We start from the raw sequence: 55,043 nt of genomic DNA, 5'->3' as shown, positions 1-55,043 counted from the left end.
AGGCATTGCATTCATCAGGATGTCACGGTCATGCCACTGCGCGGTGGCAGCGGTGATCATGACGAATTCGTCCTCGCCCAGACGGATGCAGGACATCTCGGTCAGAATGCGGCCACGCTCGTCAGAGACATAGATGAGGTTCATCCGACCGACCTTTGGCAACCCTCCGGTTGCGAGACCGCGCAGCGCCTCAGCGGCGCCCTCTCCCTTGACCATGAAGCGCGAGAAGCCTGGCAGATCCAGCACTCCACAATCATCTCGCACGGCCTCGCATTCTTCTTGGATCCGCTGCTCCCACGGGCCGGACCGACCCCAGGTATGGGTGGCATCAAGCGACGTGTCGTCGCCCGGCTTTGCGAACCAGTTGGCCCGCTCCCATCCGTTATAGGCACCCATCACGCCGCCCAGCGCTTTGACCTTGTCATGCACCGGCGACAGTTTCTTGTCGCGTGCGGCAGGCCATTCGTGATGAGGGAAGTGCATGGCGTATTCGTTGCCATAAACCTCCAAACCTTTCTGGTTGCAGTAGTCCTGATCTGTGTAGTCGGTGTAGCGGCGCGGATCGACGGCCCACATGTCCCACTCGGTCGCGCCATCGACGATCCATTCGGCCAGCACTTTGCCCGCGCCACCGCCCTGCGCGATGCCGAAGGTAAAGGTGTGCGCCTCGAACGCGTTTCTAACTCCCGGCATCGGGCCGATCAGCGGCAGGCCATCCGGTGCATATGGGATGGGGCCATTGATGACACGGCCAACGCCCGAGGTTGCCATCAGCGGAACCCGCTCCATCGCGTCGGTGACGATATCCTCGATGCGGTCCAGATCATCGTTCCACAGCTGGAACGAGAAATCCTCGGGCATAGCATCGTCTTCAGTCATCCAGTGGCCCTTGCAGTTGGGCTCATACGGACCAAGGTTGAAGCCATTCTTTTCCTGCCGCAGGTAGTACGAGATATCCACGTCGCGCAGCAGTGGCAGTTTCTTACCACCGTTCGCTTTGGACCATTCTTCAATTTCTGGCACTTCGTCGGTCAGCAAATACTGGTGGCTCATCACCATCGCGGGAACTGTGCGGCCGCCAAAGGGCTTGAACCACTCTCCCACGCGCTGCGCGTAATACCCAGCGGCGTTCACAACATAGTCGCAGGCGATATCGCCCTTGTCGGTGTGTACGGTCCAGGTGCCATCGTCATGCTGCGTCACTCCGGTCGCCGGGCAGAAGCGGATGATCTTCTGGCCCATGTCACGGGCGCCCTTGGCCAGCGCCTGTGTCAGCTGCGCCGGATCAATGTCACCATCGGTGGGATCGTACAGAACGCCTTCAAGATCGTGCGTCTCCAGGAAAGGATAGCGTTCTTTCGCTTCTTCCGGGGTCCACATCTCCATCGGGATGCCTTGATAGCGTCCCATCGCCATGGCGTGTTCGAACTCTTGCATCCGCTCTTTGCTGTGCGCCAGACGGATCGAGCCTGAAACGTGGTAGTTCATCGGATAGTCGACCTCTTCGCCCAGACGCGAATACAGCTCGGTCGAGTACCGCTGCATATTCATAATCGCCCATGAATTCGAGAACGTAGGAACGTTGCCCGCCGCGTGCCAGGTCGAGCCTGCGGTCAATTCGTTCTTTTCCAGCAGGACACAGTCGGTCCAGCCCTTCTTGGCCAGATGATACAGCGAGGAGGCCCCCACCACACCGCCACCGATAACAACCACGCGGGCTTTTGTCGGAAAATCGCTCATTGGTCTTGATCCTTGTTACTGTGCCCGTTGGGGCAGATCGTCTGTGATGTCGTAGTAATCGCCCTTGTCGGCCACAAAGATGTGCCGGGCGAGCTGTAATCCGGTGGGCGTATCGAAGGCCCCCATGGAAATCGAAATCGTGTCCTCGTCATTGTGCTGCCAGAAGAGGAACGAGCCGCAGGAACGGCAGAAACCGCGGCGGGCGGTGTCCGAAGCGCGGAACCACGTAAGCGTATCGCTGGCGGTGAAACTCAAGTTGTCCTGATGTGCCCAGGTCGAAGACCAAACATGGCCGGACTGCTTGCGGCATTGACCGCAATGGCAGGCCGAAGGCGGTGAAAGCTCTCCGTCAATCGTGAATGCGACAGCGCCGCAGAGGCAAGAACCGGTTTGCATGTGACTACCCCTTTGCTGTGGGCGTGGAGCTGGCCCCCAGCAACACGCCATAGACGATGAAACAGGCGGCCATGACACGGCGCACCCATGTGTTGAACACAGCGCCCAGCGCCGCTTTGCCCATCAATGTGCCCATCAGGGTGAACCCGGTATAGCTGAGCGTGGTAATGACCAGCGCCGTGGGCATGATGACTACCATCTGCTGCCAGATCGGCACATCCGGTTGCACAAATTGCGAAAAGGCGGCGAGATACCCTGCCACGCTTTTAGGATTGATCGTCGCAACCGCCAGTGCGTGTAGATACACGTGACGCGCTGGGCGTTCGGTAACTGGTGCCGGACGCGTGGCATTCATCCAACCGCGAACCCCAACCCAGATCAGGAACCCTGCACCAACCAGTTTGGCGATGAAAAACCCGGTTGGGGAGGCTGCGATCAATGCGGTTACACCTAGTGCTGACAAAACCAGAAACGCGCTGGCCTGCGTTAGAATCGCCAAAACACCCAGCATCGCCTTGGGAAACGGCAGGCTCATTCCGTTCGAGATGCAGTTTACCGCATTCGGACCCGGAGTGGTGACGAACACCACCCAGAACAATGCGAATATGGTCCAGGCCTCAAAACTCATCAGTACACCGGCGGGGCGATCACCCAGATGGCCACCGCGGGCTCATCATACGGGTTCGACCATTGATAGGGTTGGTGTTTGATGCGGAAGCTGTCACCGGGTCCCACTAGGAATCGGCGATCTCCGATCGTCAAATCCAACCGTCCGGACACCATGTAGCCAACCTCCTGCGTGGGTCGGTTGGCGGGCGTTTGCATTTTTGAACGTGGTTTGAACGTCGAGTGCACCATCTCGAAATCATCGGTCAGGTCGGGCGAAAGCAGCTCTTCGATCAACCCTTCCTCGCCCGAGCCCATCGGGCGGCGCGATCCGGCACGCACGACGTAACCCTGTTCGTCCGCAGGTGCCGAAGAGTGCGCGAACAGCATAGACATCGGAACGCCCAGACATTCGGCGATCTCGCGAAGGTCCGAAATTGATGGATCCGACATGTCACGCTCGACCTGACTCAACCAACCGACCGAACGGCCAAGGCGCGCTGCAATCTCGCTCAGCGTCAGCCCGCGCGCTTTGCGCAATGCGCGAAGGTCGGCTCCGAGTGTGGCACTGTGCGGGGCTTGGCTGTTCACTGAACGCTCCGAAGTTTGGTGAAATTTTCTCCTCGTTTTTCACGATGCATTGATTCCGTGAAAAAACCAAGAATTTTTTCACTTGGATCCACGACATTGTTTGGATATCCGTCAACCATGTGGATTGCGGTGATTTATCTGTGGGTCGTCAACACCCTGACTTTGCTTGCCTTTGGCTGGGATAAGCTGCGGGCCAGACAGCGGAAAAGGCGTATCCCGGAACGAAATCTATTGTGGTTGGCGACGCTGGGCGGAAATCCAGGCGCATTGCTGGGGCGATGGATTTTCAGACACAAAACCCGCAAGCGGCTGTTTTCATACTATATCTTTGGGATTTTCGGCGCTCAGGCTGTGCTGGCCTATCTTCTAGTGGCCTTGGAATTGCCCAGCCTGGTCTAGCGCGAAAATTTCATCAGGGATTAGGCGCTAACCATTTGGGAAACTGTCTGCTACACTCTCATTCTATCTGAATATGATTATTCTTACGCATTCGCAAAGGGTTGAATGACAAATGGACAACGGTATCGGCTTTTTCGACATAGTCTGGTCAATCTTCTGGCTGTTCCTGATGGTGGCCTGGTTCTGGGTGATGATTTCGGTTGTGGCCGATGTCTTCCGCTCTAAGGACCTAAGCGGCGGTGGAAAGGCAGTCTGGATCGCCTTTGTCATCCTGATTCCATGGATGGGCGTTCTGGCTTACCTGATCGTCCGCGGCGACAAGATGCACCAGCACAATGCCGAGGCCATGAGCCAGATCGAACAGGCGCAAAAGGACTATATCCGCTCGGTAGCCACAGTATCTGCTGCGGATGAACTGGAACGGCTTGCTGCGCTCAAGGAAAAAGGCGTTCTGACGGATGAGGAATTTGCGGCGCAGAAGGCCAAGCTTCTGAGCACCTGATAGGAAGCACACACTAATCAATATGGCCGGGGGTACGCCCCCCGGCCATTTTTACTTGGCGAATACGCCGGCCAGAATTTCGCTCAGTTTCCTTGCGTCTTGTTCATTGAACGCGTTGGGTTGATCACTGTCGATATCGAACACCGCAATGACGTCACCGGCAGCGTTGTGCACAGGTAGCACCACCTCGGATCTGGTCGAAGACGCGCAGGCGATGTGGCCCGGAAACGCATCCACATCTGGCACCAACTGTACCTCGCCGGTACGGGCGGCAGCGCCGCAAACACCGCGGTCGAACGGGATGACCAGACAGCCGTGCCCACCCTGATAGGGTCCGATTTTCAAAAGCCCCGGCTCGGTGACACGATAAAACCCTGTCCAGTCAAAACGATCATCGGAATGATGCACCTCGCACGCGACTGTGGCCATCAGGGCCACATTGTCGGTTTCTCCCTCGGTCAGGGCCGCGATGGTTTTGGCAAGTGTATCGTAATCAGCTGTCATGTCGGAACTCGTGGCAGGGGTTTGCGCCGGAGTATTTGGAAAAAGGTGAAGCGTCAAACGCGTTCGATGGCTATCGCCGTGCCTTCGCCACCGCCGATGCAGATCGCCGCCACCCCGCGTTTCAGGTTTCGCTTTTCCAACGCGTTCAGCAGCGTGACCATGATCCGCGCACCCGACGCACCGATCGGATGCCCAAGTGCGCAAGCCCCGCCGTTCACGTTGACGATATCGCGGGGCAGACCCATTTCGTGCATGAACGCCATCGGCACGACCGCAAAGGCTTCGTTTACCTCCCACAGATCGACGTCTTCTTTCGACCAGCCGATGTTGGTCAGCAGTTTCTGCGCGGCCGGAACAGGTGCGGTCGTGAACAGCCCCGGTGCCTGCGCGTGACTGGCATGGCCGACAATACGGGCACGAACAGTCAGACCCTGCGCTTGGGCTGCGTCCTCGGATGCCAGAACCAATGCAGCCGCGCCATCCGATATCGAAGAGGAGTTTGCTGCGGTGACAGTACCGTCCTTACGAAACGCCGGCTTGAGGGTCGGGATCTTCTCGGGCCGCGCCGAGAGTGGCTGTTCATCCGTGGCCTGCGTGACCTCACCCTTGCGGGTACGGACCGTAACCGGTGTGATTTCATCCGCGAATGCGCCGTTTTCCTGTGCGGCCAGCGCATTTGACAATGAACGCAGCGCATATTCGTCCTGCGCTTCACGTGTAAACTGAAAGGCCTCGGCACAGTCTTCGGCGAATGTGCCCATCAGGCGACCTTTGTCATAAGCGTCCTCGAGCCCGTCCAGGAACATATGATCCATTGCCTGCGCATGACCCAATCGCGCGCCTTCGCGCATTTTGGGCAAAAGGTAGGGGGCATTCGTCATGCTCTCCATCCCGCCTGCGATCATTGTATCGGCATGCCCTAGAGCGATCTGGTCATAGGCCATCATGGCCGCTTTCATGCCCGATCCGCACATTTTGTTCAGCGTTGTGGCGGGAACATCTTCGCCCAGCCCTGCCGCAAAACCGGCCTGGCGTGCGGGCGCCTGCCCCTGCCCGGCCGGTAAAACACACCCCATAAGGACTTCGTCAACGGTTTCAGTACCGGCCCCTTGCAACGCCGCCCTGATGGCGTCGCCGCCCAGATCGGCCGCTGTCACGGAATCGAACATCCCCTGAAACCCACCCATCGGGGTCCGCGCCGCGCCGGCGATAACGACTTGCTTCATCTGGATGCTCCTTCGCTTTTCTACTGAGATGGATACCGAATGGTAAGAATTGCCGTCTAGCGTATTTCTACGAGTGATTATCAGTTTAGAGAACCCGCGCGCATGGCCCTGACCAGTAAGATAACAGACACGACACAGATCATTACCGTGCATTCGGACCGGATTGATGCCGCAATGGCCATTCAGTTCAAGGAAGACATGCGCAATGAGGCCGACGGCGGCGCGCCGCGAGTGGTCTTGGATCTGACGGGGGTCGAATTCATCGACTCAAGTGGCCTTGGGGCTATCGTCGCGTCGATGAAACAACTGGGCAGTGACCGCAGGTTGGATTTGGCCGGGTTGCACCCGTTTGTCGAAAAGGTGTTTCGGTTGACCCGCATGGATACGGTTTTCAACCTCTATCCTACCCTGGACGACGCTCTAACACCGTCGGCGGAATGACTTCACGGATTGAATAGGCGCGATGTCGATGGGGAACGGGAACTGCCTGGATCTGAGCTTTGCTGCAACCGAAGCCGAAGCCAGTGTTGGCATCGCCCGGCTAAGCAAAGGGTTGGAGGCGCAGGGCCTACCGCCACACAAGGCGAGTGACGTGAAAATCGCTCTGGCCGAGGCGATCAACAACGTGATCGAGCATGCCTATGCGGGCGTCACTCCGGCCAAGGTCCGGGTGCATTGTCGCCTGCATCAAAACTGGCTGGACATTTTGATCTCTGACACCGGGACTCCTTTGCCTGGATTTCGCGTGCCCGATGGTGTGCCCGCGCCTTTGGGATCGACACTCGACGAGTTGCCCGAAGGCGGGTTTGGCTGGTTCCTGATCCACGAACTGACCAGCGACATTCGCTATGAACATCGCAATGGCTGCAACCGGTTGTCCCTGCGGTTTGACTTTCCAAACCCGACCACCTGACCCAAAATCGTCACATAATGGCCCAGATCGCACCATTGCCGCGCCGCAAACAAAGGGCAAAAAGGTATCCGTAGCTCAGATAGCTTCCCTCGGCGCCTCGTGTCACAGCCCCCACCCAGTGAACGGCGCCGAGGATCTTCTCCTTGATGTGACTAGACAATCTCTGACCACGCTTTACCTTCGGCGCGTTCAAAGGGAGAAGGCAAAGCTATGCGGGATTTTCACACTCCGGGTCGGTCCGAAGTTTTGGCAACCGAAGGAATGTGCGCCACATCACATCCTCTGGCCGCGCAGGCTGCGGTGAGTATTCTCCAACAAGGCGGCAATGCCATGGACGCCGCCATAGCAGGTGCCGTGCTGCTGGGCATTTGTGAACCGCAGATGACCGGGATAGGCGGTGATTGCTTTGTTCTGTTCAATCGCGCGGGCGAAGATCAAATTCGGGCTCTGAACGGGTCTGGCCGCGCGCCAGCAGCGGCGGATGCCGATCGGTTGCGGGCCGAAGGGCTGGATTCAGTGCCATTGAACACGCCCGATGCTGTGACCATTCCCGGTGCAATTGATGCGTTTTGCCATTTGGCAGAATCCGAAGGAAAGCTTGGGCTGGACGCAATTCTACAGCCAGCCATACATTATGCCGAGGTGGGTGTCCCGGTTGCACCCCGCGTCGCCATTGATTGGAATACGGGGGCTGCCACGTTACAGGGCGCCGCGCGCAGGCACTACCTGACTGACGGCGAAGCGCCAAAAACAGGTCAGGTCTTTCGCGCGCCAGGGCAAGCCGAGGTTCTGCGCCGGATTGCACGCAATGGTCGTGACGCCTTTTATTCCGGTGAAATTGCACAGGATATGATTGACGCCCTGACAGCATTGGGTGGTGTTCACACGGCCGAGGATTTTCTGGCCACGCAATGCACAAAAACCCAGCCTGTCAGCGGAAACTACAACGGCATTGACCTTGTCGAACACCCGCCCAACGGCCAGGGTGCGACTGCAATCCTGCTTTTGAACATCCTAAAGAACTTCGATCTGGCTGGTCTTGATCCATTTGGCCCAGAAATCATCCATCTTGAGGCCGAGGCGTCAAAACTCGCCTATGACGCGCGCAATCGGTTCATTGCGGACCCCGATCACACAACCCACGCTGAACGATTCCTCGACCAGAGCGTGGCGGACAAGCTGGCCGCGTTGATTGACCCCAAGCGCGCCATACCAGCGACGGCTCCACTAACCGAGTCCATTCATAAGGACACGGTCTATATCACGGTTGTTGACCGGGATCGGATGGCTGTTTCGCTGATCTATTCCATATTTCACAGCTTCGGGTCTGGCATCGCATCGGAAAAATACGGGATTTTGCTGCAAAACCGCGGCTCAGGCTTCAACCTGAGCGCCGGTCACCCAAACGAGCTTGGCCCGGGCAAACGCCCGATGCACACGATCATTCCCGGTATGCTCAAACAGGATGGCCGTGTGCTCATGCCATTTGGCGTGATGGGCGGCACTTTTCAACCAACAGGCCACGCACGCCTATTGTCCAACCTCACGGATCATGAGTTGGGTTTGCAGGCCTCTGTGGACGCCCCGCGTGCCTTTGCTGACGGCGGCGTTCTGAAACTTGAACGCGGAATTCCGCCCAGCACATCTCAACAATTGAGCGATTTTGGGCACAACGTTCAGGTTCCAGAAACGCCACTTGGCGGAGCGCAAGCAATCCGAATCCGCACAGATGGTGTTCTGGAAGGCGCAAGCGACCCCAGAAAAGACGGTTGTGCGTTAGGTTATTGACCACCAGGGCGCGCAATCTGGCGCACAAAATTACTTAGTTCAAATTAAAGTGCAGCGGGTACGCGCCATTCTCGAAAGGACCGAACATGTCAGGAATATCAGGATGCTCAACCGGTTCCCCCGATTGGTCCGCAACCAGATTTTGTTCTGAAACATAAGCCACATAGAAGGATTGGTCGTTTTCCGCGAGCAGATGGTAAAACGGCTGATCCTTGATGGGGCGGCTGTCCTCGGGAATGGCCTGATACCACTCTTCTGTGTTGGAAAATTCCGGGTCCACGTCAAAAATCACCCCTCGGAAGGGATGCTTTTTATGGCGGACCACCTGTCCCAGGCGGTACTTGGCATTTGTCTTCAGCATTATCTCAGCCCCCAAAGATCTTACTACCTCTTTCCGGGCCGGAATGCCAATCATTGATCGGAAATTAAAGGAAACAGTCTGTGAACATCTTACTGACAGTGTTCGAAATTGTGGCGCCGGTTTTCCTGCTGGCGGGCATTGGATTCACCTGGGTCAAACTTGGTTTTGAGTACCGTTTGGAGTTTGTGACGCGCCTTGCCGTGACGCTTGCCGTGCCCAGCCTGATCTTTGTGGCGCTGATGCAAACCGAGATCCCGGCAGGAGAGTTGACCCGCTTCACACTGGCCGCAATTGCGGGTCATATTGGCCTTGCCGTGGCCTTTGGCGTTTTCGTTCGACTTTCAAACCTGGACCGTCGCACTTACCTGTCGCCGTTGATTTTCGGGAACACGGGCAATCTGGGCCTGCCGCTTTGTATTTTTGCGTTTGGACAGGCCGGTCTGGGTTTTGCAGTCATTTTCCTGGCCATTACCGCCCTGTTTTCCTTCACCTATGGAATTTACCTCGTCGCTGGAAAAGGTGCATTCGGCAAAGTTGCGCGCGAACCGATGGTTTGGGCAACCCTGCTTGGGGCCTTATTCCTATGGCAAGACTGGGAAACGCCACTGTTCCTGACCAATACGCTAGAGCTGCTGGGCCAAATGGCCATCCCTATGATGTTGATTACAGTCGGCGTGGCAATTGCAAGGCTGACGACGCGCAAATTGAGTCAGGCGATCTGGCTGTCTATCCTGAAGCTTGTGGTCTGCTTCGCCCTTGGCTGGGCAATAGCCCGATTCTTTGATCTGGACTCAACCGCCTTTGGAGTATTGGTCCTGCAGATGTGCACTCCAGTCGCGGTTACATCGTACCTACTGGCCGAGCGGTTTGACGCGGATTCGGACGCGGTTGCTGGGATGGTCATGGTTTCAACTGTGCTGTCCGTGGGCGCATTGCCTATAATACTAGCCATTGTTCTATAACGATTGTGATTTCCTAAACGCTCAATTTGCGCTAGAATAAAGAAAAAAGGCACGAGGCACATGAGCAGAATTCTTTTCGTACTCTTCGGGGTGCTGCTTTTGGCATCCTGCGGTGGCGGGTCCAAACAGCCACCGAGCAGATTGAATGACGCGTGCAGCATTGCGCGCGAACGGCCTGATTTTATCAAGGCGTTCAAAAGCACCGAACGGAAATGGGGCGTCCCAATTCACGTTCAGATGGCGACGATCTATCAGGAAAGCCGCTATAAGCACGACGCACGTACGCCGCACCAATACGTTCTGGGTGTGATCCCGATGGGCCGTCAAAGCAGCGCCTACGGTTTCAGTCAGGCGCTGGACGGCACCTGGGACGAATACCGCAAAGAGACCGGCAAGCGCCGCGCCAAGCGGGACCGCATCCGCGATGCGTCAGATTTCATCGGCTGGTACATGAATAAAAGCCAACAGCGGAACGGTATTCACCCCACAGATACGCGCAACCAGTATCTGGCGTATCACGAGGGGCACACCGGCTTTGCCCGTGGCAGCCATAACAGCAAATCCTGGCTGTTGAACGTCGCCAATGACGTGGATGCACGCGCCAAGCTCTATCAGGCGCAGCTAGCCAATTGCCGCTACTGACAGGAGTGCGGGTCAGCGATTGCCTGACCCGCTTCTTTTTGATCTGGAAAACAGATCGTTGCTGAGATTTCCGCCGGTACTCAACTGCCCCAGCAGAACGGTCGTCTGACTGCCGGCATTGTCGTGAATGACCCATTTGCGCAGCTCGATCGGGTCCCCCGTAAACATCAGTTCAATACGGCCGGATTCGGGGTTCTTTGGGTCCCGAGCGGTAACAACCGTGGCCGTCCCGTCAAAATCATGGGCAACCACCATATTCGCCTGCCCCAGATTGACGTTGCGCGCCAGCACCAGCGACAACGGCGTACGTTTTAGCGGGTACTGCTCCGGCGGTTGGTTCGATTTCGGATCAAAGATCTGCACCGTACCTGCGCGCGCCAGAACCACAGCGCTGTTAGGTGGGTCATATTCGAACCGCATCTTACCGGGGCGTTCCATCCACAGCTTTCCGGTACTCAGGGAACCGTCATCGTTAACTTGCGTAAACGTAGTCTCAACGGTTTTGAGGCCATTGAGGTAGTTTGAGATTTGGGACAACGGCAGCTTTTCAGCCGCCCAGGCCGCAGGCGCGGCGAGTGTCAAAGCAAGGGCAAAGGCAATCTGTTTCATAAGTCCCCAGATAAGCGCTCTGCCCTTGTTATTAAATATCCTATTGCTCAGGGACGAGGATTTCGCGTTTCCCGACGTGATTTGCCGACGAAACAATGCTTTCATCCTCCATTTGCTCAACAAGTCGCGCAGCTTTATTGTAGCCAATGGCAAGTTTCCGCTGAATGTACGAGGTCGAGCATTTGCGATCCTTGATCACAATCGCCACGGCCTGATCGTACAGCGCGTCTTCGCCGTTGGTGTTGCCGCCCGTGTTCAGGCCCAGAACCGCATCAATGTTGTCCGCTTTATCCTCAGATGGGCCGTCCAGCACGGTGTTCACATAGTCTGGTGGGCCGAACTGTTTTAGGTGGTTTACGATCTCTTCGACCTCTTCGTCCGACACGAACGGACCATGACAACGGGTAATCTTGGCGCCGCCGGCCATGAAAAGCATATCACCCTGCCCCAAAAGTTGCTCGGCACCCATTTCACCTAAGATCGTGCGGCTGTCGATCTTTGAGGTCACCTGGAACGAAATCCGGGTTGGGAAGTTCGCCTTGATCGTACCGGTAATCACATCGACCGACGGACGTTGCGTGGCCATGATCAGGTGAATACCCGAGGCCCGTGCCATTTGCGCCAGACGCTGGATACAGGCTTCGATCTCTTTACCTGCGACCATCATCAGGTCAGCCATCTCGTCGACGATCACGACGATGTAGGGCATCGCCTCGGGCGCGAATTCTTCGGTCTCGAACGTTGGCTCGCCGGTTTCGTCGTCGAACCCGGTCTGGACGGTGCGGCTGAACAATTCACCTTTGGCCAGCGCGTCTTTTACGCGGCCATTGTAGCCCGCAATGTTGCGCACGCCCATCTTGGACATCTTGCGATAGCGGTCTTCCATCTCGCCCACGACCCATTTCAAGGCGACAACCGCCTTCTTCGGGTCGGTCACAACGGGCGACAGCAGATGCGGAATGCCGTCATAGACGGACAGTTCCAGCATCTTGGGGTCGATCATGATCAGGCGGCATTCGTCCGGTGTCAGCTTATACAGCAGCGACAGGATCATGGTGTTGATCGCGACCGACTTACCGGAACCGGTTGTCCCCGCAATCAGCAAGTGAGGCATCTTGGCCAGGTTTGCGACCATGGATTCGCCGCCGATATCCTTGCCCAGCGCCAGTGGCAGCGCGTGGTTACCATCACCAAAATCACGGCTGGCAAGGATTTCGCGCAGCACCACCATCTCGCGGTTTTCATTGGGCAGTTCGATCCCGATCACCGAGCGCCCCGGCAGGGTCGATACACGTGCCGACAGTGCCGACATCGAGCGCGCGATATCATCGGCCAAACCGATAACCCGGCTGGCTTTCAGGCCCGGAGCAGGCTCTAGTTCGTACATGGTGACAACCGGACCGGGGCGGACGCTGGTGATCTCACCCTTGACGCCATAGTCGTCCAGCACGTTTTCCAACATGCGCGCGTTTTCTTCCAATGCCTCATCGCTGAGGTGATGGCGCTGAATGCTGGAAGGGTTGGACAGCAGGCTCAGCGGCGGCAGCTCAAAGTCCGAATGCCGGTCTTCAAAGGACAGCCCAGGTTGCGCTTCGGCCTGTGCACGACGCGACGGCGCAGGGGTGCGGCGCACGGGCTGCGCCACCACGGGTTTGCGCGGTTCGGCCACTGGAATTTTCATCGCAGGAAGCGGGGTCGGTTCGGGTTCGGGTGCGTCTTCAAATACGGCCTCATCCTCATAGACGGGCTCGGGCGCAAAATCATGATGCAGGGGTTCCTGCTGCCATTCGGGTTCAGGCTCGGCCGTCAACATCGGCTCAGGCGGCAGACCGTCCAATGTCATCGGCGGCTCGGGCGGAAGCTCCTCTCCGCCTCTGGCGTTCAGGATCAGCGGGTCCGGCCCCCGGCCACGCCCTTTGGTCAAAGGCAGGGTTGGATCGACCTCTGGCGCTACTTCACCCGCGGCCACCTTGCGATTGCGCACGGCTGCCGAAATCTTGGACTTGATACGATCTTCACCCGGCATTTCATCGAATCCGGCAACCGGTTCGCGGGCGACCAGTTCAGGTTCCGGCATGGGGTCGGCCCGGCGGATCAGGCTGGGCATACGCGCCAGCAGACCTGGTTTTGCAGGTTCGGGCTCTTCGAAATCCGGCTCTTCGAACATCGGATCGGCATACGCCATATCATCGTCAAACACCGCGTCGTTGGCCTCTGCGCGGATGGCCTTACGCTCTTCCCACTGTGCCCGGCGATCTCGTGCCGCCTGTGCGGTCACCGACGCACTGCGACCCAAGAGGTTCATCAACATGTCATAGGACATCACAAGGCCCAACAAGAAGGCACGCGCGCCTTTGCGCACGTCGGCTTTTGTGAACCCAAGGACAAATGTACCCAGCACCAGCATGCCAGCAGCCATCGCCAGCGACATCAGTTTGACCATGAAATGGGATGAGATGGGCAGCAGCGTCAGCAACGCGCCCATGACGGTATCACCAAACAAACCACCCAGCCCAAAGCTGTGGGTCGTGCGCCAGGCCTCGCCCGGCACCAAAGTCGCGGCGTAGACGGAAACGATGGCAATCCAGATCGGCGCAAAGATCAAGCGGGCCACCGCGCGGTCCTCGCCAAAATGCCCGGCAAAGCGTATGCCCCAACCGATCAGCACCATTGCGATGCTCCAGCTGCCCCAACCCACGATCATGAACAGTGGCGCGGCGATCGACGCCCCAATCCGCCCCATCCAATTCTGCACTGGCGCGTCTGTCGACACCATCCAGTTCGGATCATCCGGCGTGTAGGACCAGATCATTGCGGCTGAAGCCAGCCCCAGCAGGATCAAGGCGATCCCGATCAGTTCCTTGCTACGCCTTTCGATGGCGGCCTGGGTCGTACTGTCCAGCAATGGATCGCGGTTGCGCGCGTTATATGATGCCATTTTGCCCTCGTACCTCACGAATAGATGCAGTCACGGAGCGTAATCAGCCCCTGCCGCAACTCTGTTTTTGGGGCCACCATTGCGACCCGGATAAATTGCTCGCCCGGGTTTTGCCCCGGATCACCTTGAGAAAGATATGCGCCCGGCAAGACCCGAACACCGGTTTCCTGCCAAAGCCTTAATGTGGTTTCCTCGCCATTTTCGACTGGCAGCCATAGGAAAAACCCGGCTTCAGGCGGCATATAGCCCTGCACGCCCGCGAAAACCTCATCCGCGATCGTGTATTTTTCCTGATACAGCGCGCGGTTCTCTACAACATGCGCCTCATCTGCCCAAACTTTTGCGGCGGCAGCCTGCAAAGGCAGCGGTAAAGGCGCACCTGCGTAGTTGCGTAACTGCTTGACCCTCTTGATGGTCTCGGGACCACCGGCGATCAGGCCCGAGCGCAGACCAGCCAGATTGGACCGCTTCGACAGTGAATTGAACAAGGTGATCCGTTCCGGATCGGCCCCTAGTTCCTGCGCAACGGTCAGCACACCGGTTGGTGCCGTGTCGCGGTAAATCTCGGAATAACATTCATCCGCGAAGATACGGAAATCATAGGTTTCGGCCAGTTGGATCAGTTCGACCCAATAGTCGCGCGAGGCGACTGCGCCCTGCGGATTGGCGGGAGAACAGATATAGGCCGCCACGGTGCGGTTCAGAACGTCCTTTGGTAGCCCCGAATAGTTCGGCAAGTGACCTGTAGCGGCAGTTGCGGATACGAATACCGGCTCGGCACGAACCGACAGCGAGGCCACCATATAGACCTGGTAGAATGGATTCGGGCACAGAATGACGGGCTTTTCGCCATTTTTCTGCTCGGGGCACAGCGCCATCGCGGCGTTGTACAAACCTTCGCGCGTGCCGTTCAGCGCCATCACGTTGGTGTCGGAGTCCATCGAAACGCCATAGCGGCGATCAATCCAGTCGGTAATCGCCAACCGCAACTCGGGCGAGCCTTCGTTGGGCGGATATCCCTTAAACCCGGCCGCGTTTTCTGTGATCACATCGGTGACCCACGCCGGAAAATCATGCATCGGCGCGCCAATGGTCATGTGAATCACGTCACCACCCGGCTGGTGATGATCCAACAGGGTGCGCAAACGCGGGAATGCATATTCCGGTAGGTCCGAAAACCGTTCGGGGAAATTCATAACTACTGCCTCAATACCGGGATCATTTCGCCCCGTTTTACAGGCAGACTACAGATCACACCCGGTTTCGTCCAGACAAAGAGGTGGCGAATCAGGGGATTGTGGCATTCAGGCCAACGCCGCCTCGGCGGCTGATCCCAGCCTTAGCAGGACCTCTTCTGACCCCGGATATCCCATCATCATCACGCCACACCCGGGTATTCCGGTCGGCAGTGTCAGTGCAGCAAGTCCCATCAGATTGCCGATACGGGTGTTGCGCAGCGCCAACAGATTTTCCGTGACATAGTAGTCATGGTCATTCATCAACCGATCCAGATTCGGCGGCAAAATGGGGGCAGTCGGCGCAAGCACCGCATCAAACCCGGATGTGGCTGCATCCCATGCAGCCCGACAGGCTTTCAGCCTGGACCAGGCCGCGATGTAATCGGCACCGGTCGCGTTTTGACCCGACCGAAACCGCTCCAGTATCTCGGGATACATGGCGTCAGGGTTGGCTTCGATCACATCGCGCCACAACCCATAAGCTTCGGTCGTGTACAGAATGCCGGACAGCGCCATGGCGTCGTGCAGCTCGGGGACGTCCAGCGGAACGATCTCGGCCCCTGCCTCGGTGAGTTTTTGCAACCCATCCTCAAAGGCCTTACGCGGTTCATCCCTCAGGTCGTCCTGCGCCACAGTCTGAAGATTGGCAAAGCGGCGGCCTTTCAAGCTGGCACCGCGAAGATCAGGCGGAGAGCGCCCCTCGAGCAAGGCCAGCATCTGAGCCGCGTCCTCGACTGAGCGGGTCAGTGGGCCAACAGTGTCGAACCGCAGACACAAGGGCACTGTACCCTCAAGGCTGACGCGCCCGGCGGTGGTTTTCAGCCCGACCAGATTATTCCAGGCCGAGGGAATGCGCACCGACCCGCCCGTATCCGAACCGATCCCACAGGCGGCAAGGCCCCAGGCCACCGATGCCGCCGCGCCGGAAGAAGAGCCTCCGGATACGGCGTCTTCATCGTCGATGCACGGGGGCGTGCCAGTGATCGGGTTCAGGCCAAGGCCTGAGAAGGCCAGCTCGCTCATATGCGTCTTGCCCAGACAGACCGTGCCCATGGCGGTGGCGTTACGCACAACGACCGCGTCCATTTCGGGAACCCGGCCTTTCAGCAAGGCCGAGCCTGCCTCAGTCACTGTGCCGGCGGTGTCGAACAGATCTTTCCAGCTGATCGGCACACCATCCAGCAGGCACCGCCGTAGGCCCAGATTGGCGCGCTCCTGCGCAGCCTGTGCCTCGGCCTTGGCACGATCATGCGTAACGCGGGCATAGATCCTATCGCGGTGCGGATGCGCGTCGATGGCGGCCAGATAGGTCTCGGTCAATTCAACCGGATCGATCTGTCCCATGCCGATACCCCGACCCAGATCACACGCCGTCATGGTCAGCCAGTCCTGCATCCCTGCCCCCTTGCGAAAAAAGCACTTTGAGGGACGGTAGCGACAGGACCGCACATGGACAATCCCGAAAGGGCGCGCATATTGCAGGCATGGAACACAACTCGGATATCCTGATTGTAGGCGGCGGCCTGAACGGCCCGGCACTGGCTCTGGCACTGGCCCAGACAGGGCATTCCGTCACCGTTATCGACGCATTGGCCGAAAAAGCGCGGAAAAACGCGGCTTTTGACGGGCGCGCTTATGCGCTGGCGCTGGCCTCGCAGCGGTTGCTGGATGCAGTTGGCGTCTGGGACAAGGTGACAGAACATGCCCAACCCATGCTTGAGATCAAGGTCACTGATGGACATTCTGGTGCAGGCCCATCCCCGTTTTTCCTGCATTTTGACCATGCGGAGATTGAAGAAGGCCCGATGGGCTACATGGTCGAAGACCGCCACCTGCGCCGCGCCTTTCTGGATACAATGGCCGAACAGGACAGCATCACGCAGATCAGCGGCAAAACCGTTGTCGCGCAGGCATCTGATGATACCGGCGTAACGCTGACGCTGGATGATGGGACGACCCTGACCGGCGGATTGTTGGTTGGCTGTGATGGACGCCGCAGTGGCACCGCCGCGCGCGCCGGGATCAAGCGCACCGGCTGGGATTACGGCCAAACCGCGCTGGTGTGTGCCATCGAGCATGACCTGCCCCACAATGGCGTGGCGCATCAGTTCTTCATGCCCCCCGGCCCTTTGGCGATTCTGCCGCTGACTGGCAATCGCAGCTCGATCGTCTGGAGCGAACGCTCTGAGATGGCCAAACGCATCAACGCCATGCCCGAGGCGGATTACCTGCAGGTATTGCGTCCGCGATTTGGTGATTTTCTGGGGGACATCCGCCTTCAGGGCGACCGTTTCACTTATCCGCTAAACCTGACCATCGCCAATTCCTTCATCGGTGACCGTATGGCGCTAGTAGGCGACGCTGCCCACGGCATGCACCCTATCGCAGGTCAGGGTTTGAATGCAGGTCTTCGCGATGTCGGTGCACTGGCCGAAGTTCTGACACTGGCTGGACGGCGCGGCGAGGATATCGCATCAGTCCTGGTACTGGAACGCTATCAGGAATGGCGGCGGTTCGACACGGCGGCGCTGGCCATGGCGACCGATGTGTTCAACAAGCTGTTTTCGAACGACAACCCGATACTGCGCTTCGGGCGCGACATCGGGATGGAGATCGTCGGTTCTATGCCAGGACTACGTCGCGGATTTGTACGCGAGGCCGCCGGATTGACCGGAGATCTGCCGAAACTGCTGCAAGGGCGCGCGATTTAGTCTAGCTGCCGGGCTTCGTCCACCAGCATCACCGGGATACCGTTGCGGATTGGAAAGGCTAGATTGGCAGATTTGGACACCAGTTCCTGCTTTTCGGCGTCGTAGTGCAAGGTGGTGTGCGTCTGCGGACAGATCAGCGCCTCAAGCATGTGGCGATCAAAGGGGTGTTCAGCTTCGGTCATTGAAGTTTTTCCTCGCTCGATCCGCCGCGCATGGCGAATTCAATCAATGTCACCAATGTCTCGCGGCGCGTGCGAAGGCAAGGTGCCTCAAGCAGCGCCTGTTTCTCTTCGGGATCAAAATCCAGCAGCATCGACAGGGAATTCACCAGTAGCTCGTCATCGGCGTCCTTCAACGTGTCCCAGTCGGTCGAAAGCTGGCGGGAAGAAAAAAACCGTTCAAGCAGATCCAAAAATCGCGAGCGATCGAACGCATTGTCTGCCTCGGCCTTGCCGAGATCGCGGTCAAACCCGCCCCATGAAACTGCACAGCGGCGATAAGGCGTAAACGCATCCAACTCGGACTTGATCCGAAAACGCGAGACACCGGACAGTGTAATCAGGTACCGACCGTCTTCGGTTTCAGAGAACTGCGTCACACGCCCGGCACAGCCGATTTGATGCAGTTTGCTTTCGTTGGACTGACATGGGTTCGGCTGGATCATACCGATCAGCCGTTCAGGCGTTTTCAGCGCGTCGTCCAGCATTTGCAGGTAGCGCGGCTCAAAAATATGTAGCGGCAAGCGAGACCGGGGCAGCAAAAGCGCCCCGGGCAATGGGAAAACGGATACCGTCTCCGGCAGGTCAGCGGGATGCATCATGTACCCGAGTGTAGCCCTGATCAGGATTTAGGCAAATATCATCGAGCTGAGCTTGCGCCGCCCGTTCAGAACAATCGGATCATTGGCCTTCAGCGCGTCGAAAATGGTGAACAACTGTGCCTTTGCCGCGCTATCATTCCATTCGCGGTCGCGGCGGAACAGTTCCAGCAATTGCGTTACAGCCTCTTCAACTTCACCATTGGCGTGCAGCGCCTGCGCAAGATCGAACCGCGCCTGATGATTGTCGGCATCCGCCTCGACCGCTGCTTTCAGCTCACCCACTGGGCCTGCATCGGCCGCTTGCTTCGCCAGCTCAAGCTGGGCATGGGCTGCCTCAACCTCGGCCGAGGTTGAAATCTCTGCGGGTGCGCCGTTCAAAATGGCCTCGGCCTGCTCCAGATCGCCTGCTGCAATATGGGCACGTACCAGGCCGCCATAAGCTGCAGCGTGGTTTGGGTCTTCTCCCAGAATGGCGGAAAAGGTCTGCGCGGCATCCACAGCTGCGCCATCGGCCAGCATTTCTTCGGCGGCCTGAACAGCGTCATCCAGTTGTCCGCCGGGGCTTTCACCACCTGCGGCCTCAATTACTCGGTCCACGAACGCCTTGATCTCGGACCCTGGAACAGCACCCTGAAACCCATCAACCGGCTGTCCTTTATGGAACGCGTACACCGTCGGAATCGACTGAACGCGCATTTGTGAGGCGATCATCTGCGCCTCATCCACGTTGATCTTGACCATCTTCACCGCCCCTTTGGCGGCGGTCACGGCCTCTTCCAACAGCGGTCCCAGCGTTTTGCACGGACCACACCATGGGGCCCAGAAATCCACGATCACAGGGGTTTCCTGCGAGGCCTCGACGACATCGGCCATAAAGGTGGCCTCGGATCCGTCCTTGATCAGATCGGCGGTATCAGGTCCGGCTGCGGCGTTCAGAAGGTCCATGGCATTTACTCTTTCGTTCGAATTTGGCCCCTATATGCAACTGCAAAGGGCAGAAACCAAGGGGAGAGTTGCAGGGTCAAAGGTCGAATGTCGCAAAGACCGGTGCGTGGTCGCTGGGTTTTTCCCACCCGCGCGCATCGCGCAGAACGCGGCTGGAGTGCCCTGCGTTCGAGATATCCTGCGTGGCCCAGACATGATCCAGACGCCGCCCCTTGTCGGCTGCGTCCCAATCGCGGGCGCGGTAGGACCACCAACTGTACAGCTGCCCCTCGGGGATGTTCTGACGGGTTATGTCCACCCATCCGCCCGCGTCCTGCGTTTCGGCCAGGTGTTCAACCTCGATCGGTGTGTGCGAAACGACCTTGAGCAGTTTTTTGTGCGACCAGACGTCATCCTCGCGCGGGGCGATATTCAGATCGCCAACCAGAATGGATTTTTCAGGTTTTTCAGCGTTGAACCAGTCGCGCATATCCGTGAGATAGTCGAGCTTCTGCCCGAACTTCTCGTTCTTTTCACGGTCCGGGATGTCGCCACCGGCGGGGACGTAGAAATTGTGGATCGTCACGCCGTTTTCCAACCGCCCAGCGATGTGGCGCGCGTGACCGAGACCGGCGAAATCCTTGTCACCGACCTCTTCCATCGGCAGGCGCGACAGGATGGCGACGCCGTTATACCCCTTCTGGCCCCTTGCAACCATGTGGGTGTACCCCAATTCGGCAAATCCTTCGGTTGGGATCTTCTCAACCGGCGACTTGCACTCCTGCAAACACAATACATCGGGAGCTTCTTCCTGCAGCAATTTCAGCACGATAGGCTCGCGCAGGCGGACCGAGTTGATGTTCCAGGTGGCAAGTGTAAAGGGCATGGGGGATTCCTCTGTCGCGGTTGGGCGGAGGTTAGCGTGGTGTGGATTGGGGTGCCATGGAAAAAGATCACCGAAGGGGCGTGGATTATTCGGTGGCGGTTAAGCGGACAGAGTTTCCATTCGCTGCGACTACGTAGACGTCTGTATTTAGACAGTCATTTAGTCAATCGTTGATTTGGTTGTCCAATCTGAATTCGTTGGAGCTATCTGTGCCTATGTGCAAAGTCTGCCTCTAAGCATGACATAACCTTCGACGGCACATCGGGGAACTTATTTCCAAATGCCTTTACTATCTGCCCGCGCCAATCAAACGCTGGCCGCGAGTCACCATTGTTTCGAGTTTGCAGCAAAAAAGCTTTCTCTAGGTTGCGGAAGTCGTCAGAGATGCCTTCGAGTGCCGCCAATAACACCTTAGACTTGCTGTCACCGAAGTGCTCTTCGACATCAACCCAGCGTTGGGAATGCCAGAACAAATATCCCGGATTTTGACCGCTTGTGGTCAATGAACTCCTACTTGAATGCTTGCAGACTTCCAAAGCCTTTGACAGTTCTTCAGTGGAAAAGGCAGGTCCTTTTTCCTCTTTGGTCATTTTAGTGAGTCCATAAAAGTCGATGCTGTTTTTGAATTCTCAGACCGTCGCTCAAAGCTCGATTGCCGTCAAAGGTTTTGTGTTCGGCTGTACCGACTGCCGTTCGTGGATCATGTTGAATCTAGTAAGTTTGGGCTCAAAGCAGACTTCAAATCCCCTCTGACTACAAAAAAAAGGCCGGGCCATAAGGCCCGGCAGTCCAACAGGGAGGTGCATGTCATAACCCGGACATGCGCGGGTTGGGAGTACTCTAATTACACATCCAGAGTATCACTTTGATCCACGTCAATCCACCCGGAGTTACGAGACCAAGCGATATCCGCCCGATTCTGTGACCAAAAGGCGCGCGTTCGATGGGTCGGGTTCGATCTTTTGGCGCAGACGATAGATGTGGGTTTCCAGCGTATGTGTGGTGACACCGGCGTTATAGCCCCAGACCTCGTGCAGCAGAACGTCGCGGGCGACCACGCCATCTGCCGAGCGGTACAGGAACTTGAGAATGTTGGTTTCTTTTTCGGTCAGGCGGATCTTGCGATCCTCTTCGGTGATCAACATCTTCATCGCCGGCTTGAAGGTATACGGCCCCAGTACAAAGACCGCGTCCTCGGATTGTTCATGCTGGCGCAGCTGCGCGCGGATGCGGGCTAGCAGGACCGGAAATTTGAACGGCTTAGAGACGTAATCATTGGCACCGGCATCCAAACCCAGAATGGTATCTGCGTCGCTGTCATGGCCGGTCAGCATCAGGATCGGGCTTTTGACGCCTTGTTTGCGCATCAGACGGCACAGCTCACGACCGTCCGTATCCGGCAGACCGACGTCCAGAATGACCAGATCGTAAATCGCCTCGCGTGCGCGCTCCATGGCGGATTGACCGTCTGCCGCTTCGAACACGTCGAAATCCTCGGTCATCACGAGTTGCTCGCTGAGCGCCTCGCGCAGATCTTCATCGTCATCCACCAGCAGGATTTTCTTGAGCTGAGCCATGTCCGGTCCTCCTAAGCCTTTTCCACCATTTGCGTGCGAAATGTGCAATCAACAAGATTTACTGCAATGGTCTCACGCCCTCGTGTCTGACGCAGAGGAATTGTTTCACTTTTTCTTCCGTTCGGGGTAGATGAAGACCAACACGTTATAGGGTAACATAGATGAGTCTTATCCCCGATATCTCGGAATTGCTGGCACGGGCCCGCGCAGACCTGCGCATGGGCGTTCCAGTCGTATTGACTGATGACAGCGGGTTCAGCGTCATAGCGATAGCGTCTGAGACATTAAGCGCGCAACGGCTGGCCGACCTACGGAACTTCGAAGGTCAGCCCGTGGTCGCGATCACCGTAAGGCGGGCAGAAACGCTGAAGGCACGTGCCTATGATGGCGACCTCGCGCGGGTAGTCATCCCATCGGATACCGACATCGCATGGGTTCAGGCGGTCGCCGATCCCTCGGATGATTTGAATACCCCGATGAAAGGCCCCCTGATGTCCGAGCGTCAGGGTAGCGCCAATCTGCACCGTATTGCCATCGCTTTGACGAAGTCCGCACGCCTCTTGCCGGCCGCCGTGGTGGTTCCCATTGATGACGGTCGCGATTTTGCGGTGGCACACGGCCTGACCTGCATCGACCACACCCGCGCTGCACCGCATCTGGCAGATCGAAGCGCCCTGCACGCGATTGCCGCCGCGCGCCTGCCGATGGAAGTGTCCGAGGCCGGTCGGCTGCACGTTTTCCGCCCAGAAGATGGCGGAGAAGAGCACTATGCCGTAGAAATAGGGCGTCCGGACCGAAGCAAGCCTGTGCTGGCCCGTTTGCATTCGGCTTGTTTTACGGGTGATTTGATGGGCAGCTTGAAATGCGATTGCGGGCCCCAACTGCGCGGAGCGCTGGCCCAGATGGGGTCTGAAGGCGCTGGTGTGTTGCTGTATCTCAATCAGGAGGGACGCGGTATCGGCCTTGCCAACAAAATGCGGGCCTATTTCCTGCAGGATCAGGGTTTTGATACGGTCGAGGCCAATCACCGATTGGGGTTCGAAGACGATGAACGTGATTTCCGACTGGGATCGGACATTCTGAAAGAACTTGGGTTTTCGTCGGTTCGATTGCTGACAAATAACCCGGCGAAAATCGCGATGATGGAAAAAACCGGCATCGCAGTGACCGAAAGGGTGCCGCTGAAAGTGGGTGAAACAGCCCACAACCGGGGGTATCTGGCCACCAAGGCCGCAAAGTCGGGCCATTTGCTGTGACCCCTGACGATCTGGTGCTTACACCACGCGGCGTCCGGTTTGCCGGTCGCCTCTTTCCCTGTTCGGTCGGAAAAGGAGGCCTGACAGATGACAAGCACGAAGGCGATGGGGCAACCCCAATTGGGGTACACCACATTGTCGGTATGCTGTTTCGACCAGATAGAATCGCAGCCCCGGCCTCATGGGCTATCCCAATAGGCCCCGGCGACCTTTGGTCTGATGACAGCGCGGACCGCCAGTACAATCAGATGGTCAGCGCGCCCTACGCGCCCGGCCACGAAAAGCTGCGGCGCGCGGACCCCCTGTACGATCTTGTCCTGATCACCGACTGGAACTGGCCTAACTCTGTGTCAGACCGGGGATCAGCCATTTTCATTCACCAATGGAGACGCCCCGGCTACCCGACCGAGGGCTGCGTCGCGTTTCGCCGAGACCATCTGCATTGGATCGCACGTAGAATTTCCCCCGGAACGCGTCTGATTATCCCGCAGGTTTGACCCGCTCGCCAAAGATGGCGGACCCCACGCGCACGTGGGTGGCACCCAACGCAATCGCCTGCTCGAAATCACCGCTCATCCCCATCGACAAGCCCGGCAACCCGTTGCGTTCAGCAATTTTGGCCAGCAACGCAAAATGCAGCGAGGGTTCTTCTTCAACTGGTGGAATTGCCATCAATCCCTGAACCGGCAAATCCAGTTCGCGGCACTCGGCGATGAAGGCGTCCGCATCTGCCGGCATGATCCCTGCTTTCTGTTCTTCTTCTCCAGTATTGACCTGGATGAACAGATCCGGACATTGGCCAAGCTCTTGCGCCAGCCGCGCCAGTGTTCTGGCCAACTTGGGCCGATCCACCGAGTGAACCGCGTTGAACAGTTCCATTGCCTGCCGGGCCTTGTTGGTTTGCAGCGGCCCGATCAGATGCAAATCTATCCCTGAGAATTGCTCCTTAAAGCCCGGCCATTTTTCAGCCGCTTCCTGCACGCGGTTTTCCCCGAAACAGCGGTGGCCCTGGCCTAGCACAGCCTCAACACGTTCATTCGGCTGGACCTTTGAAACCGCGATCAGCTTTGTCGAACCCGCAAGTCGTCCGGCGGCGGATTCGGCCTTGGCGATGCGGGCAGTGATGTCGTGCAGCGACATGGATTTCCTCTCTCTGCTTTGAGGGCAGAAAAACACCAAGTCCACGCAAAAGAAAAGGGCAGGTCCGAAGACCTGCCCTTAAACTTTGTGGTTTAGATCAACTTAGAAGTTGAACTGAGCACCGAAGTCAGCACGGACGCGGCTGTCGCCGTCGCCACGCTTCTCGCTGCCAACACCACCGCGCAGCGATGCACCGCCACCCAGGTCGTACTTGACGCCGATACCATATTCTTGCTGGTCGTCATCCGCCGAACCGTCACCGTAAGCGAAGGTCAGAGTGGTTGCTGCGCCAACATTGTAGGCAGCCGACAGACCGTATGCGGTGCCGTTGCGAGCGTCGTTTACAACGTCATCGTCAGCTACGAACACAGTACCCGAGAAGTCACCGAATTCTGCGCCCAGGGTCAGAACGGTCAGCGACTGCTTTTCGCTGCTGCTGTTCACGTTCGCCTTGGTCTGACCATAGGCCAGTGCAGCGGTGATGTTGTTGAAGTTGTAGGTTACGCTAACGTCCCAACGGTCCGCATCCTGCGGAACATTGTCAAAAGCAATGGTTGCTTGGTCGTACGATGCGCCGAACGCGAAATCACCAACTGCGTACTGGAAGAACACAGCGTTCGCACCGGAACCGGTCGAGGTGTAGGACAGGAAGCTATAGTCAACGCCCGAGTACTGGCCGATGAAGCTTTCCAGGCCTGGCTCGTTACCGTAGTAGTTTGCCAGGTTGTCGAACGAACCAGCAACGTTGCCAGCGTCAACACGCAGACCACCGTAGATGACCGAGAAGCGTGCGCCGTTCAGGCCAGCCGAACCGGCTTCGCCGTTGCCAGCGTTTTCGTCAGCTTGCAGACGAACACGAGCCGAGAACTCAACGCCGCCATCGGTTTCTGTGCTACCGTCGATGTTCAGGCGGAAGCGCGAGACCAGGATGGTGTTATCGGTGTCGACGGTTGCGGTGCCATCGGCAACGATGTCGCCGTTTGCATCGGTGGTGAAGTTGTCAACAGTACCGGTACGGTCCTCTTGGTAACCAATACCAAAACGACCATAGCCGCTGAATTTAACGTCGGCCGCTGCAACACTTGCGGTTGCGATCAGAGCGGTCGATGCGAAGAGAACTTTTTTCATCTTGTTTCCCTCGGTTTCAAAAGTTTTTCTACTCGACACATGCCTCAGCACATGTCTCAGCACGGGAACCGTTTCGCTCGGATTACCCCCAAAGCGCAAGCTTGCCTTAAATGTGAAGGGTGCATTGGCCCCAAATTGGTGCAAGGATGCCACAGTCGATATTTGGGGATTAAACTGCCGTCCACACTGACATGTGTAACAAGAATAGGGTTGTTGCTGAACTGGACCTTGTCTAGGAGTAACACGTAACAAAGTAGACCAAGTGAAACAGGACCAGTCGACAATGCGCCTGCAGACGATTTTCGGTTTGATCATAATGACTGCTGCCGTGTCGGCCTGCGGACAGAATCAGAGTGCGGCTCCGAATCCCGCATTGTTGTATACAGATAGCACACGTACAGAAGAACGAGAGCTGAACAATCCAGAACGCACAACAATCTGGGACGTGTTCAACCGCGGGAATGCTGAACAGATCGTCAATGTGAATCGGTATTTGTGGGCCGCCTCACTGGATGTGTTGAATTTCCTCCCAATTCAGGAAGTTGATCCATTTACCGGCGTGATCGTAACCGGTTACGGCACGCCGCCTGGTGGCGGACGTTCTTATCGCGCGACCGTGCATATAAGCGACCCGGCCCTGGCGGCGCGGTCGCTTTCGGTGGCACTGCAAAGCAGCGGAGACGCTCCGGTCAGCGCTGCAACGGCCCGGGCGGTCGAGGATGCGATCCTGAACCGCGCACGACAGTTGCGCATTGCGGACAACAAACTCTAGCCACCCGCCGAAAATCACAATATTACCACGCCGGGTTCACGCCCGGCGTTTTCATTCACGAAGGACCGCACAATGTCGCGCTACTCGGCCACCGAAATCGAAGCAAAATGGCAAGAGGCCTGGGACAAGGCCGGGATCTTCACCGCCGACCATAAGGCGGACAAGCCGAAATATTATGTGCTTGAGATGTTCCCCTACCCGTCAGGGCGAATCCATATGGGGCATGTGCGCAACTATACGATGGGCGACGTCATTGCGCGTCACAAGCTCGCGACGGGGCATAACGTGCTGCACCCGATGGGCTGGGATGCCTTCGGGATGCCCGCAGAGAACGCCGCCATGGCCATTGGCGGCCACCCGAAAGACTGGACCTATAGCAACATCGCCGACATGCGCGGACAGATGAAGCCACTGGGCCTGTCGATCGATTGGTCCCGCGAATTCGCCACCTGTGACCCCGAATATTATGGCCAGCAGCAGGCTCTGTTCCTCGATATGCTCGATACTGGGTTGGTTTACCGCAAGAACGCCGTGGTGAACTGGGACCCGGTGGACATGACCGTTCTGGCCAATGAACAGGTGGAAAATGGACGTGGCTGGCGCTCGGGCGCGCTGGTGGAACGGCGCGAGCTGACGCAGTGGTTCTTCAAAATCTCGGACTATTCCGAAGAATTGCTGGATGCGCTTGATACGCTGGAGAACTGGCCTGCCAAAGTGCGGCTGATGCAGGAAAACTGGATCGGCAAGTCGCGCGGCCTGCAATTTGGCTTCGAACGTAGTGATGGTGGTGAGCCCATCACCGTCTATACGACTCGGCCCGATACGCTGTTGGGCGCGTCCTTTGTTGGTATTTCGCCGGATCACCCGATTGCCAAGCAGCTTGAGGCCGAAAACCCCGAAGTTGCTGAGTTTGTTGCCGAATGCCGCAAGGGTGGCACCACGGAAGAGGCCATCGAGACGGCCGAAAAGCTGGGTTACGACACCGGCATTCGCGTGCGTCACCCGCTGGACCCGAATTGGGAACTGCCGGTCTGGATCGCGAACTTTATCCTGATGGATTACGGCACCGGTGCAATCTTTGCCTGCCCCGCGCATGACCAGCGTGATCTTGATTTCTGCCGCAAGTATGGCCTGCCGGTCATCGACACCTTCTTTGCACTGGATGACGATACGCCGGTCGACAAGATCGCCTTTGTGCCGCCGAAAACTGAAAAAGTCCGCTGGCTGGACCATTTCGCAGGCCTGACCGAGGCCACGGGGGATGAGGCGATCAACGCCACCGTCGATTTCGCGGAAAAAGCAGGGTGGGGTGAAGGCGTCACCAAATATCGCCTGCGCGATTGGGGGCTCAGCCGTCAACGCTATTGGGGTTGCCCGATTCCGGTCGTGCATTGCGACAAATGTGGCACCGTGCCTGAGAAGAAAGAGAATCTGCCGATCGAATTGCCTTACGACGATGGCAACGGCAAACCCATCGACTTCTCGATCCCCGGCAACCCGCTGGACCGCCATGCCAATTGGCGTGACACCCCTTGCCCGTCTTGCGGCGCGCCTGCCAAGCGTGAAACCGATACGATGGACACCTTTGTCGATTCGTCGTGGTATTTTGCCCGTTTCACCGCGCCGCGTGCTGACACGCCCACCGATCTGGCCGAGGCCGAATACTGGATGAATGTCGACCAGTATATCGGCGGGATCGAGCACGCGATTCTGCACCTGCTCTATTCGCGCTTCTTCGCGCGGGCGATGAACATCACGGGTCATATGCCGAAGAAAGCCATCGAGCCGTTCAATGCTCTGTTCACGCAGGGCATGGTCACGCATGAGATCTATCAGACTCGCGACGCCAATGGCCGCCCGGTTTATCACCTGCCCGAAGATGTAACCGACGGAAAACTGGCCGACGGCACCGAGGTTGAGATTATCCCCTCAGCCAAAATGTCGAAATCAAAGAAAAACGTGGTCGACCCCGTCAGCATCATCTCGGCTTTCGGCGCGGATACCGCGCGCTGGTTCGTGCTGTCCGATTCGCCGCCCGAAAGGGATGTGGAATGGACCGCATCCGGGGCCGAGGCTGCGTTCAAGCACCTCAGTCGTGTGCATCGAATCGCCTCGGAAATCGCCGAATCGGATGTTCCGGCCAATGCCGAGAATGAAACCCTGCTGCGCGAGATGCACAAAGCCATCCATGACGTCACAGGCGGTGTCGAATCTTTCGGCTTCAATGCCTCTATCGCCAAGCTTTATGCTTTCACCAACACACTGGCCAAATCCAAGGCAGGCACCGCAGCCAAGCGCGAGGCCGCCAAAACACTGGCACAGCTGATGTCGCCGATGACCCCGCACCTGTCCGAGGAACTCTGGCAGCTGCTGGGTGGCGAAGGGCTGGTTGCCACGGCGCCATGGCCAATTGCGGATGCAACTATGCTGGTGGACGACACCGTCACCCTGCCGATCCAGATCAACGGCAAGCGCCGCGCGGAAATCAGCGTGGCCAAGGATATGCCCAAGGACGAGGTTGAAAAAATCGCGCTGAGCACCGAAGCTGTGCAAAAGGCGCTGGATGGCGCTACACCCAAGAAAGTAATCGTTGTACCTGGCCGGATCGTGAATGTCGTCGTTTAACCGCAGAACCTTGTTGCTGATGCCGCTGGCGCTTGCCGCCTGCGGGTTCGAACCTGTGTACGCTCCGGGCGGATCGGGCTCGGCCCTTTTTGGTCGCGTAGAAGTGTCGGCACCAAACACGGTCACCAGCTTTCTTCTGGTTGAAGATCTGGAACAAAAGCTTGGCCGTAGCGCAACATCCGGCAGTGAATACAGTCTGGACGTTTCCGTCGTGACCCAGACGGTGGCGGCATCGATCACCTCAACGAACGAAACCAACCGTCTTATCATCAACGGGACTGCCAACTATTCGCTTAGATCGAGCGCGACCGGGCAAATTCTTGCCTCGGGCTCGGTGACGGACTTCGTGGGGTATTCGGCTGCCGGTTCCACCGTATCCACCCTGGCTGATGAGCGGGATGCAACGCAGCGCCTGATGGTGATTCTGTCCGATCAGATCATCAGTCGGCTGTACGCCACGCCGGGCCTGTCCGCATGAAGCTGAGCCCGCGCGAGGCCGAGGGATATTTCTCGAGACCCGACGCGGACAAGACCGGGCTGTTGATCTACGGCGCGGATGCGATGCGTGTAGCGCTAAAGCGGCAACAGGTTTTGGCCGCTCTGCTGGGCGCCAATGCCGAAGAAGAGATGCGGTTGACCCGCCTGCCCGGAAGCGATCTGCGTGGCGATCCGGCCTTGTTGCTGGACGCGGTCAAGGCGGTCGGGTTCTTTCCCGGGCCACGCGCTGTATTCGTCGAAGACACAACCGACACGGCCGCCCCCGCAATCCTTGCCGCGCTGGAAGATTGGGTGGCTGGCGATGCCCAGATCATCGTCACCGCCGGGCAGCTCAAAGCCAGTTCCAAGATTCGCAAAGCGTTCGAATCGCACCGCTCGGCCTATGCGGTGGGCATCTATGACGACCCACCATCCAGGGCCGAAGTCGAACGAGTACTTTCTGAGGCCGGTTTGCAGAACATTCCACGCGATTCGATGGCCGCGATTGCTGAGCTGGCAACCGGTATAAGCCCCGGTGACTTTACCCAAACGATCGAGAAACTGTCGCTTTACAAGCGCGGTGACAGCTCCGACCTGACCATTGAAGACATCGAAGCCTGCGCGCCTCGTTCGACCGAAGCCGCACTGGACGATGTGCTGAACGTGGTTGCCGATGGTCGCGCGGGTGAAATCGGCCCGCTGATCCGACGTTTGCAATCGCAGGGAACCAATCCTGTCAGCCTGTGCATCGGCGCGACAAGGCATTTCCGCACTTTGTATGCATGCGCATCCGATCCGGGCGGAGCCGCGCAAGGCATCGGCAAGCTGCGCCCCCCGATCTATGGAAAGCGCCGCGACCGCATTCTGCGTCAGGCCCAAGGGTGGGGTGCGCCAAAACTGCAAACTGCATTGACTGTACTGACAGATACAGACTTGTCGCTGCGTTCGGCCGGGCAAACGGCACCGGCCATGGCATTGGTCGAACGTGCCATGATCCGTCTGGCGATGCTGGCGCGAACCCGCTAACCGCTTTGATCCAACCAATGCGCCGCCGAACGCCCAGCCCAACGGCCGGTCGCCAGGCAGGCTGTCAGAAGGTATCCCCCAGTTGGGGCCTCCCAATCCAGCATCTCGCCCGCGCAAAACACTCCGGGACATGCAGTCAGCATGAGCCCCTCATTAAGCGCCGCACGTGGCACGCCTCCTGCCGTGGAGATGGCCTCGTCCATCGGGCGCAGGCCCGAGTGTTTGATCTGCAGATGCTTGATCACGCTTACGTCTAGCGATGGGATCTGGCCATCGCGCTTGGACATTTCATGAAACAGGGCGACCTTTTGCGGAGACAGGTGCAGAGATTTCTTCAACCACTGCGACAGGGTCGTTTTCGATTTCTTTGACGCAAAACGGCTGCGCAACGTATCGGCATCCAAATCCGGAACCAAGTCGACAAAAAGCGGTGCTCTGTCACGCAAGGCCGGGGTCAGTGAATACAATCCGCCCCCTTCCAACCCTTTTGCCGACACCGCAGCCTCGCCCCGGCTTTCCAACTCTCCGGCCATCCACCGCACCGATTTCAAAGCCGCGCCAAAATGCGGCTGCATATGGGGGCTCCAATCTACGGAAACGGCTGAGTTTGCGGGTGCGAAAGGTGAGAGTGGTACGCCTTTACCCGTCAGCACCGATGCCCATGCTCCGTCTGATCCCAACCGCGACCAGCTTGCCCCGCCCAGCGCAAGAACTGTCACATCGGGGCACAGGTTCTGCCTGCCATCATCCGTGTCGAAAACGGCTTGGGCACCGTCCCAACCAACCCACCGCCAGCGTGTTCTGACTTGAACGCCTGCCTCTGCCAGCCGTGCCAGCCACGCCCGCAACAGCGGAGAGGCTTTCATCGATGTCGGAAACACCCGCCCGGTCGAGCCTGTGAACAGCACTTGCCCCAACCCTTGCGCCCATGTTTGCACGTCCGAGGCATCGAATTCGGCGATCATTGGTCGCAACCAGGTCGCAGCCTCACCATAGGACCCCAGCAAAGTCTCAAGTGGCTCGTCCTTGGTCAGATTCAACCCGGACTTCCCGGCCATCAGGAATTTTCGCGCCACCGAAGGCTTGGCCTCTGCCACAACAACAGAGTTCCCGGCTTTGGCCAGTTCCTCGGCTGCCATCAGGCCTGCGGGTCCGCCGCCGATCACCAGTGCCTGTGCCATCCCTGCCCTCTTGCCTTTCGCGCCACCTGACGCAACCTTACCCTCGTCATGACGAACAGCGATCCGATCTGCCCGCTCTGCAACCGCCCAATCCCGGACGGGGGCGGAAGCCTGCACCATCTGATCCCAAAACTCAAAGGGGGCAAGGGTGGACCTACCGTCCTGCTGCACCAGATCTGCCATAAAGAGGTGCATGCGACCCTGACCGAGGCGGAATTGGCCCGTGAATTCAACAGCGTCGAGGCTCTGCGCGCCCATCCGAGGTTGGAGAAATTCCTGAATTGGGTTCGCAAACGCCCGCCCGGCTTTCGCTCGAAAGTTCCGGGCAAGCGGCGCGGGCGTTGATCAGCCGGGATTAACCGGGTCGCCAAACGCGTCCCGCGTCGGCGCGGCAAGCCCCTGAAACTCCAACCCGCGATAATCGGGCACATTGGCAAACCTGACGCCTTTGACGTGTTGGAACTCCAACGTTGTGTAGGGGCGTTTCCATAGCCATTCGCGGTTTTCCACTGCCCACAAGTCAGCGTGTGGCGGAACATCGTCGGTAAACGCGTAAAAATGCAGATCAAAGCCGTATTGATCAATGTCTTGCACCGAAAGCAAACGCATACCGTTGGCGCGGCAAAATGCATCCTCTGCTGCTATATTTCCGGTTCGCAGGGTGATCTGGCCGATACAAGCCTGCGCAAACGGATCGCTCGGATCTGCTGCGTTTAGCGGCCGGTTGCCTTCAAAATCATGCTGAAGCAGCTCAATCACAAAGCCTTCGGGGTCTTTGAGGTGACACATGTACCCGATGTCCAGAAACTGTTTCGGGTCCGAAACCTCAATTCCCTTTTCGCGCAAAAATGCGGCCGCCAGATCGACATCCGGTACGGTGATGCCGATCTTCCAATAGCGTTGTCCGGTGTCATGGGTGTATCCGCCGCCGCCAGGCATCAGCAGCAAATCGGCGTCCTGCCCCGGATAGCCAATGCGCAGGCTCACTCCTTGAGTTTGCACCGACATTCCAAGAACGTCCGTATAAAATTTGCCCAGTTGTTCAGGATCGGCGACGCGCAGTCGCAGGCCAGACAACCTCATCGACACAGCCCTGCGATACCGGCAGCGATCTTGGGATCGGCGGCGGTGCTATCAGCGACCAGTTCACGCGCTGTCGGCATCAGCGCGTCCGGCGCCACCACACGGTCCACCAGACCAAAGGTATAAGCCTCATCCGCCGTGATCTTTTGACCGGCCATCAGGATCATCTTGGTGCGGGATGGCCCGATCAGGGCCGACATGCGCGCGGGATCAGACGGTTGCGGCAAAAACCCCAGTTTCATCACGGGATAGAAGAACTTGGCGGACGGGACCGCAATTCGAATATCGCAGGCCAGCACCATACCGTTCGCACCCCCAGCCAGGGTACCATTCAACGCGGCGACCGTCAGGCATGGCAGGGCAGCGATTGCGCCCGACAAACGCTCCCATACATCCGAAGTTGCAAGACCCGCGCGGGCCTCATCCAGATCGGCACCGGCACTGAATACTTTGCCGGCCCCAGTCAGGATCAACGCGCGCGCCTCGGAGGCGGCTTCAGCAATCTCGGCCAGCTCAGACAGAATCGCCCCTGTCAGCGCATTGGCTTTGCCGGGATTGTTCAAGGTAACAATCCACAAACCGTCTTCTTTGCTTAATTCGATCACGTCAGCCCTACCCTTTGTCGAATATCTTCACGCCGCAGCGAGATTTCGGTTCCCAAAAATTCATCCGCGTCTTCGGTACACATCCACAACAGCGCCTTGGCAGGCCAGTCGGCAGGGATATGGTCGCTCCAGTCCAACTGGCTGACAGCGTTTATGCCGCTGGTCTTGATGACCCGCTGCATGTCGGTTGCCACGGTGCCCGGTGACAGACCCATGGCGCGGATGCCGTGGATCGATTCCTCAAGATGTAAGCATTCTGTCAGCATCTTCGCTCCGGCCTTGGATGCGCAGTAATGGCTCCAGGCTTCGATCGGGTTCGAGGCCGCGCCGGATGATACGGTCAACACGGTGCCCCCACCTGCGGCGCGCATGACAGGCAGCGCCGCGCGCATTCCGTGGAACACACCCTTGAGGTTGATATCGATCGCCTTGTCCCAAGCCGCAACATCCGCGTTCGAAAGATGGAAGATCGGATCAATGACACCGGCGTTCCCGATCAGGACATCCAAACCGCCAAAGCGGTCGACGCAATCTGCCACCGCCTGTTCAACCTGCGCAAAATCACTGACGTCACATTCCAGCGCGATTACATTTTCGCCCAGCGCGGATGCCAGTGTGGCGATTTGATCGCGGCTGCGCGCGACCAGTGCCACGTTCGCGCCTGCTGCGGCAAAAACGCGCCCTGCCTCTGCTCCGATGCCGCGGCTGGCCCCGGTTATCAGTACGGTTTTCCCCTGCATTTGGTTCCTATACCTCCAACGGTTTGAATTTGTGTGAATGCTTACCGCGCGAATGGGTAAAGGGTCCAGTCCTTGCCCCTTGACGCCCGCCGTCACAAACACGACGATGCCCGCAAAATTATCTAGAAGGGTACTGTAATGTCCGTTTTCCTTCGCCGCAGTTGCGGTGCTGTTTTGGCTTATGCCGTTATCACACAAGGCGCACTTGCCGACCTGACCACGCAGGACGTCTGGAATGATTGGAAAACCTATCTGGGTCAGATGGGTTACACCATTTCGGGCGACCAGACCGTTGCAGGAAATGTCACGACGATTGCCAACATGGCCATGTCCATGGACTTACCGGAAGAAGAGGCAACTTTTCAGATGGTCGTTCCAGAAATGACCCTGACGGAAAATGGCGACGGTACGGTCAGTATTGGTTTCCCCGAGAATTTTCCCATGACGATTTCCGGAGAGGGGGACGGCGAAAAGTTCTCGGTCAATGTCGATTATTCGCAGAGCGAGATGACCATGGTCGTTTCGGGCTCCAAGGATGAGATGACCTACGACTATTCGGCCGATGCGATAGGCATCAAGCTGGATGGCCTGACTGTGGACGGTGAAAAGATGCCCGCTGATGCGCTGGCTCTCAGCCTGAACATGACAGATTTGGCTGGCAGCTCGGTCATGAAAATCGGTGAGAACCGTGACATTGATCAGAAGTTCACCGCGGGCGGGATGACCTATGATATGGCATTTCAGGACCCGGACAGCGACGACACGGCCAAAGTTGACGGCTCGATGAGCCAGCTGGCGTTTGAAGGTACAAACGTTATCCCGTCTGAATTCGACATCTCGGACCCGCAAGCCTTCTACAAGGCGGGCTTCTCGTTCTCGGGGCTGTTCACCTACGGATCCGGCCAGAACGCGATTGCAGGCACCAGCGAAGGCGAGGCTTTCTCGGTCGGAAGCGAGTCTCAGGGTGGCAAATTTGGCGCCAGCATCGACGCCGAGCGTCTTGCCTATGACATCGAGCAGAACAGCGCGAAAGTCGCAGTGACGACGGCCGACCTGCCCTTCCCGATCGAAATCGCGATGGAGAATGCCGGGTTCAAATTTGAAATCCCGGTACAGAAATCCGAGGAAATCCAACCGTTTGGTTTCGCGATGAACCTGACCGACTTCACCATGTCGGATATCCTGTGGAGCATGTTCGACCCAGCAGGTGCTCTGCCGCGCGACCCGGCGACCATTGCGCTGGACGCCACCGGAACCGCCAAGGTTCTGTTGAACATCTTTGATCCTACCGCAGTCGAAAACCTGGATACATCTGACGCAGCACCGGGCGAGTTGCACTCGCTGAAGATCAACGAACTGTTGGTGTCTCTGGTCGGAGCCAAGCTGACAGGTGAAGGCGATTTCACCTTCGACAACTCCGACGTCTCAGAGTTCGACGGAATGCCCACGCCGACCGGCGTTGCCAAGCTGAAACTGAATGGTGCCAACGCCCTGATCGACAAGCTGATCGAGATGGGACTGGTGTCGGACAGCGATGCAATGGGCGCGCGGATGATGATGGGTCTGATGGCCGTACCGGGTGACGAGCCCGACACGCTGAATTCGGAAATCGAATTCACTGCGGACGGTCAGATTCTGGCGAACGGCCAACGTATCAAGTAACACTTCGGGAAGGCGGTACCGCTGCCTTCCCAAACCTTCGCCCGTGGTGCGGACTCCGGCACCAGGCGCATCGTGCCGAATTCCATTTCAATAGTTTGCTCAACCTAAAATAGCCGCAGGCCTTGCGAGACCGGCGGTCCAAGGCTAGGTCGAATGCACACAGACCGGAGGCCTCATGACCTGCACACCAGAAGAAATCAGCCATAACCTGCTGGACGCGGCCCGCAAAGCCGGGGCCGAAGCGGCGGATGCCATCGTTCTGGATGGCTCATCGGTATCGGTTGAAGTCCGCTGTGGCGCGCTGGAGCACGCGGAACGGTCCGAAGGCACCGACCTGGGACTGCGTGTGTTTCTGGGCAAGCGGCAGGCGATCGTCTCAAGTTCGGACAGTCGCCCCGAAACGCTGACGGCGATGGCGCAACGTGCAGTGGCCATGGCGAGCGAAGCTCCGGAAGATCCTTTTACAGGGTTGGCCACGCCCGACCAGCTTGCAAAAGACTGGGATATCGCGGCGCTGGAACAATTCGACCCGACGCCGGAACCGTCGGCAGATGCGCTTTTGCAGGATGCGTTGGCTGCCGAAGCTGCCGCTATGGCAATTCAGGGTGTGTCCCAGGTATCGGACGCTGCGGCTGCCTATGGAACCCACCGCGTGCATCTGGCTGCCACAAATGGCTTTTCCGGCGGGTATTCCCGGAGCAGCCGCTCGACCTCTTGCGTTGCTATCTCGGGCGAAGGCACAGGGATGGAACGCGACTATGACGGCGACAGCCGCACGTTCCAAAGTGACCTGCGCAGCCCTGATGAGATTGGCCGCTCGGCAGGTGAACGCGCCGTTGCACTGATTGGGGCACAAAAACCCGCGACAGGCACATTCCCTGTCCTGTTTGACGAGCGGATCTCGTCTTCGCTGATCGGTCATCTGTTGGCCGCCAGCAACGGTGCCGCCATTGCCCGTGGTGCGTCATGGCTGAAGGACAGTCTGGGAGAGCAGGTCCTGCCTGAACACCTGTCACTGATCGAAGACCCGCACCGCCCGCGTATCTCAGGCTCTCGCCCCTTTGACGCCGAAGGATTGCCAACACAGCGAAGGGCCGTTGTTGAAAACGGAGTGCTGACCGGTTGGACACTGGATTTGGCCAGCGCACGAAAACTGGGCATGACCTCGACCGGGAATGCGGCGCGTGGCGTGTCTGGCCCCCCGTCGCCCAGCAACTGGAACCTGAGCCTGACCCAGGGCACGCACAGCCGGGACGATCTGCTGCGTGACATGGGAACCGGCCTGCTGGTGACCTCGATGATCGGATCGACGATCAACCCCAATACGGGCGACTACTCACGTGGGGCATCAGGCTTTTGGGTCGAAAACGGGGAAATCACCCACCCTGTCAACGAATGCACGATCGCTGGCAATCTGCGTGACATGCTGAAACGGATTATTCCGGCAAATGACGCACGTACGTACTTGTCCCGCGTGGTGCCATCGATCCTGATCGAAGGAATGACACTTGCCGGCACCTGACCTGCAACTGCTGATTGACGCCGCATTGGAAGCCGGAAAGATCGCCACTCGGTTTTCGGGGACCACGGCGCAACGCTGGGATAAACCCGACGGAGCCGGCCCGGTGACCGAAGCAGATCTGGCCGTCAACGCGATGCTTGAGCAAATGCTGCCCGCAGCGCGTCCGGGGTATGGCTGGCTTAGCGAAGAGACTGAGGATTCAGCTGACAGGCTGTCGAAAGACCGTGTTTTCATCATTGATCCCATCGACGGCACCCGCAGCTTTGCCGAAGGCTCGCGGACCTGGGCCCATTCCTTGGCCATCGCCGAACAGGGCGAAGTGACGGCCGCTGTGATCTACCTGCCTTTGCGAAACCTGCTTTATGCCGCATCAAAAGGTCAGGGTGCTACACTCAACGCTGAAAAGATTCGGGTCAGCGAACTCGGTGTGTTGGAAAGCGCCGAGGTGTTGGCCGCGAAACCCAACATGCAGCCGCAACACTGGCGTCAGGGGCAGGTACCCGAGTTCAAACGGAACTACAGGCCATCTCTGGCCTATCGCATGGCCCTTGTTGCACAGGGACGATTTGACGGGATGATGACCCTCAGGCCCAGTTGGGAATGGGACATCGCCGCCGGTGATCTGATAATACGCGAAGCGCTCGGCCGGTGTTCGGACCGCGCGGGGCTGCCTCTGCGGTTCAACAATGCAATTCCGCGTCTGAACGGTGTGATCGCTGCGGGTTCAGGTGTTTATGGGCTACTGTCGGAACAACTCGAACCGGAAAGCCCTGGAATCGCACCATGAGCAAGCCACGCTCGTTAAGCCTTGCCGCCTATCGCGTGCTGTCCTGGGGTATGCAGAATACCGCCAGCAACGGCGATATTGCGCGCCCCGAAGGCGAGGTTCTGTGGATTCACATCAACGCTTGGGAACGGCACCGCGCCATTGTCGACTTCTGCCAAAGACTGCAGCAGGCGCGCCCCACCCTATCGGTGGTTCTGACCGCGCCACCCGATGCAGATCTGACAAGATGGGCCAGCAGCGGATACCCCCTGGTCAACCTCCCCACCGAACAAACCGGGGCCGCGCGCGCGTTTCTGGACCATTGGCAGCCGGATATCGGAATATGGGTCGGGGGCGGCCTGATGCCCAATTTGATCACACGCGCCGAGGAACGTGGGATTCCCCTGATGTTGATCGAAGCACAGGCGGACGTGAAAATCGCACGGGGCGGTCGTTGGTTGCCCGATATCACAAGATACACGATTGACTGTTTTCAGACGATCCTGTGCACGACACCGGAAATCGCCCGTCAAATTCGGCGGCTAGGCGTCGCTTCGAACAAGGTGCAAGAGGCACCGCCCCTTCATGTCAGCCCAAACCCGCGCCCATGGCCCGAGGACGAGCTGATCGAAGTGAACCATGCGCTGTCTGGCCGACCGGTCTGGTTGGCGGCGTGGGTCCAGGACAAAGAATTCATCTCGGTCCTCAGCGCGCATAGACAGGCAATGCGCATGCTGCCGCGTTTGGCATTGGTGTTGCAAGTGGCCGACATTACCGAAGCCGGGCCACTGCACCGGCGGCTTGAGGCGATGGATCTGCGCTGCACCAACTGGGATGAAAGCGGGACGATCGAAGATATGACTCAGGTGATCCTCTCCGCCGTGCCCGAGGATCTGGGCCTTTGGCAGCGGGTATCGCCCGTTACCTTCATAGGCAGCTCTCTGGAACGCGGCGCCGGGGGCGCGGACCCGCTGATCGCCACGGCGCTGGGCTCTGCCGTGATCCACGGCCCATTTGTGCACAGCCAACAACAGCTATACGATCAGCTCGACCGGGCGGGGGCCGCGCGCACGGTCAGGTCCGCCACCGAGCTGGGCGATGCAGTGGTGGAACTGTTGGCACCGGATCAGGCCGCCAATATGGCGCTGGCCGGGTGGCAGATCGTTACCGAGGGTGCGCCGCAGGCGGATCACCTGATCGACATGATTCAGGACTATCTGGACCAGCGGAGTGCAGACGATGCGAGCACCTGATTTCTGGAATACCGCGCCAGATCGGCTGGACCTGCGCGCACGGCTACTGGCACCGCTTGGGCGACTCTATGCCGGCGCTACGGCGCGCCGGGTCGCCTCGGAATCCGGCATTAACCCGGGCGTTCCGGTCATTTGTATTGGCAACCTGAACGCGGGCGGCACCGGCAAGACCCCGACTGTGATCTGGGTAATCGAGCAATTGCGCGATGCCTGGCATGAGACACATGTGGTCACGCGCGGCCATGGCGGCTCGCTCGAAGGGCCGGTGCGCGTGGACCCGGGCAAGCATACCGCGGCGCAGGTCGGGGATGAGCCCCTGTTGCTGGCGGCTTTTGCCGATGTCTGGGTCGCCAAAGACCGCGCTGCTGGAGCAAAGGCAGCCGCCGCGGCTGGTGCCACAGTCATCGTGCTTGACGACGGGTTTCAAAACCCCTCGGTGGCCAAGGATTTCTCGGTCATTGTGGTGGACGCATCGCGCGGATTTGGCAATGGACTATGCCTGCCGGCTGGACCCCTGAGGGAACCGGTGGAAGTCGGATTATGGCGCGCTGATCTGGTGCTGTCCCTTGGCGAGGCTGATGCCCAAACCGAGTTTGCCGAACGCTGGGGGAAAAAACTGTCCGTCCCACATGCGACCGGCGCGGTTGAGCCGTTGCAAACCGGCATGGATTGGAGCGATACGCCTGTTCTTGCCTTTGCAGGCATCGGACACCCCGAGAAGTTCTTCGCCACTTTGCGCCAACAAGGCGCGACCTTGCTGCGGGCCGAAGCGCTGGATGATCACCAGCCGCTGACACCCGCCCTGATGACCCGTCTTGAAAACGAAGCCCGCTTGTTGCGCGCCCAAATGGTCACCACGGAAAAAGACGCCGTTCGCCTGCCCGCTGCATTTCGCAGCAAGGTCATCACGCTTCCGGTTCGTCTGAAGGTCGATGAGGCGGACAAGGTCAGGCAGATGCTTTTGCAGATCGCCCCGTCGCCCTGAAGGACGACCGGCCCGGATTGAGCCGGTCGTAAAAGCAATTAGCTGCCCAGTTCGTCTTCGATCAGCTTTTTGAAGCCGTCATAGGACTGATTCTCAACCGACTTGCCATTCACTATGAAGGATGGGGTCGCCTGAATACCGTCGCGCTCGGCGTTTTCCTGATACCAGGCCACCAGCGTCTGCGCGCGGGTTCCGTCCTGCAGACAGGCTTCAAGCTGATCATTGTCGATACCAGCCAGACGCCCGATTTTGCGCAGCTCGTCCACGATTTCAGCGGGACCACCGGCTTTGGTCCACTCGGACTGACCTTCGTAGATCAGGTCGGAGATGCCAAAGAACTTTTCGGGCCCGCCGCAGCGTGCAACCATCGACGCCCACAGGCCATAGCGGTCAAAGTAGACCTCGCGATAGATGAACTTCACCTTACCTGTGTCGATGAAATCCTTCTTGAGCTGCTTGTACGCTCCCGTGTGGAAATTCGCACAATGCGGGCAGGTATAGGACGCATATTCGATGATCTCGACTGGTGCGTCTTCGGCGCCCAGAGTCATCTCGACGATGGTCGAGGTGTCCAGATCGGCCTCTTGCGCCTCGGCGCTGCTAATCAGCGGATAGGCGGGGTTGGAATTTGACAGCGACAGCCAATAACCGCCAGCGGCCACGGCGACGGCCGCACAAATTCCGGTTGCAATACGGCTCATTTCTCAGCCCTTTCTCAGCGTTTTTGCTTGGATAAAACGTTACGGCCCAGACGTTCAAGGGCTGCGCGCAGATCACCATCGTGAACTTCTTGCGCAGCGCGGTCTGCCTCGGCTGCTATTTCTGGTTCGATCTTGGGTTTCGCTTGTTTCGGCTTGTGGTCGAAACTGGCCTGCCCCTCGGCAAATCCTGTCGGAGCGGTCTGGGTGATGCGCACCCGGCTGATGGCATTATAGCCATAGACCGCGTTCACCTTGCCGCGCAATTGTTCCTTCTGCATCTCCAGCATCGGGGCCTGCGGTCCGGTGGTCAGAACCGTCAGCGTGGCACCAATGCCACCCTTCCCGTAACCCACTTTTACCGGTCGCGCGATAGCGGCCATGTCTTGTCCAACAATCTCGGACCAATGGGTCAGCAGGCGTGATACGGCAAAGCCCCGGCTTTCACCGGCGCGCCTGATCTGGTCGTTCAGCAATGTCGCGGTGCGTTTGAACCCGCGGGTCGAAGAACGTCTGCGCTGCATCTGGTTTCCAACTCCTGCACCGCTATTGTAAAGGGCAGGACAACAGGCGCCAGCGAAACCCGACAGGGAGATAGATAAAACTTGCGTGACTCCGGTGAATTTGACGTGAGCAGTGCGCTGCTGGATTGGTACGACCGCCATGCCCGCGAGATGCCTTGGCGCGTAGCTCCTGCCGATCGGGCTGCGGGCGTGATGCCCGACCCCTACCGCATATGGTTGTCCGAGGTCATGCTGCAGCAGACCACTGTTGCGGCTGTGCGCGACTATTTCGTGCGGTTCACAACCCGTTGGCCAACGGTCGAAGCGCTGGCGGCGGCGCCCGACGATCAGGTCATGGGGGAATGGGCGGGGCTTGGCTATTACGCTCGTGCCCGCAATTTGTTGAAATGCGCCCGGGTCGTGGCCGAACAGCATGGTGGAACGTTCCCCGATACCTACGACGCGCTCCTCAATTTGCCGGGGATCGGTCCCTACACCGCCGCTGCAATTTCCGCCATCGCCTTCGACCGGCCCGAAACCGTGTTGGACGGCAACGTGGAACGGGTTATGGCCCGACTTTTCGACATTCACGACCCTTTGCCCGGTTCAAAACCGCAACTGAAAAAGCATGCGGCTGCGCTTACGCCTGTCACTCGCCCGGGTGATTATGCGCAGGCGGTCATGGACCTGGGGGCAACAATCTGCACACCAAAATCTCCGGCCTGCGGTATCTGCCCGGTGCAAGCCCCCTGCGCCGCTCGCGCCGCCGGAACGCAATCCGATTTGCCACACAAGACTCCAAAAAAGCCCAAACCCACGCGATATGGCCATGTCTATATAGCCCAAGGCGATAACGGAGCCTTTCTGATGGAACGTCGTCCCGACAAGGGGCTGCTGGGTGGCATGCTGGGCTGGCCGGGTTCAGAATGGTCAGACGGACCGGCCGAGGCACCGCCCTTTCCGTGCGAATGGCAGGTGCTGCCGGGTGAGGTACGCCACACCTTTACCCACTTCCACCTGATCCTGCGGATCTGGACGACCGCGCTGCCGGTCGGCTGGTCGCATGACGATCTGATTGTCATGGAAAAACACGCTTTCCGCCCCAATGACCTACCTACTGTTATGCGCAAAGCGTATGACCTCTGGCGCTCTACGTAACCCATTGTGTGGCATTGCCGGGTGGGGCTAGTCTGCCCACAGTTTCTCGGAGCGAAGCGATGATCGCATCAGACAGTCTGTCACGCTGGCAAGCGGCATTGCCCTTCTGGGTGTCCTTCCTGCTGATCCCCGTCATCTGGCTTACCGCCGTTGCCGGAGGCTGGTGGGTCTTGCTTGTGCCTCTTTCGACTTGGTGGGCGTTTGCAGTTCTGGATCGGTTAACGGGGCTGAACCTTGAAAATGCCGATCCGGCCACGCCGGACGGCGGTCTCAAATGGTACATTCTGCTGACCAAGGCATGGGCCCCGGTTCAGTTTCTTACGCTGTTTGGGTTGCTCTGGTACGCCACTCATACCGATCACCTGTCTGTTTTTAGCAAGATTGGATTGTTTTTCGGGATGGGTGTGATCTCGGGCACCATCGGGATCAACTACAGCCATGAACTGATGCACCAGAAAGGGCGGTCGGAACGTTGGCTGGGTGATATTTTACTGGCCATGGTGTTATATTCTCACTTCCGGTCAGAGCACCTGCTGGTTCACCATCGCTATGTCGGAACACCACGCGATCCGGTCACTGCACGGTACAATGAAGGGTTTCACCGCTTCTATCCGCGCGTTCTGTGGCAGTGCCTTGCGTCCGCCTTCCACGCAGAACGGGACAAGCTGGCTCGCAAGCAACGTCCGTGGACCGATACGGCAAACCCGTTCTGGCGCTATTGGGCGCTTCAGGCAGGCATGCTGCTGTTGGCTTTCTTGGTCGGGGGATGGGCGGGCGTTGCCCTCTTCCTGGTGCAAGCGGGCGTCGCCATATGGCAGCTGGAACTGGTGAACTACGTCGAACATTACGGCCTGACCCGCAAACACCTTGGGGACGGCAAGTACGAGCATGTCCAGCCGCGCCACTCGTGGAACGCCTCGCAAAAAGCGTCGAACTGGCTGCTGATCAACCTGCAGCGTCACTCGGACCATCACCACAAACCCAACCGGCGCTTTCCGCTGCTGCAGCATCATTCGGAAGATGCGGCCCCGCAACTTCCCTATGGCTATCCGGTTATGACCGTCGCTGCGATGGTCCCGCCGCTTTGGCGGCGCGTCATGAACCCCCGCGTTCGGGCCTGGCGGCGTCAATATTATCCCGAAGTCACCGATTGGAAACCGTACAACAGATCTCTCAACCCGTTGCCGCGTTCGTGACCGCAGCGCGCGCCCGCGCGCTGCCCGGCCCAACAGAATGACGCGCATCTCTGATGCGTGTCAGATCGGCGGGAGCTGCCCGTTCTACTGCGCCCAGATATCCATAGTGCCCTGCACCCCGCGGACTGGCTGGCTTTCATGCTTCACAAAACCTGCTGTCAGGTCGGCGGCGTTATTGCCCTCCTGCATCACCTGTGCCCGGACCGCGTCACTCAGCACCACGCGAACACCAAGGTCACGCGTCATCGCTTCGAGCTTGGCAGAGACATTCACCGCATCCCCGATAACCGCAAATTCCAGTCGGTTCGCTCCGATATCTCCTAATACAACCGAGCCATAGTGAACCCCAATTCCCACGCGAATTTCCGGCTCACCTGCCCGCCGCCGCTCCAGGTTCCAGCGATCAATCACATCCACCATATCGCGCGCGCAAGCCACCGCGTTACTGGCATCCAATGGGGTCGTCACCGGTGTACCGAATGTGGCCATCAAACCATCCCCAAGATATTTGTCCAACGTGCCATGATGGCGAAACACTTCGGTTTCCATTCGGGCGTGAAACCCACGCAAAACTTCGATGACTTCATAGGGGTCGCGCCCGGCCGCGAATTTGGTAAACCCCACGATGTCGATGAACAAAACGGCGATGTCTTCTTTGCGAACCTGCTTGAGCGGCTCATCATTCTGGCTGAGTTCGTCCACGACGTTCGGAGAGAAATATCGCGACAGGTTTGCACGCTCCCTCTCGAGCCCAGCATTTGTCATCAACAATCGATTGAGCCGCCGCATCGAGATACCAAGCGTAACCGCAACCATCAGGAATACGATCACCTGCTGAATACGCTGAGGGACCATAAAACTGTTGGGGTCCAGCAACTCCGCGACATCCGGATATCCGGCCAATGCCTCATACACGCGCTCACTGATGCCCGGAATTGGCGTAGCCACCCACCAGGCGATGATCCAACCTACCGTCCACATCGTCGCCGTCCATGTGCCGATAGCCACGACCGTGCGCCACGAATAGGCCAGAGTTCCCGCTGCCAGAATGATGAAGAAATACTGGAAGTTGTCGAACCGGTATTGCATTGCCAGCGGTCGAACATCATCGCTGAACGGGTTTGGCACGATCATCCCCAAAGTCATGATCAGCAAGTCGACGAAGATCAGCAAAAGCTCGACCCGTGACTGGCCCACGCTGCCAGCCCGCCGGATCAACCAACCATTGGCGCAAATCAATAACAGGATGAAGTGATACCACAGAACGTCCCAATGGGGGTTCAGGTAGATCAACAAAATGCCGGTAAGGCCCATCGCCACCCAGCGGGCGCGGACGGCCAGTTCCAACCCTTCACGCTTGTGCCGTTCCAGCGCTGCCTCGGTGTACTTGTTGTCCAGATCATACTTGTCTGGCTGTGTTACAAAAAACCGCCCAAATCGGGATTCGCTGGCTGTGGTATCCGACATTGCCATGGTTCCTTCCGTAAGCAGCAGGACAAGGAATCTCATATCGGAACTGAATGAGGAATAAAACAAAAGACCCCGCCGAGATCGGCGGGGCAAGGCGTAGTGCCTTGTGTCAGGCCACAGGCACCGGCGGTATTCTTGAAATCAGTTGTGCATCTCGGCCCGGATCTGCTGACGCAAAACGTCGATCGGCACCGTTTTGCCATCGCGCTTGAAGCACCAATAGGTCCAGCCATTGCACGAGGGCGCGTTTTCCAGATGTGCCCCGACCTGGTGGATCGAGCCTTTGACGTTGTCGCCAACCAACGTTCCGTCAGCCCGAACCTTGGCCTTGTGGCGTTGGTTCATGGAATAAAGCTCTTCACCTGGGCGCAGCATGCCGCGTTCAACCAACTGACCGAAGGGCACGCGCGGCTCAGCGCGTTTGCTGGCGCTGACTTCCAGTGCCTCACGGTCGAACTTGCGGACTTTGGAAATCCGCTTCTCAGCGACCTTGCGATAGCTTTCCTCGCGCTCGATCCCGATGAATTCGCGGCCCAGCATCTTGGCGACAGCACCGGTTGTGCCTGTGCCAAAGAACGGATCCAGAATAACATCGCCCGGGTTGGTCGATCCGATCAGGACACGGTGCAACAGGGATTCCGGCTTTTGCGTCGGGTGCGCCTTGTCGCCGTTTTCATCCTTGAGGCGCTCATGCCCGGTGCAGATTGGCAGAACCCAATCGCTGCGCATCTGAATGCCTTCGTTCAGTGCTTTCAGAGCTTCGTAATTGAACGTGTACTTGGCACCTTCGCGTTTTGAGGCCCAGATCATCGTCTCATGCGCGTTGGTAAGCCGCTTGCCGCGGAAATTCGGCATCGGGTTCGACTTGCGCCAGACAACGTCGTTCAGAATCCAGTATCCGGCGTCCTGCAGGGCTGTGCCAACGCGGAAAATGTTGTGGTAGGAGCCAATCACCCAAATCGCGCCATTGGGCTTGAGCAGACGATGCGCCGCTTTCAGCCATTCGCGGGTGAACTGGTCATAAACACCAAAGCTTGAAAACTGATCCCAGTGATCGTCGACCGCGTCAACCTGGCTGTTATCGGGGCGGTGCAACTGGCCTTTTAGCTGCAGATTATACGGGGGATCCGCGAAAATCAGGTCAACCGACTCCGCGGGCAGACTGTTCATCACATCGATGCAGTCCCCGGATAGAATCGTGTTTAAAGGGAGCGCTGTTGCGCCCTTTTTGGTTGTCGTTGTCATATCTCTGCCTCAAGTTCCACGGCGCTTTTGCGCTCATTTGGTTGAGACAAGGATGAGTCAAAGTCGATTCGCCGTCAATTTCTTTTTTGAATCAGCGGCTTACGATTTACTCTTGATACAAGATATTGTGTACCGGCTTGAACGAACGCCTATGATGTGGGGTCACACCAAGTTTTTGCAGCGCTTCCCTGTGTTGTTTTGACGGATAGCCTGCGTTCTTCTCCCATCCATAGCCGGGATGCTGTTGCGCCAAATCCACCATCAGTTGATCGCGCCAGTTTTTGGCAATGATCGAAGCCGCCGCAATCGACACGGAATGCGCATCCCCTTTGACCACCGCCTGCGCCGGGATCGTCAAACCCCGCGGGATCATGTTTCCGTCGATCAGCAGATAGTCAGGCGGCGGATCCAGGGCCGCAACCGCACGTTCCATCGCCAGATGCGAGGCACGCAAGATGTTGTGTTCGTCAATCTCGGCAACCGAGGCTTCAGCTATCGCAAACTCGCCCCGGTCTCGCACCGCGATATCCAAAACAGCCCGTCGTTTCGCCGTCAGTTTCTTGGAATCATTCAGCCCCTCGGGAATATCTTCGGGGTTCAGGATCACGGCGGCGGCAACCACAGGCCCGGCCAATGGCCCACGGCCCACCTCATCCACACCGGCAATGCGTACATACCCTTGCGCCACTGCCGCCTGTTCAGTCGAATAATCTGGCGTTGTCATACCAACCGAAAACCGCGTTTCGCGCCCCACCGCAAGACAAAAAGAGAGGGCGGCTTGTGCCACCCTCTCCTACGCGGCGCTTCTGTGGCACCGCTCCTGCTCGAAAGTGATTACTTGTAAACGACGCGGTATCCCTTCTGGCGCAGGCATGCGGGTTCATATGCCCGATTCACCTTATTGCCGTTCCAGAAACCGACCTTGCACTCTTGCGGCAGGCTGTTGGCATGTTTGTAGTGCTTCTTGAGGCATTTCGGAGCCAGAAGCGGGTGATTGTTCGAATAGGCGCTAAACTTGCGCAGGCATTTCTGCGGCAGATCATATCGCGCGACGTGTTGCGGCAAGGGGCGCACTGGGTAACTGGGCTGGGCCACATAAGGCTGAGGCGTGTAGGTCTGATGACGCGTCGTCCGGTCCTTGCGTTTTTCCTTGTTGTAGTAATGGACCCCGGCACCAATGATCGCGATGGCGGCAAGGCCGCCAAGGATGTCCTTGGCATCCGCCGCGCGCGCCTGCGAGGCTGAGACGCCGGTGATGGTGATAGCGGTGGCAACGATAAGGGCGATGAACTTCCGGTGCATAATGCGTGTCCTTCCTGGTGTTTCGGGGCGATCCGGCACAGACCGCAAACGTGATGCCCCAACACTGGGTCCGCTCCCTTCAGACAAGCAATAACGGGCGGGTGTTATCCGATATCACCCCCCTCAAACCCCTTATGTTATTGAATATCGTGCAAACCCATGCGCAGGATGCAGCCTATGAAACCAATCCTCTCTTCTCTGGCCGTTGCGGCCCTGATATCGCTTGGTACTGCTGCGTCGGCAGAGTGCTATGCGGATTACAAGGCCAAGCAGGATAATCCACTGCGGCTGCATTACGGTGTGATGCAGGTTTCGGCCTGTGACAAAGGCCAGGCTCAGCAAGAAGCCTCAAAACGCCTCAGCGCATCGGGCTGGACATTGTTGAATGTCATGTCTGTCTTTGGGCCAGAAGGGTTGGATAAAAGGAAGGCCAATGCCGGACAATTCTATCTCCGTTACTGATACCCGGCGATCTGGCACAAGACTGGTCGGCGCAGGAATAGCGGCGATCATCCTGATTCTTGTCACGGCCGCCATCTTTCTGTTCTGGACACTACCGGACGCCAACGCCTTTAACGCGCGTGTCGAACGGCTGTTTGTCGAAAGCGATCTGACCTCGCAGACCGAAATCCGGCTGTTGGAGATTTTGGCCCAATCCGGCACCGCCTTTGCCGATACCCTGTCCAGCTATCGGATGGTGATTTTCGTGCTGCTGGTTTTTGCCAGCGCCATGCTTGTGACGGCGCTGGTCTTTCTGGTGATGCTGGTCATGCTAAACCGCCGGATGGCACAGATCGAACGCACGGGTATTCAGGTGACTTCGCTTCTGATCAGTCGTGAGGAAAACACAGTCTATCTGAATAATATGGACTTCAAGCTGACCCCAGCTGCGATGGAGACCCTGTCGGTCCTCGCCGAATCCCGACTGGATGACGAGGTCCTGTCCGGCGTTCAGATCGAAGCAGTGATTTCCGGCAAAAGCGCCGCCGATTGTGACGAAGCCGCTGGTGCGACGCGGATCAAAAGGTTGCGTGATGCCTTGGGCAATCAAATGGTCAGCGAATTGCTGGTCAAGAACATCGCCAAGAAAGGCTATATGTTGTCCATCGAGAAAGATGTGATCCAGATGGTCTGATCCAATCGGGCCGCACAGCTATCGTGCATTAAAAATGCCGAGGCTGCCCCTTGGAAAACCTCTTCGCAAGGCCCATCCTATAGGGACCCCGCGCCAGGGAGGATGAAGATGAACGTCCACGCCACAGCAAGACCAAAAGGCTATGGAATCTCGGTCGAACGGTTAGATGGTAAGATTGCGATTTACCGGGACCAGACCCTTTTAGCCGAAAGCAGCAACGCCAAAGTCATGTACGAAACACGGCTGCCGCCGACGATCTACATCCCGCGCGAAGACGTGCTGGTGGATCTCAGCGACGAAACTGAGCTGCAGACTTTTTGCCCCTTCAAGGGCACCGCGACCTATCACGACGTCATTCTTGACGGCGAACGACTTGCCAATTGCGTTTGGGCCTATGAAGAAGCCCTGCCCGAAAGCGCTGCCATTCAGGGGCATATCGGGTTCTTGCCCAATGCTTATTCCTGGATCGATTTGGGCGACAATCAGCTGCGGGAACCCCAAGACGGCAATATCAGCGGCCCCTTGATCGATTGGCTGATGCGTGGAGCGTCCGCCAACAACACGCCTGAGGCGTTCACCAAAGCGCTGGCCGAGAAAATGCTGGAACACGGGATTGCCATTCAACGCCTCAGCATTCTGACATGGTCCCTGCACCCTTTGATCGCCGGCAAACACTATATCTGGGAAAAGGGCGAGGCGGAGATCTCGACCAATGTTCCGACCTATGAAATCCACGACCACCCAGCCTATATCAACAGTCCGTTGCGCCATGTGTCGAACGGGCTGGGCGGTGTGCGTCAGCGGCTGAACGCGGAAAACCCCCACAACAGCTTTCCGATCATGGAAGACCTGCGGGAAAAAGGGGCAACAGACTATGTCGCCATGCCGTTGCCGTTCTCGGATGGGCGGACCAACGTTCTGACCCTGACCTGTGATCACCCGGACGGATTCACGACCGAAAACCTTGGGCTGGTGTTCGAATGTTCGCTGGTCATCGCCCGGTTCTATGAGGTTTTCATGCAGCGCGAAAACGCGCAGGTCCTGCTGGAAACCTATGTCGGCAAACGCTCGGGCGCGCGTGTTCTTGGGGGTGAAATCCGGCGTGGTGACGGCGATGAAATCGATGCTGCCATCATGTTCTGCGACCTCCGCAATTCGACCAGTCTTGAGGAACAGCTTGGGCGCGAGGCGTATATCAACCTGTTGAACGACTTTTTCGAAACCGTTTCTGGCATCGTGCATGAAAACGGCGGCGAGGTCCTGAAGTTCATAGGCGACGCTGTCCTTGCCGTGTTTCCGGCGGGCGAGGATGCAAAAGCCGCCCGCGATAATGCCCAGCGCAGCGCCATCGATATCGTCGAAAAACTGGGAGAGCTGCGCCAGTCAGGGTCCGATGCGCATTGCGATTGCTCTATCGGCGTTGCCTATGGGCGCGTGACCTACGGCAATGTCGGCTCGCGCGAACGGCTGGACTTTACCGTGATCGGACAAGCCGCGAATATAGCTGCGCGTCTGGGTGAATACGGAAAAACCAAAAACCACAGGATTGTCGTGTCTGCCGATATTTTGCCCGCCTGCGCCAACGCTCTGCCGCTTGGCGACGTCAAGCTGCATAACGTGTCGCAACCGGTCGAGTCATATGCTCTCAGAACTTCCGCGGATGCCGTTCTGAACGCTTGATTTGCGCGATCAGTTTGCATGTTTCAAAGCACTGAGTGTTGAGTTTCCAACACGCGTTCAGATCGTTCTATGCCTCACCCGCCGAGCAATATAAGCGCGGTCTGCGCCGGGGAAATGATGCTTTCAAGCTGGGCGATCTGACTGCGGGCAAGGAACTGATCTGTCAGCCGCCCGACTGCGGCCTCATCCTTGAACTGGGTCAGGTCGTCGGACCCGGTCAGCCCTGACAACCTGTCTTTGAATACTTCCAACTGTCTGTCGATGTTCAACTGGCCAAAGCTGGACGGCAACCCAAGTGCCGTCTCCATCATGCGCCGCAGCGGTGGCAGGCTCATCAAATCGAACCATTTGGTGTCTTTGCTGCCCGCCTTTTGCGCCAGATCACCCAGCGCATGCTGGGCATACAAAGCGATACGCATCGTTTCATCTGACTCGCCCACCGCGATTTCAAAACGCGACACGACATTGTCGTGCGCAATGTCCTCCATGTTGATGATCAGCCCGGTTTTGCGAACCTCGCCCGGCCCCAGCCCAAACGCCTCGGAAAATTGCCGATACCTTTTGTCGGACAGACGGTTGGATAGCGCATCCTGGGCTTTTGTTCCGTCGGACAGGATTTTCTGGATGAAATAGCGATTGTCCAGGTCAGACTCCAACCCAAAGGCGCCCAGCGCGACTTGCAACAACCGGCGGTCGGACACCAGATCCTCTGCCGTTTGGACCTTTTTGATGTTTTCCAGAAAGTACTCGCTGTCCCTTTTGTTGACGGAGGATGAGGAAAAGCTGTCGATCTGGGCGTCATATGTACGCTGCAGAAACCGCCAACCGACAATGCCGCCTGAAGGTATGACCGGCTGGAACGTCATTACTGGTAGGCCATCAGCCGCTCTTCGCGCGGCAGCAGCGCGCGAAGAGCCTTGAGGCACTTGTAAAATTGCTGGTCCAACAGCGCCTGGGTTGCCTCGGACAAAACCCGGCGACTGTCGGCGTCGGTAAAGACCTGGCTCAGCTCCTCGACTCGGCGCAACAATTGTTGGCGGGCCTGATCAGGTTCCATATCGCCAGACAGCACCAGCTGAGCGGCGTAGCAGACGCGTCGAACCGGCGTATTTACCTGATCCGGGTGAATCGCATCCCGCAGGCGCAATACGTTTGCCTCGGGCGTCATGATCGAAAACCGGCTGCGCCGGTCGCCATTTTCAACGACTACGCCATTGATCAAAACCCGCTCTTTCGGTGCCAATTTCAAAACCAATCCTGCCATCAGGTCGCCCCCATTTGGCGAAGGCCGCGCAGGACTGCCATGTTGATCTCTAACAAAAGTTCAACCGAGGCTTTGTTCCCTAGTACCTGACTGCTGTGCTGTTCGGTAAACTCGGCCAGATAGAATATCCGCGCACGCAGATCATTGGGCAGCGCATTGTCAGAGTCGGTGACACCACTGGCCAATACAGTCCACAGGCGTCGGTTTTCATGCAAAGCCTGCACAAATGCGCCGAAATCGGACTGCTGACGGGCCGCGGCGGCCTTGAGCCTGCGCGTGATTTTCGAAATCGCTTCGTATTCAGTGTCGCGCGGGGTACGCGTTGGCGCGGCGGTCTGTGCGTACGCACGTTGTGCAAGGGCTTGCGGTGTCACGTGAAATCCTTCCAGTAATCCGCCATTTGGCGGTTAGTATCGGGGCGCGTCACCGCGCCCCGACCATTGTCCTGTACTTAGCGGAACAGAGACAAAATCGATTGCGGTGCCTGATTGGCAATCGACAGCGACTGGGTAGCCAGCTGCTGCTGAACCTGAAGAGCCTGCAGGCGTGCCGAGGTCTCCTCCATATCCGCATCGACCAACGCGCCGATCCCGGATTTGAACGAGTCCGCCAGGTTCGAAATGAACTCTTTCTGCGTCTCGATCCGACCTTGCGAAGAACCAAAAGCGGCCGATGCGTCGATCGATGTGTCGATCAGCGTTTCGATTGTGGCCAACGCGGCCGTTGCCCCTGCACCGGTCGAAACATCGATGCCGGTCAACGCGCCAAGACCACCCGAACCCGCGTTCACGTACTGAGCCGAGAACGAGATGTCTGTGCCGGTCGCATTGGCAACGGATAAGGTGCCTGCCGTACCCGAGTCATAGTCGACCGTCAGACCCGAGATACCCAGCTCTTCAATCTTCGCCTTCAGGCCTATGGCAACAATATCACCTGTCGTCGCGGCAGCCGCATCCGTTGCAGAAACCGTGTAAGACACGACCTGATCGTCGATCGCCACGACAACTTTGTCACCAGCCGCAAACGCGCCACTGGATTCGTCTGTCACCAGGGCCGTTGCCGAAGTTGCACCGTTGTCAATCGTTGCACCCACGCGGTCGTTGCCGGTGGAAGATCCGGTCGATCCGTCAAAGACCTGAGCCGCCGTGTATCCACCGGTCGAAAGGTCCTGACCCGCAACAGTGATGGAAGACGCGGTTACGTTGCCTGCATTGTCCCGGTCAAGGGACGCGAGGATCGAAGCAGAACCGGCTGAGCCGTTGACCAGGTTGAGACCGTTGAATTGCGCGGCGTTCACCACCGAGTTGATCTGGTCCTTCAACGCGGTGACATCGTCGTTGATCTTGTCGCGATCAACGTTGTCTTCCTGTGCCGCAACGATCTTGCTTTTCATCTGAGACAGCAGATCAGTGACCGTTTCGGATGCGTTGCGCGCAACCGCCACGGTGGATTCACCCAGGGCCAAGCTGTCCTTGATCGCGTTAAAGCCTTTGACATCCGATTCCATGACCTTGGAAATCGCCCAGACGGCCGAGTTGTCTTTCGCAGTCGCAACGTCCTTACCCGTCGAGATCGCGTTCCGCGTTGCCCCAAGATCCTTGTTGACCGACTTGAGAGTTTGCAGCGCAACCATGGCGCCATTGTTTGTCAGAATGCTGGACATTAGCTTTCTTCCTTTTCCGTTCGGGCCATTTGCGCCCGTGCTCACCCCGCCACTGGTGCGGGCTTTGACGTCTTTCTGATCGGTGCGATCCGCCGTCGGGCTGTTCGCGCCACCTGATTTGTCCAGGTGCCCGAACACCTTTGACGTCGATCCCCTAACGGAGTGCTAAAGCGAGAAGGTCAGAAGCCTCGGATTTGAATCAAACCCGTATCTACGCCCGTTTTTCCAGCTTGGCTTGATGGCGGACGGAAAATTCGCTGCGCTGCCCGTCCGCACCATAGGTGGTGAATTCCTGCCGCACGCGCCGTAACTCGGCCATGCGGTTGGCCACTGCGCGAATCCCCTCGGCGGCACTGTTTAGTAACGCCTGGTTCCGCTCGACCTTTCTTTGCAGGCGGATCAGTTCATCACTATCAAAGACGTCAAGATCATTAATCGCACCGATCAGCTTTTCCTTTTCTGGAGCCGTATGATGCAGGCAATCCAGATCGCCCTGCACCAGCGCGTTTCGCTCAAGCTCAAGAACGTCTTCGAGTGATTTTACTAGGTCGGTTTCAGGCGTCTTTGGCATCGGTTTTCTCCATCATGGATTGGAACAGGATTTCGGACAGGCCAATGCCACCGGATCTGGCCAGCGCACGGGCCTGATGTTGAACAAGAAATGAGGCAAACTGATCTTCGCCTGCACCGCCGCCAAAGGATTGGCGCGCTTTGCCCAGCCCGGCCAATTTCAGCATCTCACTCAGAAACGCAGCCTCTAGTTCTATGGCCGCCTCCCGCAATTTCTGGGAATAGGCGGGGGGTTGAGAAGGGGAGAGAAGCGGGGAAACCTTCATTTCTTTCTCCAAAAATTGCATCGAACTTTTTCGATCAAAAGCGAAAGCAGTTAAAATAAACGTAACTTCCTGCAGGCAGGTTTCCGGTCACACAACCGGAGTCGGAGCAAAATGCCCAACCCTCTTTCAGTGATGTCATCCTCGCCAACCGCAACCGCAAAACCCCACGGGATCAATCCCGAGCAGGGGGATGAAAACGGCGCGACGTTTGAGGCCGTGCTCAATCAACACAAAGGTGAGAACAAGGAAGAAGCAGCCGCTCTTAAAGGCGCTGAACCTGAACAGGACGTCGACGTTGAAACGGACGAGGCTGTCTTGCTTGAAGATACAGAAGTGCCC

Annotated in this window: 61 protein-coding genes (2 of these 61 running past the window's edge); 26 read left to right on the top strand and 35 right to left on the bottom strand. The window is 57.9% G+C overall.

The annotated features are described in order from the left end of the window. The 4 genes in view from AC2FIS_RS14940 to AC2FIS_RS14925 are tightly spaced (at most 15 nt apart) and all read right to left on the bottom strand, a layout consistent with a single transcriptional unit that may run on beyond the window. Nucleotides 1-1,740, bottom strand: partial view of a GcvT family protein gene (locus tag AC2FIS_RS14940; RefSeq protein ID WP_496774130.1) — the 5' portion only. It extends 711 nt beyond the left edge of the window; the window shows 1,740 of its 2,451 coding nt (coding positions 1-1,740); its start codon is at nt 1,738-1,740; its stop codon lies beyond the left edge, outside the window. 15 nt (nt 1,741-1,755) lie between these two features. Then, on the bottom strand, nt 1,756-2,136 hold the full coding sequence (locus AC2FIS_RS14935) for a GFA family protein (protein WP_496774129.1): 381 nt from the start codon (nt 2,134-2,136) through the stop codon (nt 1,756-1,758). 4 nt (nt 2,137-2,140) lie between these two features. Further along, nucleotides 2,141-2,764: a LysE family translocator gene (locus AC2FIS_RS14930; RefSeq protein ID WP_496774128.1), complete on the bottom strand. Its 624-nt coding sequence runs from the start codon at nt 2,762-2,764 to the stop codon at nt 2,141-2,143. Further along, entirely contained in the window at nt 2,764-3,333 is a 570-nt protein-coding gene (locus tag AC2FIS_RS14925; protein WP_108861133.1) for a helix-turn-helix domain-containing protein, read from the bottom strand. The genes AC2FIS_RS14930 and AC2FIS_RS14925 overlap by 1 nt, the downstream gene beginning before the upstream one ends. Before the next feature lie 117 nt (nt 3,334-3,450). On the opposite strand from AC2FIS_RS14925, the gene AC2FIS_RS14920 reads away from it, so the two are divergent. Further along, nucleotides 3,451-3,732 carry a DUF1294 domain-containing protein gene (locus AC2FIS_RS14920; RefSeq protein ID WP_496774126.1) on the top strand — a complete coding sequence of 94 codons (282 nt, stop codon included), beginning with the start codon at nt 3,451-3,453 and terminating at the stop codon, nt 3,730-3,732. A gap of 112 nt (nt 3,733-3,844) precedes the next feature. Then, entirely contained in the window at nt 3,845-4,234 is a 390-nt protein-coding gene (locus tag AC2FIS_RS14915; protein ID WP_058279764.1) for an SHOCT domain-containing protein, read from the top strand. 51 nt (nt 4,235-4,285) lie between these two features. Here the strand turns inward: AC2FIS_RS14915 and AC2FIS_RS14910 are convergent, their stop codons facing one another. Both AC2FIS_RS14910 and AC2FIS_RS14905 read right to left on the bottom strand, forming a co-directional pair. Next, nucleotides 4,286-4,738, bottom strand: a complete 453-nt coding sequence (locus AC2FIS_RS14910; RefSeq protein WP_496774125.1) for a GAF domain-containing protein — start codon at nt 4,736-4,738, stop codon at nt 4,286-4,288. Nucleotides 4,739-4,791: 53 nt separating this feature from the next. Continuing rightward, a complete protein-coding gene (locus AC2FIS_RS14905) occupies nt 4,792-5,964 on the bottom strand; it encodes a thiolase family protein (protein WP_496774124.1) in 1,173 nt (390 codons plus the stop codon). Between the two features lie 102 nt (nt 5,965-6,066). Here AC2FIS_RS14905 and AC2FIS_RS14900 point away from each other — a divergent pair, with 102 nt between their 5' ends. The 3 genes from AC2FIS_RS14900 (at nt 6,067) to AC2FIS_RS14890 (ending at nt 8,665) form a co-directional block, all read left to right on the top strand. Beyond that, nucleotides 6,067-6,405 carry an STAS domain-containing protein gene (locus tag AC2FIS_RS14900; RefSeq protein ID WP_496774123.1) on the top strand — a complete coding sequence of 113 codons (339 nt, stop codon included), beginning with the start codon at nt 6,067-6,069 and terminating at the stop codon, nt 6,403-6,405. A 28-nt stretch (nt 6,406-6,433) separates the two neighbouring features. After that, nucleotides 6,434-6,877, top strand: a complete 444-nt coding sequence (locus tag AC2FIS_RS14895) for an ATP-binding protein (RefSeq protein ID WP_496774121.1) — start codon at nt 6,434-6,436, stop codon at nt 6,875-6,877. A gap of 210 nt (nt 6,878-7,087) precedes the next feature. Then, on the top strand, nt 7,088-8,665 hold the full coding sequence (locus AC2FIS_RS14890; RefSeq protein WP_496774120.1) for a gamma-glutamyltransferase family protein: 1,578 nt from the start codon (nt 7,088-7,090) through the stop codon (nt 8,663-8,665). Nucleotides 8,666-8,699: 34 nt separating this feature from the next. Here the strand turns inward: AC2FIS_RS14890 and hspQ are convergent, their stop codons facing one another. Continuing rightward, complete coding sequence (gene hspQ / locus AC2FIS_RS14885) at nt 8,700-9,026, bottom strand: heat shock protein HspQ (RefSeq protein ID WP_108861127.1); 327 nt, start codon at nt 9,024-9,026, stop codon at nt 8,700-8,702. Between the two features lie 80 nt (nt 9,027-9,106). Here hspQ and AC2FIS_RS14880 point away from each other — a divergent pair, with 80 nt between their 5' ends. Both AC2FIS_RS14880 and AC2FIS_RS14875 read left to right on the top strand, forming a co-directional pair. Then, the gene (locus tag AC2FIS_RS14880) at nt 9,107-9,988 is read left to right on the top strand and encodes an AEC family transporter (RefSeq protein WP_496774118.1); all 882 of its coding nucleotides are present in this window, start codon (nt 9,107-9,109) and stop codon (nt 9,986-9,988) included. Between the two features lie 60 nt (nt 9,989-10,048). After that, complete coding sequence (locus tag AC2FIS_RS14875; RefSeq protein WP_058279757.1) at nt 10,049-10,630, top strand: transglycosylase SLT domain-containing protein; 582 nt, start codon at nt 10,049-10,051, stop codon at nt 10,628-10,630. Nucleotides 10,631-10,642: 12 nt separating this feature from the next. Here the strand turns inward: AC2FIS_RS14875 and AC2FIS_RS14870 are convergent, their stop codons facing one another. From AC2FIS_RS14870 to AC2FIS_RS14855, 4 genes are all read right to left on the bottom strand, one after another. Continuing rightward, nucleotides 10,643-11,239: a LolA family protein gene (locus AC2FIS_RS14870; RefSeq protein WP_108861125.1), complete on the bottom strand. Its 597-nt coding sequence runs from the start codon at nt 11,237-11,239 to the stop codon at nt 10,643-10,645. 40 nt (nt 11,240-11,279) lie between these two features. After that, nucleotides 11,280-14,177, bottom strand: coding sequence for a DNA translocase FtsK 4TM domain-containing protein (locus tag AC2FIS_RS14865; protein ID WP_496722027.1), 2,898 nt, complete (start codon nt 14,175-14,177; stop codon nt 11,280-11,282). 14 nt (nt 14,178-14,191) lie between these two features. Further along, complete coding sequence (locus tag AC2FIS_RS14860; protein WP_496774116.1) at nt 14,192-15,373, bottom strand: aminotransferase class I/II-fold pyridoxal phosphate-dependent enzyme; 1,182 nt, start codon at nt 15,371-15,373, stop codon at nt 14,192-14,194. A 108-nt stretch (nt 15,374-15,481) separates the two neighbouring features. Then, nucleotides 15,482-16,810 carry an amidase gene (locus AC2FIS_RS14855; RefSeq protein WP_496774115.1) on the bottom strand — a complete coding sequence of 443 codons (1,329 nt, stop codon included), beginning with the start codon at nt 16,808-16,810 and terminating at the stop codon, nt 15,482-15,484. An 89-nt stretch (nt 16,811-16,899) separates the two neighbouring features. Here AC2FIS_RS14855 and AC2FIS_RS14850 point away from each other — a divergent pair, with 89 nt between their 5' ends. Next, nucleotides 16,900-18,126, top strand: coding sequence for an FAD-dependent monooxygenase (locus AC2FIS_RS14850; RefSeq protein ID WP_496774114.1), 1,227 nt, complete (start codon nt 16,900-16,902; stop codon nt 18,124-18,126). Here AC2FIS_RS14850 and AC2FIS_RS14845 read toward each other — a convergent pair. From AC2FIS_RS14845 to AC2FIS_RS14820, 6 genes are all read right to left on the bottom strand, one after another. Then, nucleotides 18,123-18,308: a Trm112 family protein gene (locus tag AC2FIS_RS14845; protein WP_496774113.1), complete on the bottom strand. Its 186-nt coding sequence runs from the start codon at nt 18,306-18,308 to the stop codon at nt 18,123-18,125. The two genes, AC2FIS_RS14850 and AC2FIS_RS14845, sit on opposite strands and share 4 nt — an antisense overlap. Then, nucleotides 18,305-18,946: an LON peptidase substrate-binding domain-containing protein gene (locus AC2FIS_RS14840; protein WP_282152975.1), complete on the bottom strand. Its 642-nt coding sequence runs from the start codon at nt 18,944-18,946 to the stop codon at nt 18,305-18,307. The genes AC2FIS_RS14845 and AC2FIS_RS14840 overlap by 4 nt, the downstream gene beginning before the upstream one ends. A 27-nt stretch (nt 18,947-18,973) precedes the next feature. Continuing rightward, nucleotides 18,974-19,891: a thioredoxin gene (gene trxA, locus AC2FIS_RS14835; protein WP_496774111.1), complete on the bottom strand. Its 918-nt coding sequence runs from the start codon at nt 19,889-19,891 to the stop codon at nt 18,974-18,976. A 76-nt stretch (nt 19,892-19,967) separates the two neighbouring features. Further along, the gene (locus tag AC2FIS_RS14830) at nt 19,968-20,756 is read right to left on the bottom strand and encodes an exodeoxyribonuclease III (RefSeq protein ID WP_496774110.1); all 789 of its coding nucleotides are present in this window, start codon (nt 20,754-20,756) and stop codon (nt 19,968-19,970) included. 203 nt (nt 20,757-20,959) lie between these two features. Beyond that, nucleotides 20,960-21,346 (bottom strand): hypothetical protein, encoded by a 387-nt coding sequence (locus tag AC2FIS_RS14825; protein ID WP_058279749.1) that lies wholly within the window; start codon nt 21,344-21,346, stop codon nt 20,960-20,962. Nucleotides 21,347-21,646: 300 nt separating this feature from the next. Further along, nucleotides 21,647-22,333 (bottom strand): response regulator transcription factor, encoded by a 687-nt coding sequence (locus AC2FIS_RS14820; RefSeq protein WP_058272567.1) that lies wholly within the window; start codon nt 22,331-22,333, stop codon nt 21,647-21,649. 161 nt (nt 22,334-22,494) lie between these two features. On the opposite strand from AC2FIS_RS14820, the gene ribA reads away from it, so the two are divergent. Beyond that, nucleotides 22,495-23,589: a GTP cyclohydrolase II gene (gene ribA, locus AC2FIS_RS14815; protein ID WP_496774109.1), complete on the top strand. Its 1,095-nt coding sequence runs from the start codon at nt 22,495-22,497 to the stop codon at nt 23,587-23,589. Continuing rightward, nucleotides 23,586-24,086 (top strand): L,D-transpeptidase family protein, encoded by a 501-nt coding sequence (locus AC2FIS_RS14810; RefSeq protein WP_496774108.1) that lies wholly within the window; start codon nt 23,586-23,588, stop codon nt 24,084-24,086. Before ribA ends, AC2FIS_RS14810 begins: the two co-directional genes overlap by 4 nt. On the opposite strand, the gene AC2FIS_RS14805 is transcribed toward AC2FIS_RS14810, so the two are convergent. Continuing rightward, entirely contained in the window at nt 24,070-24,729 is a 660-nt protein-coding gene (locus AC2FIS_RS14805; RefSeq protein ID WP_496774107.1) for a YggS family pyridoxal phosphate-dependent enzyme, read from the bottom strand. The genes AC2FIS_RS14810 and AC2FIS_RS14805 overlap by 17 nt on opposite strands. Nucleotides 24,730-24,831: 102 nt before the next feature. Then, entirely contained in the window at nt 24,832-25,857 is a 1,026-nt protein-coding gene (locus AC2FIS_RS14800) for a porin (RefSeq protein WP_496774105.1), read from the bottom strand. 283 nt (nt 25,858-26,140) lie between these two features. Between AC2FIS_RS14800 and AC2FIS_RS14795 the strand changes: the two genes are divergently transcribed. From AC2FIS_RS14795 to holA, 4 genes are all read left to right on the top strand, one after another. After that, entirely contained in the window at nt 26,141-26,629 is a 489-nt protein-coding gene (locus AC2FIS_RS14795; RefSeq protein ID WP_496774104.1) for a DUF3576 domain-containing protein, read from the top strand. 72 nt (nt 26,630-26,701) lie between these two features. Next, nucleotides 26,702-29,254, top strand: a complete 2,553-nt coding sequence (leuS, locus tag AC2FIS_RS14790; RefSeq protein ID WP_496774103.1) for a leucine--tRNA ligase — start codon at nt 26,702-26,704, stop codon at nt 29,252-29,254. Continuing rightward, on the top strand, nt 29,241-29,732 hold the full coding sequence (lptE, locus tag AC2FIS_RS14785; protein ID WP_496774102.1) for an LPS assembly lipoprotein LptE: 492 nt from the start codon (nt 29,241-29,243) through the stop codon (nt 29,730-29,732). Before leuS ends, lptE begins: the two co-directional genes overlap by 14 nt. Continuing rightward, nucleotides 29,729-30,757, top strand: coding sequence for a DNA polymerase III subunit delta (gene holA / locus AC2FIS_RS14780; RefSeq protein ID WP_496774100.1), 1,029 nt, complete (start codon nt 29,729-29,731; stop codon nt 30,755-30,757). Before lptE ends, holA begins: the two co-directional genes overlap by 4 nt. On the opposite strand, the gene AC2FIS_RS14775 is transcribed toward holA, so the two are convergent. Next, nucleotides 30,754-31,938 carry a TIGR03862 family flavoprotein gene (locus AC2FIS_RS14775; RefSeq protein WP_496774099.1) on the bottom strand — a complete coding sequence of 395 codons (1,185 nt, stop codon included), beginning with the start codon at nt 31,936-31,938 and terminating at the stop codon, nt 30,754-30,756. The two genes, holA and AC2FIS_RS14775, sit on opposite strands and share 4 nt — an antisense overlap. 48 nt (nt 31,939-31,986) lie before the next feature. On the opposite strand from AC2FIS_RS14775, the gene AC2FIS_RS14770 reads away from it, so the two are divergent. Continuing rightward, the gene (locus AC2FIS_RS14770) at nt 31,987-32,283 is read left to right on the top strand and encodes a hypothetical protein (protein ID WP_058272576.1); all 297 of its coding nucleotides are present in this window, start codon (nt 31,987-31,989) and stop codon (nt 32,281-32,283) included. On the opposite strand, the gene AC2FIS_RS14765 is transcribed toward AC2FIS_RS14770, so the two are convergent. The 3 genes from AC2FIS_RS14765 to AC2FIS_RS14755 are packed head-to-tail and all read right to left on the bottom strand — an operon-like array spanning nt 32,284 to nt 34,366. Further along, nucleotides 32,284-33,021 (bottom strand): VOC family protein, encoded by a 738-nt coding sequence (locus AC2FIS_RS14765; protein WP_496774098.1) that lies wholly within the window; start codon nt 33,019-33,021, stop codon nt 32,284-32,286. Then, nucleotides 33,018-33,626 (bottom strand): enoyl-CoA hydratase/isomerase family protein, encoded by a 609-nt coding sequence (locus AC2FIS_RS14760; RefSeq protein WP_496774096.1) that lies wholly within the window; start codon nt 33,624-33,626, stop codon nt 33,018-33,020. The genes AC2FIS_RS14765 and AC2FIS_RS14760 overlap by 4 nt, the downstream gene beginning before the upstream one ends. After that, nucleotides 33,623-34,366 (bottom strand): SDR family oxidoreductase, encoded by a 744-nt coding sequence (locus AC2FIS_RS14755; RefSeq protein WP_496774095.1) that lies wholly within the window; start codon nt 34,364-34,366, stop codon nt 33,623-33,625. The genes AC2FIS_RS14760 and AC2FIS_RS14755 overlap by 4 nt, the downstream gene beginning before the upstream one ends. Before the next feature lie 138 nt (nt 34,367-34,504). Here AC2FIS_RS14755 and AC2FIS_RS14750 point away from each other — a divergent pair, with 138 nt between their 5' ends. The 5 genes from AC2FIS_RS14750 to lpxK all read left to right on the top strand — a co-directional run bounded on the left by AC2FIS_RS14750 (nt 34,505) and on the right by lpxK (nt 40,554). Continuing rightward, nucleotides 34,505-36,028: a DUF2125 domain-containing protein gene (locus tag AC2FIS_RS14750; protein WP_496774094.1), complete on the top strand. Its 1,524-nt coding sequence runs from the start codon at nt 34,505-34,507 to the stop codon at nt 36,026-36,028. Nucleotides 36,029-36,203: 175 nt separating this feature from the next. Further along, on the top strand, nt 36,204-37,550 hold the full coding sequence (locus tag AC2FIS_RS14745; protein ID WP_496774093.1) for a TldD/PmbA family protein: 1,347 nt from the start codon (nt 36,204-36,206) through the stop codon (nt 37,548-37,550). Then, complete coding sequence (locus AC2FIS_RS14740; RefSeq protein WP_496774092.1) at nt 37,537-38,337, top strand: inositol monophosphatase family protein; 801 nt, start codon at nt 37,537-37,539, stop codon at nt 38,335-38,337. The genes AC2FIS_RS14745 and AC2FIS_RS14740 overlap by 14 nt, the downstream gene beginning before the upstream one ends. Beyond that, nucleotides 38,334-39,569 carry a 3-deoxy-D-manno-octulosonic acid transferase gene (locus AC2FIS_RS14735; protein ID WP_496774091.1) on the top strand — a complete coding sequence of 412 codons (1,236 nt, stop codon included), beginning with the start codon at nt 38,334-38,336 and terminating at the stop codon, nt 39,567-39,569. Before AC2FIS_RS14740 ends, AC2FIS_RS14735 begins: the two co-directional genes overlap by 4 nt. Further along, the gene (gene lpxK / locus AC2FIS_RS14730) at nt 39,556-40,554 is read left to right on the top strand and encodes a tetraacyldisaccharide 4'-kinase (protein WP_496774089.1); all 999 of its coding nucleotides are present in this window, start codon (nt 39,556-39,558) and stop codon (nt 40,552-40,554) included. Before AC2FIS_RS14735 ends, lpxK begins: the two co-directional genes overlap by 14 nt. 38 nt (nt 40,555-40,592) lie before the next feature. Here lpxK and AC2FIS_RS14725 read toward each other — a convergent pair whose 3' ends face one another. Beyond that, a complete protein-coding gene (locus AC2FIS_RS14725) occupies nt 40,593-41,255 on the bottom strand; it encodes a DsbA family protein (protein ID WP_496699425.1) in 663 nt (220 codons plus the stop codon). A gap of 14 nt (nt 41,256-41,269) precedes the next feature. After that, nucleotides 41,270-41,776 (bottom strand): DUF721 domain-containing protein, encoded by a 507-nt coding sequence (locus AC2FIS_RS14720; protein ID WP_496699430.1) that lies wholly within the window; start codon nt 41,774-41,776, stop codon nt 41,270-41,272. Nucleotides 41,777-41,857: 81 nt separating this feature from the next. Here AC2FIS_RS14720 and mutY point away from each other — a divergent pair, with 81 nt between their 5' ends. Together mutY and AC2FIS_RS14710 are read left to right on the top strand one after the other, a co-directional pair. Further along, complete coding sequence (gene mutY, locus AC2FIS_RS14715; protein ID WP_496774088.1) at nt 41,858-42,913, top strand: A/G-specific adenine glycosylase; 1,056 nt, start codon at nt 41,858-41,860, stop codon at nt 42,911-42,913. 59 nt (nt 42,914-42,972) lie between these two features. Next, entirely contained in the window at nt 42,973-44,109 is a 1,137-nt protein-coding gene (locus tag AC2FIS_RS14710) for an alkane 1-monooxygenase (RefSeq protein ID WP_496774086.1), read from the top strand. Nucleotides 44,110-44,193: 84 nt separating this feature from the next. Here the strand turns inward: AC2FIS_RS14710 and AC2FIS_RS14705 are convergent, their stop codons facing one another. The 4 genes from AC2FIS_RS14705 to AC2FIS_RS14690 form a co-directional block, all read right to left on the bottom strand. Then, nucleotides 44,194-45,576 (bottom strand): adenylate/guanylate cyclase domain-containing protein, encoded by a 1,383-nt coding sequence (locus tag AC2FIS_RS14705; protein ID WP_496774084.1) that lies wholly within the window; start codon nt 45,574-45,576, stop codon nt 44,194-44,196. A 144-nt stretch (nt 45,577-45,720) separates the two neighbouring features. Next, nucleotides 45,721-46,824, bottom strand: coding sequence for a site-specific DNA-methyltransferase (locus AC2FIS_RS14700; RefSeq protein WP_496774083.1), 1,104 nt, complete (start codon nt 46,822-46,824; stop codon nt 45,721-45,723). Nucleotides 46,825-46,930: 106 nt separating this feature from the next. Next, a complete protein-coding gene (gene rnhB / locus AC2FIS_RS14695) occupies nt 46,931-47,548 on the bottom strand; it encodes a ribonuclease HII (RefSeq protein WP_496774082.1) in 618 nt (205 codons plus the stop codon). Between the two features lie 110 nt (nt 47,549-47,658). Further along, on the bottom strand, nt 47,659-48,126 hold the full coding sequence (locus AC2FIS_RS14690; protein ID WP_113791791.1) for a hypothetical protein: 468 nt from the start codon (nt 48,124-48,126) through the stop codon (nt 47,659-47,661). 177 nt (nt 48,127-48,303) lie between these two features. Here AC2FIS_RS14690 and AC2FIS_RS14685 point away from each other — a divergent pair, with 177 nt between their 5' ends. From AC2FIS_RS14685 to AC2FIS_RS14675, 3 genes are all read left to right on the top strand, one after another. Next, nucleotides 48,304-48,588: a hypothetical protein gene (locus tag AC2FIS_RS14685; RefSeq protein ID WP_058272591.1), complete on the top strand. Its 285-nt coding sequence runs from the start codon at nt 48,304-48,306 to the stop codon at nt 48,586-48,588. Further along, nucleotides 48,560-49,261, top strand: coding sequence for a winged helix-turn-helix domain-containing protein (locus AC2FIS_RS14680; protein WP_496721973.1), 702 nt, complete (start codon nt 48,560-48,562; stop codon nt 49,259-49,261). The genes AC2FIS_RS14685 and AC2FIS_RS14680 overlap by 29 nt, the downstream gene beginning before the upstream one ends. A gap of 108 nt (nt 49,262-49,369) precedes the next feature. Further along, on the top strand, nt 49,370-50,941 hold the full coding sequence (locus AC2FIS_RS14675; RefSeq protein WP_496774081.1) for a DUF427 domain-containing protein: 1,572 nt from the start codon (nt 49,370-49,372) through the stop codon (nt 50,939-50,941). 74 nt (nt 50,942-51,015) lie between these two features. Here the strand turns inward: AC2FIS_RS14675 and AC2FIS_RS14670 are convergent, their stop codons facing one another. From AC2FIS_RS14670 to AC2FIS_RS14645, 6 genes are all read right to left on the bottom strand, one after another. Beyond that, nucleotides 51,016-51,807 carry a DUF1217 domain-containing protein gene (locus AC2FIS_RS14670; RefSeq protein ID WP_496774080.1) on the bottom strand — a complete coding sequence of 264 codons (792 nt, stop codon included), beginning with the start codon at nt 51,805-51,807 and terminating at the stop codon, nt 51,016-51,018. Continuing rightward, nucleotides 51,807-52,205: a flagellar biosynthesis repressor FlbT gene (gene flbT, locus AC2FIS_RS14665; RefSeq protein WP_109310643.1), complete on the bottom strand. Its 399-nt coding sequence runs from the start codon at nt 52,203-52,205 to the stop codon at nt 51,807-51,809. Before flbT ends, AC2FIS_RS14670 begins: the two co-directional genes overlap by 1 nt. Continuing rightward, a complete protein-coding gene (gene flaF, locus AC2FIS_RS14660; protein ID WP_496774079.1) occupies nt 52,205-52,579 on the bottom strand; it encodes a flagellar biosynthesis regulator FlaF in 375 nt (124 codons plus the stop codon). Before flaF ends, flbT begins: the two co-directional genes overlap by 1 nt. Before the next feature lie 77 nt (nt 52,580-52,656). Continuing rightward, nucleotides 52,657-53,868 (bottom strand): flagellin N-terminal helical domain-containing protein, encoded by a 1,212-nt coding sequence (locus AC2FIS_RS14655; protein ID WP_282120390.1) that lies wholly within the window; start codon nt 53,866-53,868, stop codon nt 52,657-52,659. Between the two features lie 211 nt (nt 53,869-54,079). Then, nucleotides 54,080-54,439 (bottom strand): flagellar biosynthesis protein FlgN, encoded by a 360-nt coding sequence (locus tag AC2FIS_RS14650; RefSeq protein ID WP_496774077.1) that lies wholly within the window; start codon nt 54,437-54,439, stop codon nt 54,080-54,082. After that, the gene (locus tag AC2FIS_RS14645; RefSeq protein ID WP_496774076.1) at nt 54,423-54,704 is read right to left on the bottom strand and encodes a rod-binding protein; all 282 of its coding nucleotides are present in this window, start codon (nt 54,702-54,704) and stop codon (nt 54,423-54,425) included. Before AC2FIS_RS14645 ends, AC2FIS_RS14650 begins: the two co-directional genes overlap by 17 nt. A 111-nt stretch (nt 54,705-54,815) precedes the next feature. On the opposite strand from AC2FIS_RS14645, the gene AC2FIS_RS14640 reads away from it, so the two are divergent. After that, nucleotides 54,816-55,043: the beginning of a flagellar hook-length control protein FliK gene (locus AC2FIS_RS14640; RefSeq protein WP_496774074.1), read on the top strand. 984 nt of this gene lie beyond the right edge of the window; 228 of the gene's 1,212 nt are visible here — the first part of the coding sequence; it begins with the start codon at nt 54,816-54,818; its stop codon lies beyond the right edge, outside the window.

It is taken from the genome of Ruegeria sp. CDSB113 (genome assembly GCF_059611045.1).
The sequence above is the reverse complement of the archived record's forward strand: the minus strand, read 5'-3'. Positions and strand labels throughout refer to the sequence as shown.

Bases quoted from the DNA above. Each gene is read 5' to 3' on its own strand.
- AC2FIS_RS14935 (WP_496774129.1), bottom strand. From the start codon at position 2,136: ATGCAAACCGGTTCTTGCCTCTGCGGCGCTGTCGCATTCACGATTGAC.
- AC2FIS_RS14930 (WP_496774128.1), bottom strand. From the start codon at position 2,764: ATGAGTTTTGAGGCCTGGACCATATTCGCATTGTTCTGGGTGGTGTTC.
- AC2FIS_RS14920 (WP_496774126.1), top strand. From the start codon at position 3,451: ATGTGGATTGCGGTGATTTATCTGTGGGTCGTCAACACCCTGACTTTG.
- AC2FIS_RS14915 (WP_058279764.1), top strand. From the start codon at position 3,845: ATGGACAACGGTATCGGCTTTTTCGACATAGTCTGGTCAATCTTCTGG.
- AC2FIS_RS14910 (WP_496774125.1), bottom strand. From the start codon at position 4,738: ATGACAGCTGATTACGATACACTTGCCAAAACCATCGCGGCCCTGACC.
- AC2FIS_RS14905 (WP_496774124.1), bottom strand. From the start codon at position 5,964: ATGAAGCAAGTCGTTATCGCCGGCGCGGCGCGGACCCCGATGGGTGGG.
- AC2FIS_RS14900 (WP_496774123.1), top strand. From the start codon at position 6,067: ATGGCCCTGACCAGTAAGATAACAGACACGACACAGATCATTACCGTG.
- AC2FIS_RS14895 (WP_496774121.1), top strand. From the start codon at position 6,434: ATGGGGAACGGGAACTGCCTGGATCTGAGCTTTGCTGCAACCGAAGCC.
- AC2FIS_RS14890 (WP_496774120.1), top strand. From the start codon at position 7,088: ATGCGGGATTTTCACACTCCGGGTCGGTCCGAAGTTTTGGCAACCGAA.
- hspQ (WP_108861127.1), bottom strand. From the start codon at position 9,026: ATGCTGAAGACAAATGCCAAGTACCGCCTGGGACAGGTGGTCCGCCAT.
- AC2FIS_RS14875 (WP_058279757.1), top strand. From the start codon at position 10,049: ATGAGCAGAATTCTTTTCGTACTCTTCGGGGTGCTGCTTTTGGCATCC.
- AC2FIS_RS14870 (WP_108861125.1), bottom strand. From the start codon at position 11,239: ATGAAACAGATTGCCTTTGCCCTTGCTTTGACACTCGCCGCGCCTGCG.
- AC2FIS_RS14865 (WP_496722027.1), bottom strand. From the start codon at position 14,177: ATGGCATCATATAACGCGCGCAACCGCGATCCATTGCTGGACAGTACG.
- AC2FIS_RS14860 (WP_496774116.1), bottom strand. From the start codon at position 15,373: ATGAATTTCCCCGAACGGTTTTCGGACCTACCGGAATATGCATTCCCG.
- AC2FIS_RS14855 (WP_496774115.1), bottom strand. From the start codon at position 16,810: ATGCAGGACTGGCTGACCATGACGGCGTGTGATCTGGGTCGGGGTATC.
- AC2FIS_RS14850 (WP_496774114.1), top strand. From the start codon at position 16,900: ATGGAACACAACTCGGATATCCTGATTGTAGGCGGCGGCCTGAACGGC.
- AC2FIS_RS14845 (WP_496774113.1), bottom strand. From the start codon at position 18,308: ATGACCGAAGCTGAACACCCCTTTGATCGCCACATGCTTGAGGCGCTG.
- AC2FIS_RS14840 (WP_282152975.1), bottom strand. From the start codon at position 18,946: ATGATGCATCCCGCTGACCTGCCGGAGACGGTATCCGTTTTCCCATTG.
- trxA (WP_496774111.1), bottom strand. From the start codon at position 19,891: ATGGACCTTCTGAACGCCGCAGCCGGACCTGATACCGCCGATCTGATC.
- AC2FIS_RS14830 (WP_496774110.1), bottom strand. From the start codon at position 20,756: ATGCCCTTTACACTTGCCACCTGGAACATCAACTCGGTCCGCCTGCGC.
- AC2FIS_RS14825 (WP_058279749.1), bottom strand. From the start codon at position 21,346: ATGACCAAAGAGGAAAAAGGACCTGCCTTTTCCACTGAAGAACTGTCA.
- AC2FIS_RS14820 (WP_058272567.1), bottom strand. From the start codon at position 22,333: ATGGCTCAGCTCAAGAAAATCCTGCTGGTGGATGACGATGAAGATCTG.
- ribA (WP_496774109.1), top strand. From the start codon at position 22,495: ATGAGTCTTATCCCCGATATCTCGGAATTGCTGGCACGGGCCCGCGCA.
- AC2FIS_RS14805 (WP_496774107.1), bottom strand. From the start codon at position 24,729: ATGTCGCTGCACGACATCACTGCCCGCATCGCCAAGGCCGAATCCGCC.
- AC2FIS_RS14800 (WP_496774105.1), bottom strand. From the start codon at position 25,857: ATGAAAAAAGTTCTCTTCGCATCGACCGCTCTGATCGCAACCGCAAGT.
- AC2FIS_RS14795 (WP_496774104.1), top strand. From the start codon at position 26,141: ATGCGCCTGCAGACGATTTTCGGTTTGATCATAATGACTGCTGCCGTG.
- leuS (WP_496774103.1), top strand. From the start codon at position 26,702: ATGTCGCGCTACTCGGCCACCGAAATCGAAGCAAAATGGCAAGAGGCC.
- lptE (WP_496774102.1), top strand. From the start codon at position 29,241: ATGTCGTCGTTTAACCGCAGAACCTTGTTGCTGATGCCGCTGGCGCTT.
- holA (WP_496774100.1), top strand. From the start codon at position 29,729: ATGAAGCTGAGCCCGCGCGAGGCCGAGGGATATTTCTCGAGACCCGAC.
- AC2FIS_RS14775 (WP_496774099.1), bottom strand. From the start codon at position 31,938: ATGGCACAGGCACTGGTGATCGGCGGCGGACCCGCAGGCCTGATGGCA.
- AC2FIS_RS14770 (WP_058272576.1), top strand. From the start codon at position 31,987: ATGACGAACAGCGATCCGATCTGCCCGCTCTGCAACCGCCCAATCCCG.
- AC2FIS_RS14765 (WP_496774098.1), bottom strand. From the start codon at position 33,021: ATGAGGTTGTCTGGCCTGCGACTGCGCGTCGCCGATCCTGAACAACTG.
- AC2FIS_RS14755 (WP_496774095.1), bottom strand. From the start codon at position 34,366: ATGCAGGGGAAAACCGTACTGATAACCGGGGCCAGCCGCGGCATCGGA.
- AC2FIS_RS14750 (WP_496774094.1), top strand. From the start codon at position 34,505: ATGTCCGTTTTCCTTCGCCGCAGTTGCGGTGCTGTTTTGGCTTATGCC.
- AC2FIS_RS14745 (WP_496774093.1), top strand. From the start codon at position 36,204: ATGACCTGCACACCAGAAGAAATCAGCCATAACCTGCTGGACGCGGCC.
- AC2FIS_RS14735 (WP_496774091.1), top strand. From the start codon at position 38,334: ATGAGCAAGCCACGCTCGTTAAGCCTTGCCGCCTATCGCGTGCTGTCC.
- lpxK (WP_496774089.1), top strand. From the start codon at position 39,556: ATGCGAGCACCTGATTTCTGGAATACCGCGCCAGATCGGCTGGACCTG.
- AC2FIS_RS14725 (WP_496699425.1), bottom strand. From the start codon at position 41,255: ATGAGCCGTATTGCAACCGGAATTTGTGCGGCCGTCGCCGTGGCCGCT.
- AC2FIS_RS14720 (WP_496699430.1), bottom strand. From the start codon at position 41,776: ATGCAGCGCAGACGTTCTTCGACCCGCGGGTTCAAACGCACCGCGACA.
- AC2FIS_RS14710 (WP_496774086.1), top strand. From the start codon at position 42,973: ATGATCGCATCAGACAGTCTGTCACGCTGGCAAGCGGCATTGCCCTTC.
- AC2FIS_RS14705 (WP_496774084.1), bottom strand. From the start codon at position 45,576: ATGTCGGATACCACAGCCAGCGAATCCCGATTTGGGCGGTTTTTTGTA.
- AC2FIS_RS14700 (WP_496774083.1), bottom strand. From the start codon at position 46,824: ATGACAACGACAACCAAAAAGGGCGCAACAGCGCTCCCTTTAAACACG.
- rnhB (WP_496774082.1), bottom strand. From the start codon at position 47,548: ATGACAACGCCAGATTATTCGACTGAACAGGCGGCAGTGGCGCAAGGG.
- AC2FIS_RS14690 (WP_113791791.1), bottom strand. From the start codon at position 48,126: ATGCACCGGAAGTTCATCGCCCTTATCGTTGCCACCGCTATCACCATC.
- AC2FIS_RS14685 (WP_058272591.1), top strand. From the start codon at position 48,304: ATGAAACCAATCCTCTCTTCTCTGGCCGTTGCGGCCCTGATATCGCTT.
- AC2FIS_RS14680 (WP_496721973.1), top strand. From the start codon at position 48,560: ATGCCGGACAATTCTATCTCCGTTACTGATACCCGGCGATCTGGCACA.
- AC2FIS_RS14675 (WP_496774081.1), top strand. From the start codon at position 49,370: ATGAACGTCCACGCCACAGCAAGACCAAAAGGCTATGGAATCTCGGTC.
- AC2FIS_RS14670 (WP_496774080.1), bottom strand. From the start codon at position 51,807: ATGACGTTCCAGCCGGTCATACCTTCAGGCGGCATTGTCGGTTGGCGG.
- flbT (WP_109310643.1), bottom strand. From the start codon at position 52,205: ATGGCAGGATTGGTTTTGAAATTGGCACCGAAAGAGCGGGTTTTGATC.
- AC2FIS_RS14655 (WP_282120390.1), bottom strand. From the start codon at position 53,868: ATGTCCAGCATTCTGACAAACAATGGCGCCATGGTTGCGCTGCAAACT.
- AC2FIS_RS14650 (WP_496774077.1), bottom strand. From the start codon at position 54,439: ATGCCAAAGACGCCTGAAACCGACCTAGTAAAATCACTCGAAGACGTT.
- AC2FIS_RS14645 (WP_496774076.1), bottom strand. From the start codon at position 54,704: ATGAAGGTTTCCCCGCTTCTCTCCCCTTCTCAACCCCCCGCCTATTCC.